The following is a 57,671-nucleotide window of genomic DNA, read 5'->3' as shown; positions in this document are numbered from 1 at the left end:
ACTCTTATATTCTACATTTTTTAAGCAAATACGGATATTGGTTCACCATCTATATTCACACAGTTAACATTTTTGCCCGATGTATTTATCTACTTCTAATTGAAATATATTGCCGATGTTGGGGAGTTGTAATAGATGCAAATGAAATCATGTCACATATTTTACATTGCAATGACAATTGGTTTTTTGACTATGGCCACAGGTAGTGCTGCGGCAGATACGATTATTGTCGGCGATAGTGGGACTGTAGATTATACTACCATACAGGCAGCCATCGACGCTGCAAATAATGGTGATACGATCTTTGTTTATCCTGGGAAGTATTCAGAAAACGTTGATGTAAACAAAGAGTTAGCAATAGTTGCGGAATCTGGAAATCCAGATGATACGGCTGTTCAAGCCGCAGACTCAAATGATTCTGTATTTCATGTGACTGCAAATAACGTAACAATCAGCGGATTTAACATAACAGGTGCCAATAGCACTGAAAAAAACAGTCCTGCCTATGGAATATATCTTGATGGAGTTCCTGTATTTGTTCCCGTAAAGGATACTGAGGTCCAAGGTTGTATTATTACTAACAACCGATTGTTCAACAATAGCATAGGTGTCTTTTTGGAGGGATCCAGCAATAATGTACTGAGTAATAATACTGCGTCAGGCAACCGTATCGCCATCTTTTTGTCGAGTTCCAACAACAGCGAACTGAGTAATAATGCTGTACTGAACAATGAAGGAGGCATCCTTATGTATGGAGGCTCTAATAACACATTTAACAATAACAACATTTCGAACAACGGGATTGCTATTGTTTTGCACTTTTATAGCAACGACAATACGTTTATCAATAACAGAGCTTCGGACAACGAACATGGTATCTACATTAGAGAAGCCTCAAATCTCACACTTATAAATAACACTGCAAACTTCAACAAACGTGACGGTATCTACCTTGATTCTTCTCATTACAACGTGCTGGAAGGCAACACAGCAAATTCAAACGGTGAACATGGAATCTATCTTAATGATTTTTCCTGGGGCAATTATCTGGGAAACAACACTGCTTCGAATAATGAGCACGGAATCCTGTTGTATTATTACAGCGACCATAACTCATTGATCAATAATACTGCAAATTCGAACGAACAATATGGCATCTATCTGAATGAAACCAGCAACAACAGCATCGAGGGAAACACTGCAAACTCGAACAAAGTACATGGGATATACCTGAAGTCTTCCACATTCAACACCATTATTAATAATACTGCAAACTTGAACGACTATCACGGTATCAATCTCAATCAATCCAATAACAAAACTGTGAATACCGATATCGTAACACATGATTTCAAATATTGCAAGTTCCTTGAAGATTCCAGCAATAACAACACGGTGAGTGGAAATCATCTATTCGACAATGGAAAAGGTCTCGTTGCAAATGTTTCTGAAAATAACATTGGTATCAACTACATCAACGATAGGGGAATTACTGAGATGCCTTTTATCGGTTCCGTGCTGACAATGATCATGTTGGGAATCGCATTTATGTTTATAAGAAGAGAATGAGGTGTGTCGGGCTTAATTAAAAACTGTAGAGAAGGTGACAGTTAAAACAAGGGAGATTGGCGTTTTTTACTTTTTGTCCGAAAATTCATGCTGTTGTCCAATAAGTGTTCTATTTTTCAGACAAAGCGCAATATTGCAACTTTGTCCGAAAAATCAATTTGTCCGAAAAAACGTATTTTTGACCGAAAAATGATTCAAATAGATGCAAAGTTGTTGATGTTTTCCCATGGGGATCACCAAACCAGAATCATATCCAGTTGACAAAGATCCGTTAGCTCCCACTCTTATAGTCTACATTTTTTAAGCAAATGCGCTATTGGTTCAACATCTATACTCACACAGTTAACATATTTGTCCGATGTATTCATATACTTCCAACTAAAATATATTGTCAATATTGGGGAGTTGTTATAGATGCAAATGAGAATTAAGCAAGTTGTATTGGTTTGTTTGATTGTGGTTTTGTTATTGGTAGTAATCTCTACCCAAATACACGTTTTTCCTGAAGATGGTGTTGAAAATGACACGGGAGAAACCATGGATGAGGTCCACATAGATGAGCAGATGGGAGAAGAACTCGTGGATGAAAATTTATCCGAGCGTGGTATCGTGGTTGGGGATTGTTTTGGTGCCACATATTCTTTACGAAATGGGGATGTTATCAAGCTTTCCGATGACCATGAACTCACGGTAAAACATATCGATGGGATAAATGAAGAGGTACTGATAGAGTTATCGGAAAACGGTAGGGTGATTGATGATGAATATCTATCAGCTTCATTGGTGGATCCGACCTGGGATATTTGCGTTTCCAAGGAAAATGAATCATTGGTGTATAAAGCCAATTTAAAGTATATATTTCAGTATAACAAAAGCAATGTGGCTGTAGTTCACATTAGTTTCCCATCCCCGATTCCAGAAGAGGAAGTACCAAGATTGGAATCTCCTGAATATTACGTCATTTTAGATTGTGAAGAATGGGAATCTCCCATACCACCTTTTTGATACCTTGGAACTTGCCCTCAATATCACGCTTTGTCCGAATATTCATAATTTTGTCCGAAAATTCGTGCGGTTGTCCGATAAATACCCTATTTTTCGGACAAAGCAGCAATATTGATGAAATTTTAATATCGCACATTTACAACCAAGTAATGATTTTCTGTCCGTTTAATAGTCGGAAATAGCTTACCGACATGCGATTTGACCACAATGTAGGCAACTTGACTATAAAGTAAGGTAGTTGACCACAAAGTAAGGGACTTTATGGGCAAGCCCTATCAGGAGGAAGATTATAAGAAATAAAGAGGATGCTCAGGTCATGGAACAAAATACAAAATGTTATAATACATTCCAGTGAACGGATAGCAAACAATACTTTTATAACGGCTAACACGTTTTGTTGTCTAGATTGTGACAGAGTAATTGGTGATACTTCTATGAGCGAAAAGATCGACTACCGTGAACTTGGATTGAAATGCGGACTTGAGATCCATCAGCAACTGGACTCAAAAGAGAAACTTTTCTGTAAATGCCCTACTAAGATACGGGACACGGATGAGTCGAACTTTGAATTTTTCCGTTACCTGCGTCCCACTGCAAGTGAGATGGGAGAGACCGACAGGGCTGCGCTTGAGCAGACAAAGGTCAACAGGAAGTACATCTATAAGGCATACGACACCACCTGCCTTGTGGAGAACGATGAGGAACCACCGCGTGAACTAAACCAGGAATCACTTGATATCGCATTGTCCATTGCAAAACTGCTTCACATGATCCCGGTCGAGCAACTCCACGTCATGCGAAAGATCGTTGTGGACGGGTCAAACACCAGCGGATTCCAGAGAACTGCTTTCCTCGCCGGAGGCGGACACCTCGATACGTCCGAAGGACCCGTGGGCGTTGATGTCCTCTGTGTGGAAGAAGAAGCTGCACAGAAAATAGAGGATCAAGGCGATTCCATCATTTATTCCCTTGACAGGCTTGGTATACCACTGGTAGAGATCGGAACAGCACCTGACATAATCACACCGGCACATGCAAGAGAAACGGCTGCAAATATCGGAATGTTACTCCGTTCCACCGGAAAGGTGAAAAGGGGACTGGGTACCATCAGGCAGGATGTTAATATCTCCATTGCAGAAGGAGCACGTGTGGAGATCAAGGGTGTCCAGGCACTGGACCTTATAGAGACCATTGTTGAAAGGGAAGCTGAGAGACAGGTAAACCTGCTTGAGATACGCAGGTCCCTTCTGGAAAGGAGTGCAAGCGTCCATGATGAGATCTTTGACGTGACAGACCTTTTCAAGGGAACAGAATCAAAGGTCATAAAGAAAGCACTCAAGAAGGGAAAGGTACTGGCAGTCCTTCTGACCGGATTCGCAGGACATGTGGGCATGGAAGTACAGCCCGGAAGACGCCTAGGTACTGAATTCTCCGACCGTGCGAAGACCTCAGGCGTAGGCGGTATATTCCACACCGATGAACTACCCAATTATGGTATAACCGAAGAAGAGGTCGCATCATTGCGTGACTTCGTTGGTGCAAAGGAAGGCGATGCTGTCGTAATGGTAGCTGACAAGGAAAAACGTGCACGCGGTGCCATGGAAAGTGTACTGATCCGTGCACAGGAAGCCCTTGAGTTCGTTCCTGAAGAAACAAGGCGTGCACTTCCTGATGGTAACAGTGCATACATGAGACCGCTTCCGGGCGCATCAAGGATGTACCCTGAGACCGATGTCCCACAGGTAGAAATTGGAAAGGAGTATTTTGAGGCTATCGAGATCCCTGAACTTCTGACCGAGAGGGCAAAGAGGTTTAGCAAAGACTACGGACTCAACGAGGAACTTGCAGAAAAGATCGCATATTCACAACACCTCCCTCTCTTCGAGGAACTGATGGACAGTTTCAGCGATGACAAGACCGTTACTGCAACCCTTATCGTTACAACGATAACAGGACTTGTGCCTGAACTCAAGCGTGATGGCGTTGATGTTACCAACATCAATGATGAGCATTTCAAAGAGACCTTCGAGATAGTATCATCCGGTGATGTCGCCAAGGAAGGTATAGAACAGATCCTACGCCATGTTGCAAAGAAACCTAAGGCCAATATCAGGGACAGTCTGGAAGAACTCGGCCTGACAGCCATAGATACCTCCGAAATCGAGGCATTCATAGCAAAGGTAGTCTCCGAAAGGCAGGAATTTGTAGCAGAAAAAGGAATGGGAGCCGTTGGTCCACTCATGGGAGTTGTCATGGGAGAATTCCGCGGAAAAGTTGACGGAAAGGTACTTAGCGAACTCCTGAAACAAAAGATTAATGAGCAAATTAATACATAATGTCTTATAGATATTATGATTGGCGGAAGGAATTACACGGGGACATTGGTGTTAAAGATTGCATTGATCGCGTCACTTCTACTGATATCAGCTACTCTTGTTAGTGCTGTAACAGTAGAAGAGACAGAGCAACTTACCTTTGAGGTCAACCAGAGAGCGCCTGCATGGAGTCCGGACGGACAGCTCATTACTTATTCTTCAGAGCAGGCAATCTGGTTCATGAATGCTGACGGTTCTGAACAGACAAGGATCTATGATACCATTGCCTGGGAAGGAGAACCTTCTTTCAGCGCAGATGGGAAGTTCATCTATTTTGCTACGGAGCATGTCCAGCCATTCTCTTCCAACTTTGTCAGTATCCGCATGGTAGAGGTTGCGGAAAAGAGCAATAGCTTTCAGGTAGCAGATTCCACTACTGACAAGAGAGCTCCTGTTATGAGCCCTGACGGGACAAAGATAGCATATCTTTCAAAAGCTGCAGGAAACTATGACATCTGGGTAATGAACCCTGATGGCAGTAGCAACAGGCAGATTACAGATTCCAGTTCCGATGAGGGAGCTCCGGCATGGTCACCTGATGGTAAGGTGCTGGTGTATTCACTGGGAGGCAACATCTGGAAAGTTGGCATTGATGGCAGTGTTCCTGTTGTCCTCAGGGATGATGCTTTTGAGAACACACACCCGGTGTTCAGTCCGGATGGTACAAAGATAGCATTTGTATCGGACAGATCAGGGAATTTTGACCTGTGGGTAATGAACTCTGATAATTTGGGTATAGAGCAGATCACATTTGATAATTCCAGCCAGACGCATCCAGCCTGGAGCCCTGAAGGCGATAAACTCGCATTTGCATCCAATGAAGGCGGTGACTTCAATATCTGGACGATAACACTTTCAGATACCAACAGTCCAATAGAACTGGGGCAGGACAAGGAACTCATAGTTGAAGAAGAGAAATTAGATATCATAAAAGAAATTGAGGAATTTGTACTGGAATCACCACTAAGAACACTTGTAATACTGTTTGCAATGTCTGTAGTGACAATGTTATTCTTCCTAAGGAACTTCCTGAAAGGACTGGACTGACAGTCCTTTGATATTTCTTTTTTTATTATTATCTTATATTATCCTAGAATTATATAGACGAGAGTCCTTCAAATTACAGTTATTTCAAAATGCATAGAATCCATCGTAACGCTTATAGCCTATTCATGACATGTATTCGCAGGTTCGGATGATGTCTGCAGTAATAGGATTAGAAGATGGAACAATTTTAAAAGGTACTGGTTTTGGTGCCGAAGGTATCGTTTGCGGAGAACTTGTTTTTACTACCCAGTACACAGGATATGAGGAGTCACTCACCGACCCTTCATACGCTGGTCAGATATTAATGTTCACGTACCCTTTAATAGGGAATTATGGAGTCAATGATGAGACCTTCCAGTCCGACGGCGTAAAGGCCGAAGGGCTTGTTGTAAGGGAAGCCTGCCCTTCCCCAAGTCACCACCTGTCAACACGTAATATTTACAAATTGATGGAAGACGAAGGCAAGCCGGGAATCTCCGGAATTGACACACGTATGCTCACCATAGGTACCAGGGAACATGGTACCATGCGTGCTGCGCTGATAAACGGCAGCGACGATGGTGAGGAAGCTGTCAGGCTTGCAAGGGAACAGCCTGATATCTCAACCCTTGACCTTATCTCAAGGGTCACCTGCAAGGAACCTTACACAATAGAAAGTAAGGTCAAGACAGGTGATAAAAAACATGTTGTGCTCTTTGATCTTGGTATGAAGAAGAACATCTCAATAAGCCTCTTGAACAGGGGTGTTGATGTCACAGTAGTACCAGCCAGCACACCTACATCTGTGATCGAGGAATACAACCCTGACCTGCTTTTCCTTTCCAACGGTCCTGGAGATCCTCAGAACGCACAGAATGCTATCAATGTCGTAAAGGACCTGGCAGGAAGTATGCCTATCTCAGGTATCTGCCTTGGCCACCAGGTCATCTCAAGGGCACTTGGAGCAGATACATATAAACTTAAGTTTGGACACCGCGGAGCAAACCAGCCTGTAAAGGACCTGGAATCCGGAATTGTCCACATTACATCACAGAACCACGGTTTTGCTGTGGATGGAGACTCTTTTGACGGCACCGATGTGAATGTGACACAGATCAACACTAACGATAATACAGTAGAAGGTATCGAACACAACGATCTTGACATCTTCAGTGTCCAGTACCATCCGGAAGCCAATGCCGGACCAAGGGACACTGAAAAGATATTCTTTGGAAAGGTCATGAAGGCTATGGGAGGCAGGGTATAATGACAAAACGAACAGATATTAAGAAGATCCTGCTTATCGGTTCCGGACCGATCATGATCGGACAGGCTGCAGAATTCGATTTCTCAGGAAGCCAGGCCTGCAGGTCACTCAGGGAAGAAGGATATGAGGTCGTTCTCGTTAACTCCAACCCGGCAACCATCATGACAGACCCTGAAACAGCAGATGCGGTCTACATCGAGCCTATCGAGGCAAAGATCATTGCCAAGATCATCGAAAAGGAACGACCGGACGGGATCATTGCAGGTATTGGTGGTCAGACCGGACTGAACATCACAAGTGAACTTGCTGATATGGGAGTTTTCGAAAAGTTCAATGTCGAACTGCTTGGAACGTCCCTTGAAGCCATTAAGAACACCGAGGACCGTGAACTTTTCAAGCAGAAGATGTATGAAATCGGTGAGAAAGTGCCAAGAAGCGTGGCAGTCTCTTCACTGAAAGAAGCTGAAGCGCTCATTGATGAACTCGGACTTCCACTTATCATCCGACCTGCATACACCCTTGGTGGTGCCGGTGGCGGTATCGCATACACAAGAGAACAGCTCCTCGAGATCAGCGAAAGAGGACTTCGCCGAAGTAGGATCAACCAGGTCCTCATTGAAGAGAGTGTGCTCGGATGGAAGGAATTCGAATACGAAGTCATGCGTGACTCCAATGACACATGTATTGTCATCTGTAACATGGAGAACCTTGACCCAATGGGAGTACACACCGGTGAATCAATTGTGGTAACACCATCCCAGACACTGAACGATATTGAGCACCAGATGCTGAGAACAGCAGCTATCAAGATCATACGTGCTCTCGGAATCGAAGGTGGATGTAACATCCAGTTCGCTGCAAAAGATGGCGAATACAGGATCGTAGAGGTCAACCCACGTGTTTCAAGGTCATCGGCCCTTGCATCAAAAGCAACCGGTTACCCAATTGCCAGGGTAACAGCCAAGATCGCTATCGGCATGACACTGGACCAGATCCTTAACGATGTAACCAAGAAAACACCTGCTTCCTTTGAGCCTACAATCGACTACGTGGTAACAAAGATCCCGAGGTGGCCTTTCGACAAGTTCGTAACCGCTGACAAGACACTTACAACTGCCATGAAAAGTACCGGTGAGGTAATGTCCATAGGACGTACCATTGAAGAATCACTCCAGAAAGCGGTACGTTCCCTTGATATCGACATGAAGTTCGGAAGCAATACATGGGAAGAGGCAGAAGCCAGAACACTTCTGAAAACACCTACCAGTGAGAGGCTTTTCGTTATCTTCGATGCACTGAAGAACGGAATGAGCATTGAAGAGGTCTCAGAACTATCAGGCTATGATATATTCTTTGTAACTAAGATCAACAACATCGTCGAGATGGAGAACGATCTTGAGAACAAGATGTTCGCAGGTGAGCCGGACATTGACATGCTCCGGGCTGCCAAGCAGATGGGATTCACCGATGACAGGATCGCAGAGCTTACAGGCAAGACCCGTGAGGAGATCAATGACCTCCGCCGTGAGAACGTCAATACCACCTACAAGATGGTAGATACCTGTGCTGCGGAATTCGCTGCAGAGACACCTTACTATTATTCATGCTATGAGACCATGTGCGAAGACCAGCCAACAGACAGGAAGAAGATCCTGATCCTTGGTGCAGGTCCTATACGCATCGGTCAGGGTATCGAGTTCGATTATTGTACCGTCCATGCTGTCACAGCCATCCGTGAGGAAGGCCTTGAAGCACATATCATCAACAACAACCCTGAGACGGTATCAACTGACTACGATACATCCGACAAGCTGTTCTTCGAGCCTCTGACACTTGAGGACGTCATGAACATCATCGATCGTGAGAAACCATACGGTGTGCTTGTCCAGTTCGGTGGACAGACATCTGTGAACCTCGCAATGCCTCTTCAGAAGGAACTCGACCGCCGTGATGACATCGATACGATAATCCTCGGAACATTACCTGAGGATATCGATATGGCAGAGGACAGGGAGAAATTCAATGTAATGATGAGCAAGCTTGGCGTTGCACAGCCTGAAGCAGGTTATGCAACATCCCAGGAAGATGCTATTGCGATCGCAACACGCATCGGATATCCTGTACTTGTCAGGCCATCATACGTTCTCGGCGGACGTGCAATGGAGATCGTCTATGAGCAGGCCGATCTTGAACGTTACATGAGGGAAGCAGTTCGTGTATCCCCTGAACACCCGATCCTTATCGACGACTTCCTTGAGGGAGCTGTGGAGATCGATGTGGATGCTGTGTGTGACGGAAAGGACGTGCTTATCGGCGCTATTATGGAGCACATCGAAGAAGCAGGTGTTCACTCCGGTGACTCTGCATGTGTGATCCCACCATATTCACTCTCCGAGGAAACACTGGCAACAGTACGTGATTACACCCGCAAGATCGCACTTGCGCTCAACGTTAAGGGACTTATCAACATCCAGATGGCAGAGCAGAACGGCAAGGTCTATGTGCTTGAAGCAAATCCACGTTCCAGCCGAACAATACCATTCGTATCAAAGGCTGTGGGAGTTCCACTTGCCAAGATCGCTGCACAGGTCATTATCGGCCATACACTTGATGACCTTGGATATGCAAACCACGATGAGACACATGTGGAACACTACTCCGTCAAGGAAGTATTGCTCCCATTCGACAAACTGCCAGGTGCAGACCCTGTGCTCAGTCCTGAGATGAAGAGTACCGGAGAGGTCATGGGAATTGACTATGACTTCGGACGTGCTTTCTTCAAGGCACAGCTCAGCGCTGACAACATCCTGCCACTAAGCGGCTATGTCTTCCTGTCCATCAGGAGGAACGACAAGGAAGCCTTTGTTGAGACCGCACGCAAGCTGCAGGATGCAGGACTTAAGCTGATCGGTACCAAAGGAACTGTGAACTACCTTGCCGAGAAAGGCATCAACATGGAAGCAGTGATGAAAGTACACGAAGGCAGCCCGAACGTTATCGACATGATGCGCAGGGACGAGGTCGCACTGATCGTGAACACCCCAACAGGAAGGCAGTCACGAAAGGACGGATACCACATCCGCCGTGCAGCAGTGGATTTCAAGGTGCCGTACATCACCACCATCCAGGCAGCAAAGGCAGCAGCTGATGCAATTGTCTCCATGAAGAAGGGAGATCTTACTATCAAGTCCATCAATGACTATCACAAGGATATCATCAGGGACTAATTATCATAATACAGAGAAACGGAACGAATCAACATGTCAAAGAAAGTAGTACTTGCTTATTCCGGAGGACTGGACACATCTATTTGTATCCCGCTCCTCAAAGAAGAATACGGATATGATGAAGTCATAACAGTGGCAGTCGATGTAGGACAGCCAAAGGAAGATGTCACTCAGGCAGAAGAGAAGGCAAAGAAGATCAGTGACCTCCATTTCACACTTGATGTTCGCGAGGAGTTCGTGAACGACTACATCTTCCCTCTTATCAGGGCCAATGGAGACTACGAAGGCTATGTGATGGGAACATCCATCGCACGCCCACTCATCGCAAAAAAGGTCGTAGAGATCGCTGAGCAGGAAGGAGCTGTTGCACTGGCACACGGATGTACCGGTAAAGGCAACGACCAGCTTCGTTTCGAGGCAGTGTTCAGGCTCACTGACATGGATGTCATCGCACCAATGAGGGAGATGAACCTGACCCGTGAATGGGAGATCGAGTACGCAAAAGAACACGGCATTCCAGTAGGTGTCACAACTGCAAAGCCATGGAGCGTTGACGAGAACATCTGGAGCAGAAGCATCGAGGGTGGAAAGCTCGAAGACCCCGGATACATCCCACCTGAGGAGATCTACAAGTGGACAGCTTCACCAGAGGACTCACCTGATGCCCAGACCATCGTGATCGGTTTCGAGAACGGTGTGCCAGTCTCACTTGACGGTGAGAAGATGGGCGGTGTAGAGCTCATCGAAAAGCTCAACGTCATTGCAGGAACACACGGTGTCGGACGTACCGACATGATCGAAGACCGTGTCCTCGGACTCAAGGCACGTGAGAACTACGAGCACCCTGCAGCAACCGTACTCCTTGCAGCACACAGGGACCTCGAGAAACTCGTACTCACACGCTCTGAGCTCAAGTTCAAGGCAATGGTGGACGAACAGTGGTCCGAACTTGCATACTACGGTCTTGTGGACGAACCACTCTACGATGACCTTAATGCATTCATCGACAATACACAGACACGTGTAAACGGTACTGTCACCCTGAAACTGTACAAGGGAAGCCTTACCATACTTGCAAGAACATCACCTGCAGCACTCTACTCAGAGGAGCTTGTATCCTTTGATGGAACCACCATCGACCAGAAAGACGCCGAAGGATTTGCAAAATACCACGGATTCCAGGCACGCCTGTTCAGGAAATTCGTTGATCAAAACTAAGATTAATTACTCGTATGCGGTTGTCGCATACGAACTTCTTTTTTTACTGTTATTGATCTTGATTTGATTCAACTCGATCCTTAACGTCAGTTCTTTTTAATTAATATTATCAACTGTTACTGATTATACGTTACATAGTTCAAGTTGTCCTTCGAGATGATAGTAAGTGGAACGAGAATACAAACTAATCGAGCAGATCCCAACTGTTGAAGAATATCAAACACTTCGTGAAGCTGTTGGATGGAACAGAATAGCTGATCCAAAAGCAGTCGAGACCGGTTTGAACAACTCACTATTTTGTGTCTGTGTCGTTTTAGACAACAAAGTTATTGGATGTGGCAGGGTAATCGGAGACATGGGAATTTACTATTATGTCCAGGACATCATAGTTTTACCCGAATTCCAAGGGAAAGGTCTGGGCAAACAGATCATCGATACAATTATGGACTATCTAGAAGAACATGCTTCCCCCGGTACTTTTGTCGGATTAATGTCTGCAAAAGGTCTTTCCAGATTTTATGAGCGCTATGGATTCACAGAAAGACCATCTGAAGGACCAGGGATGTTCAGGATAATGTAAACACATATTACCAGAATTTAGTCGAAGTGATGCTGTGCTAAATGTCTTTTTTATCATGGATTCTCTTTTCCCTTCCGGAAACATTGTGCTAAATAATACAAAAAGCAGGAGATTGGAAAGAGCCAACCAATCCCCTTAACCCAGAATAACTTCATTCCTCAGGAAGTATGCTGAGATGGAAGGAACTGAGAAGACTTGTTTTCAGGAACATGTTTTATGTATGGCCCCAGGATCATATCCTTATAAGATTCTCCTGCTGGGACCTTCGGATACAGGATCTCTTCCCGATCTGTACAAACTTCCAGGAAACAAGGTCCTTCTGCATTCATGAATTCTTCAATGCTCTTTTTTAGATCATTTTTATTGCTTATCCTCTCTGCGTAAGTAAAGCCAAATGAACTTGCAATATCTGCAAAATTAACATCTTTTGGTCTTTGTGTCCCTATGCGAACACCTTCATATTCTGTGTCTTGCAAGTTCTGGACCATTCCATCGCTATTGTTGTTCAGCATAAGTATCTTGATCGGCAGTTCCAATGATGCAATGGTATGCAACTCTCCAAGATTCATTCGAAGGCTGCCGTCACCATCGATAGCCAGAACTCTTGAATAAGGGTTCGCATAATGGATACCGATCGCTGTGGGCAGGCAAAAACCCATTGTTCCAAAGGAGCCGGAAGTCATGAAAGACTTTGCCATTTGCATAGGAAGGTACTGTGCTGCAAGCATCTGGTGGTTGCCTACACCTGTAGCTATCTTTGTATTTTCATCAACATAATCTGCAAGATTTGCCATTACTTCGGCAGATTGCATACATTCAGATTCCCGATTGTGATCTAGTGGCCATGATCTTTTCAGGTACGCTGCACGCTTCTGCCACTCCTGAATATCGAGGCAGATTTTGTGATTCCTGGCATAGTTAAGCAGGTCATCGATAGCTGTTGCAGCATCTCCTATGAATGTGAATTTAGGTTCACGTTCGATCTTTATCTGATGCATTTTCTCAGGGTCAATATTGATATAGGCGATGTCAGCCCCGATTGCAAATCCTACCTTTTCCGCAACCCTGTCATCCCATCTAACACCGATCGCGAAAAAGAAATCGTTCTCCTGGATAAGCATGTTCGCATATGGTGTACCGAACATCCCCAGCATTCCCAGGTTCAGATCATCCCTTTCATCAACGGTGCCTTTTGCCATGAGTGTATTGACAGAAGGTATCCCGAAAAGGTCATTGAATTCCCTGATGGTCTGCTTTCCATGCTCTGAGTTCAGTCCACCTCCAAGATAGAGCAATGGTCTTTTGGAATTGAGGAGCAGTTTAAAAAAGTCCTCGCATTGTTTCTCACTCAGATGTCTGTCGTCATGATAACTATCCCTGAACTTTGTGACATCCATGTTCTGGTAACAATGGACCTTCTGCTGTTTGTCAAGAGGGAAATCTATGACAACAGGACCGGGTTTTCCAGATCTTGCAAAGTAATAGGCATCCTTGACTATGGATTCGATGTCATCATCGTTGGACAGTTGTATGACCTTCTTTGTTACATCTCCGAAAATACCTTTGACATTAATATGCTGAAAGGAATCGGTTCCTATCTTGTGCTCAGGGACCTGACCTGCAAATACAAGTAGAGGAATGCTATCACTATACGCATCAGCAACACTTGTAAGTGTATTAGTTATAGCAGGTCCGGATGTGACCATAGCTATGCCGACTTGATCGCTCGACCTTGAATAACCAGCTGCGCTAAATGCTGATGACTGCTCATTGGAATTAACAATTATCTCAATATCACTCTGTCTGAGAGCGTGAAACACTGGAAGTATTGCTGCTCCCGTATAACCAAAGATATGTTTGACACCAAGGTCTTCCAGGCATTTAATCAGAACTTCTGCTCCGTTCATTTCTTCCATATTTAAACTCCTTAGAAAGAAACCAAACTGGCATGAGGTACACTAATCAGTATAATAACCAAAAAACAACCACTTGAGCCAGAAAGTTTCTTTTTCTTGCTCAAGCTACTAAAGCTACCACTACTACAGATACAGGTAAATTGAATACATTGTAGTCAGTGATAGAATTTAGCATTGTAAAGCGAAATGGATTAGGTTTTATTTAAGATTTGCCGTAATCTATTTAGCAATCGACTATTTCTTTGATCAAATGCTCCTGCATAAATCATCATGATAATTCTCTGATTAAAGACGTTTACCTCAATGAGCTTCTTGCCAAATTTTACCCTTGTGTCCCTGATCTTCATAAGCATGGTATTGAGCAAACTTTGCCTTGATACTCGATACATTTTTATCGAACATCACTTAATGTGTATATTGTAAAATTTGCAACTAATGCAAGTTCAACCAACTTTAATAGGAGAAAATAATAATGGTAGCTGTAATTAACAGGGACGAATGTGTAGGATGCGGAGTATGTGTAGATGATTGCCCAGCTGAAGCAATTTCAATGGACGGCGACAACATCGCTGTAGTAGATGCTGACGCATGCACTGAATGTGGTATATGTGTGGACTCCTGTCCATCCGAAGCAATTTCAATGGAATAAGAAGGTTTATTCCATTTATTTTCTATTTTTTATATTCAATAGTTTCGTTTCCAGTTCCTGTTCTGCCTGTTGCTTCAATTCTTCCTGTCCTTAAATTCAGCACTGGAGTGCCGGCCGTCACAGAATGGTTTATTTCGGGATTTACCGCATCTGCAGAGAGCATAATGGTCCTGGGTTTCAGGTACTGAACCATCAGGGTCATCAAGCGTGACTCCGGTAACATTGTAAGGTCCATCCTTCAGGACAAAAATTTCCGGGCCATGTGAATAATCCTTATACAATTTTCCATTAACAGTATAACTCAACGCACCAGAAGGACAGGTCCTGATCAGTTCTGCTATCTCTTCGGGATCTGCAGCATCCGGGTCTGCCCAGGGCTCTTCACCCTTTTTGAAAACAGAAGGTAGATTACGAACACAATGCCCTACGTGAGAACACACGTCCCTGTTACGATGAATGGTAATATGTTTCCCAACGTAAGTATCAACCCTATCGGGAATACGGTCTTTTTCTTTTTCCCCGGAAAAATCGTTCTTTAAATGCGTCCCATCACAAAATGGCATATTCCCCGACCCACCACATCTGCAAAGTGCAATAACAGGTTTTACCTCGATGAAAACACCCTTTGAATTCCTGAGTGTCTTAAGGTCTTTCACAATATATGGTCCATTTTTTGATACGTTTATTGAAGGGCTGGTTTCTTTCTCCACTCACACACCTCTGTAAAAAGAAATATTAATGCATCACATTTCTAATTTTTGTCAGGAACCGTTTTTGCAACTAAATTCAAGTTAATTATTAAACCTTCAGAAGATCAACCATTCAGAAAACCATCAAGCCTCTTCATACCTTCCTCAATGTTCTCGATATTGTTCGCATACGAGAACCTGATATAACCTTCAGCACCATCTCCAAAATCAATTCCCGGCGTGACAGCCACACCTGCTTCATTAAGAATTGTGCGGCTAAGTTCAAGGGAATCGTTTCCGAACTCACTGGCATCAGCAAGCACATAGAAAGCTCCCATTGGTTCATACCCCACCCTGAAACCGATGCCTTTCAGTCTCTTCAGCATGTACCTTCTGCGTTCGTCATACGTCTCCACCATTTTGTCAACATGGTCCTGAGGTCCACGAAGTGCAGCGATCCCGGCTTCCTGAACGAAGCTGTTAGCACAGATGAAGAAGTTCTGCTGGAGCTTTTGCAGCACCCTCATGCAATCGAGGGGTGCGATAAGGTATCCAAGCCGCCAGCCAGTCATACAGTACTTCTTGGAGAATCCATTAAGGACAAAGGCATTGTCAGTATATTCCAGAATACTGTGGTCTTTTCCGCCATAGATAAGACCCTGGTAGATCTCATCCGAAATTATAGGTATATTACCTTCCGATCCTGCTATTTCTGCTATTCCCTGCATCTCCTTTGATGACATTACGTAGCCCGTGGGATTTGAGGGACTGTTGATGAGGATTGCACTGGTCTCTGCGTCAAGGTTCTCGGACACAAGTTCCGGTGTCAGGCCAAAGCCATTCTCTTCGGATGTGTATGCAAAGTTCGATCGGCATCCAAGAGCGCTGACAAAGTTAGGGTAGCAGGCATAATGCGGGTTTGGCAGGAGACATTTATCACCCTGGTCAAGCAATGCCATGAAGGTCAGCATCAATGCAGGGCTTGTTCCAGATGTCACAAGCACCTGCTCGGGAACCAGATCGAGACCGAATCGGTTGTTGTAATCGTCCACTATCGCACTTCTCAGCTCAGGCAGACCCTGGCTGTGGGTATAGCGGGTGTTGCAGGATGCAAGGGACCGGTTTGCTGCATCACAGATATGTGGTGCTGTTGGGAAGTCCGGTTCCCCGATCTCAAGATGGACGATATCCCTGCCGGATGCTTCCAGTTTCTGGGCGCTTTCAAGCACTTCCATGACATAGAAGGGAGGGATATTCACAGACCTTTGGGATAATGATGAAGAGGTAGATAAATGGGTCATTCTAATTGGCTCCTGATCCTGAGTTCTTACGTTTTTAGTTGATATGTTCCTGAGTTTTATTTAAGGGTAACTTATTGCACATGCAATCGATAAAGAAATTCAGGATCGATGCCATCCAGTCCATCAAAAAAGTAAAAATGAAAATGCAGTTATACCTGCATGCGATGGAATATCCGGTCAGTCATCCCCTTTTACTGGTCCACTGCAATATTCCTTTTCATCAGCAACACAGGCCTCATATAACTGCTCACGAAGGTCCGGCATGGCTGAGAGGGCACGTGTCCAGTCAGGCATGAGTACGTCTGAAGGATGCTCAAGGTAATCCTCGCCTGCTCTCCTGATCACACGTGCGAACATGTCAACATACAATTCTTCCTCGTGCCTGTTATAGCAAAGGCCATTACAGAGGGCATCAGCATGATACCTTCTTATCAGGTCCTGTCCGAGACGTTTGTACTTTACGTGGATGCCATGCAGATAAGAAGGTGAAATTTTATTATCAGTAGATTCCGTTGCGATCCTCATAAAGGTCGTGAAAATATCACCGACCATTTTGCAAAGCCCTTCTGATCTGTTGGAACCTACATCCTGATGCTTGTGGTCGTAATAACCAAGATCTGTCTGGCACACCTTTTTAGTTGTCGTGTTCCTGTAGACCTCTGCAAGAAGCCCGACCTCAAGACCCCAGTCAGCCGGGATGCGTATGTTCATCGCAAGGTCGCTTGTCATGGCGAATTCACCTGCAAGGGTGTATCGGAAAGCAAGAAGATATCTCAGGATATCCGCTTTGGAATCCATTTGCATAGTATCGAGCAAAGGACGGATGAAAAGCCTGAAAACACGACCATGCATGGTCTTATTTTCCATATTGATCCTGGCATAATATCCCTTGTTGAAGAAAAAGTTGAGTTCAGGTTCAACAACAGGATAAAGGAGTTTTGCAGGGAAATCCTTTGAATAAGTTACAATATCAGCATCGTGATAGGCAATCGCATATGAGTCAATAGTTGCTATTCCAGTAGCTATCCAGACATCTTTTCCTTTACCCTTATAGGACGTCAGGTCAATTCCCATCTTTTTCATAGTGAATAAGATATGCTGGATCCTTGGACCGTCACACCAGACCACAATGTGAGGTACATTCAATTCCTTGAAAAATTCGACCACGTGAATATACTGTTCTGCATTTTCAGCAGCAAGGGCAACGACAACCTGATTAACGCACGTACCCTCATTAAGATTGGAAATTATATTCTTAAGAGGAGGATTGTTAACTTCCTCATACAAAATAGGAATCACAAGTGATGCAGGTCTGCGACCCTTAAGTTCGTTGATCCTCTTGATGAGCCTTTCTTTATCAATACTGAAATCATGAATTGTTGTAATGTATTCCTGATAAAAATCCATCTAACTCCCCGATAGCGTTGATAGGTCTACAAAGTGCTCATAGCCCGGCAAACAGACAAAGAAATGCATGCCCCCAACTGTCGATGCATTACCCCATTCCCGTTGTATGATAAGTCTGAATACCTATATATAGAACATTCAATATAAACTTTTATACGAAAGGGAAATGTAAAACCGGCAGCGGCTCCCTAAAATTTTAACAGCGGGTCACATATTTTTTAAATGCCGGCGGGGGAATGATCTTGACATATGTCGTATTTACAGACCTTGACGGAACTCTGGTAGACCATGATAGCTATTCATACGAAGCAGCCAGACCTGCAATTGACCTGTTAAAGCAAAAGGGAATACCACTCATATTTTGCACCAGCAAAACACGGGCCGAACTTGAAGTTTATGTTGAAGAGCTGGACTGCCACCATCCCTTCATATCAGAGAACGGAGGAGGTATCTTCGTTCCGGAAGGGTATTTTGACATTGACATCGATTTCGACCACAAGGTCGGGAACTACGATGTCATAGAGCTCGGGACCGGCTATTCTGCATTGAAGGATACACTCATGGAAATCAGCAAAGGGTCCGGCATTGAGATCATCAATTTCGGGAAAATGACCACTGAAGAGGTCAGCAAGGACACCGGACTTGACATTCGCTCTGCAGAGCTTGCTAAAATGCGAGACTATGATGAAGCGTTCAGAATAATCGACGAGGATGAAAACAAGGCCTCGAAGATGAAAGAGCTGATCGGTGCTGCAGGATATAACTACACCAGGGGAGGAAGATACTGGCATATTATCGGGAACAATGATAAGGGCAAAGCTGTCAGGATCCTTACCGACATCTACAGGCAACAGTTCACTGACATTACCACCATCGGTCTCGGTGACAGCCAAAACGACCTTCCAATGCTGGAATCTGTGGACATATCTGTCCTTGTACAAAAACCTGGAGGCTCGCACGATCCTTCAATAACTGATACAAAGATAAAGCGGGTAGAGGGAATCGGACCCATCGGATGGGGCAACGCGATCAATGAAATAATCGGCAGGTAATGGCAAATCGATGATAATTAAGTAAGGGGGAAACGAATTGATAAGAATTGAGAATCTGATTTCAAGAGCCTTTTTGATAGGCATTATCAAAATGGTGGACAAGAACGGAGCCCAGAACGCACTGGAGTGGTTACGCGAGATCGGAGAAGAATTGGCTGAGATCGAAGGTCCGGGATTTGAAGGTGCCCGTGAAGATGAGGTCAACTATTTACCAGTATGCCCGTTCTCGAATACGCTTCTTGACTTTATAAAGATGTACGGAGAGAGACCTTCACAGTTCATTGAGCTTGTAAATCTTTCTAACAAGCAGATGATGGAAGCAGACGACGGATGGGAATACCCTGCACTTACAACGGTCACAGGTATACTCCATCACAGCTACATAAGACGAAGAGGTGAACTGGCAGGTGTTGAACTCCTCAACGTCGGATCCAGATGCCCCCGAACCAACAATGTAGTCTACAATGAGAAAGCCCTTGAAAAGGCAAATATGACAAAAGAAGAAGTTGACAAATTTCTCGATAAAGGATATTACGTTTGCAAGATAAACCACCTTGAAAAGGAGTGAATTCTTTGAATCTGATCGAAGCTGAAAAACTATACGAAAACAGCGTGAAGATCCTGAAAAACAACCAGCATGAAAAAGGAGGGTTCTATGCAAGTCCCCCGGGAACACGTTATCCTTTCATCTACCCCAGGGACCACTCGGTGGCAATACTTGGATGTATTGATGCCGAAATGCTGGATGAGGCCCGAAGAGGGCTTGAGTTTGTATTGAATTCCCAAAAACCGCTGGGTGAATTTTCCCAGAGATATGATGTTGACGGAAATGATGCCAGCTATAAGGACCTGCAGATCGACGGAAACGGACTGGTCCTCTATGCAATGGGAAAATACTTCGAAGCAACAGGAGGACTCTTCTTTGAATCTATGGCAGACAGGGCCTTTGTGGAAAAGCACTGGGAAACTGTCAAAAAAGCAGTTGAGTTCATACTGATGAACAAGAACGAAGAGGTAGACCTTATCCACACCGTGAACAGTATCCATGAGTATCCAGCATACGAACATGGATTTGAGATCTACGCCAACTCCGCCTGCTGTGCAGGTATCGAAGCAGCAGTAAAGATGGGACAAGCTCTTGAGGAAGACGTTGCCACCTGGGAAGCAGAAGCTGAAAAGATCAGGGAGGCCATCCTTACCCGCATGTACAGCCCCCGCAGGCGTTCATTCATCAAATGCATCCGTGTAAAAGAGAAAAGCAGCAACCCTATCGGATATGATGCCTTTGCCTCAAGCGTCATCGATGTGGATGTTGTGGAATACGCGCCTGCATACTTCGGGCTCATCGACCAGCACGACATCAAGAATCGCTATACTGTCAGAAGGATACACGACAAGCTCTGGGACAAGGAGATTGGCGGCCTGAACCGCTATCCTGAAATGTGGGACAGGAACAACGGAGGATATGGCCCATGGTGCCACTTCACCTGCCAGCTTGCAAACCACTATGTTGAGATCGATGACCAGGACATGGCAGAGATGTATCTGGGCTGGGTGGTTGACATGGCACACAACTACCAGTTACCTGAGCATATTTCGACCATCGAAAGGTTTGAGATTTGGCATGAGGACTACACCAACGCAAAGATCCTCAGGGACAGCAAGCTCACCATGATCGAGAACGTGCGAAACCATCCTAAATGGAACGATGGAATGGCATACGTAACAATACCCCTGATCTGGCCTCATGCTGAGTATATCAGGGCATACAAGAACTATGTCGAAAAATTCGGATAAGATGGAATCGGGAGAGTGATACTGAAGCCACCTCCTTTTTCTACTTCATTTTCTTTTTTATCTTTATCTTTTATTTGTTCGCCTTATTCATCTTCTATCGGAGAAACAAGACTAAACTTCTCAACATCAAAAAGACCCATGTCCGTAAGCCTCAGGGACGGGATCACCGGGAGAGCTATGAAAGAGTGAGTTATAAACGGTGCCGGGAGGTCACAGCCTATGCTCTGTACTGACCTGTGAAGCTCGTTCAGTTGTTCCTCGACCTCTTCAACCGGAAGAGTACTCAACAATCCTGCAAAAGGAAGTTCAAGTTTTCCTGCTACCTTTCCATCGCTGACAATGCATATGCCGCCATTCATCTCACGGATAGTATTGGCACACAATGCCATGTCCGAATGATTATCCCCGGTCACAACAACATTGTGACTGTCATGGCCTATGCTCTGGCCGATAGCACCATTCTTTATGCCTATTCCCTTGATGAAGCCAAGACCTATGGTACCACTTCTGCCATGCCTTTCGATCACAGCAACGCTCAGGATATCATTATCAAGGTCCGGAAGCAGCACCCCATTGCTATCCGAATAGAGGATGGCACTTTCTTTTTCCGTAAGGATCAGATCAGGCAGGACCTTGATCACTGAAACCCTCTGATCACTGTCGGGACCTGCTTTTAGCTGCAGGTCTGATCCACTGACCTGTGAGAATTGTACCGTGTTAAAAACTGCATCAGGATATTCGTAGGAAGGAATGAAGCCCTCTACCGGCTTCCCTGCAGCATAGACCGAATCTATGCTGAACGTATCAAGATCTTCAAGAACGATCAGGTCGGCCTTCCTGCCAATGGAAATGGAACCAACCATGTTGTCAAGGTGATAATGCTTTGCAGTATTGATGCTGGCCATGCAGATAGCATCCATCGGGGAGAGTCCCATTGCTATGGCCCGCCTGACGATCACATCCATGTAACCTTTCATCAGGTCGGAGGGATGCTTGTCATCGGTGACGAAGAAAACGTTCTCAAGGGATACGCCTTCCTCAATAAGCCGTGGGAGGAATCGATCAAGGGATTTAGCTGCGGACCCTTCCCTTATCATAAGCTTCATTCCAAGACGCAGTTTCTCCAGCGCCTCTTCATATTCAATGGATTCGTGGTCCGTGGAAATTCCGGCTGCCATATAGCCCCAGAGTTGTTCCCCGGAAATTGCCGGACAGTGACCATCGACCACGAGCCTGTCCCTTAGTGCAGCCCTTATCATGGATAGCTTGTTCTCATCCCCCCCCAATACACCGGGATAATCCATCATCTCACCAAGACCAACGACATTCTCGTTGTTGATAAGGGAATCAATATCATCCGCACTGATGGATGCACCTGCAGTTTCAAAGGCCGTTGCGGGAACACATGAGGAGATCGCCACAAAAGCATTCAATGGCAATGATGCCGCTTCTTCAAGCACGAGTTCGATGCCTTTCCTGCCAAGGACATTGGCTATCTCATGAGGATCGATCACAACAGATGTTGTACCGTGTTCAAGGGCAGGTACAGAGAACTGGCTCAGGGTAACCATACTGGATTCAAAATGAACATGGCCGTCGATAAGACCCGGAGAGATGTAGCGACCACTTACATCGATCAGTTGAGTGTCCTCGCCTTCCAGGCAGGAAACATCTCCGATACCTACAATGTAACCGTCCTTTACAGCAATATCCCTGTCAAGAATCTCTTTCGTATTAACGTTAACAATACGACCGCCGGTAAAGATAGAATCTGCTTTTACTGCACCTGTAGCTGCAAGTATCCTGTCCCTGATATCCATGACAGGTTTTTTGGATTTACAAAGTATAAGGACGTTGCGCCATGTTACTGGTTCTTATTTCCAGAACTGCTTGTTCTTGGCGTAGTTCCTTTCTGCAGCCATGATATCCCTGTAGAAAGCTTCCTCGTCCACACGCATCTTCTCGATCACACGGGAAGCCGTCTCCGGACCAATTCCACGACTTGCAAGAGCTATGACCGCAAGCTTACCGTTTGCCATAACAATACCAGCATTTCGATATACCCGCTGGATGCGCTTCACATCTTCCTTTGCAGTGACCTTGCCCTGCTTCCGGACAAGCTTTATCTCGTCCTCTTCCCAGGGCTTGAGTGCAGCCACCATCCTGGAATCACAGACAGGACACACGATCTCATCGGGAACGTTCATGACCTTCCTGCGTGACACCCAGGTCTTGCAGTGAACACAGAACAGTATGACCCGATCATGCATTATCCTGTCCTTAAGGGCGAGCACGATGGACCTGTCAGCTTTCTCAGGAGCCACGAGGTCACGCCTCATTGCAAATCCTGCCGAGCCGATGGGTGTCGGAGCAGGACTTACCAGAATTACCATTTCCTCTGAGGCTATCCGTGCAAGCACATCCCTCGCCTGATCCACATCCAGCATGTTGTGGAAGATCTCACGCATGACCTCATCGTACATGGAAGTGCCCTTGTAGATCTCAAGCAGCTTCTTCATACTGATACGGTCATAATCGATGTCCTTGCTCAATGCACCGAACTTGCGTGCCACATGGACCATCTTCCACTTCATCACCGAAGTGTTCTTCAGGGTCATCTCAATGATCGGCTCAATGTGTTCAGGCTTGATGTCGTAGATCATCTCCTGTATATGCAGAGCCTTCATACGCCTTGGGAGCTGCATCCTTATCCTGTAAGGATCGATCTCCTGGGTCACACTACTGCCAAAACGGGCAGCAAGTAGTGAAGTGATGACCTTGCCTATGGTCTCGTTGGTGGTGTGGCCGAAACATGAATTGATAATAACAGCCTCACCTTCATCCTCGATCACGATAGTATCATTATCAGGAAGCGGACATCCCTTTGAAAGGTGCTCTTTTACAAGCTCAATGACCTCAAGTGCACTGTGGATATCAACAGGATATTCTTCCATCAGTGCTTCAGCGATCTCTTCGTCGGTTTTCCCGTCATGTATCAGGAAGGATATCTTAAACCGAATTCGCCCAACTTCCTGTGCCACTGCGAACGGGACCGGGATCTCCTCTCCCACCCAGCTGGGGATCTCACCCATGGTCTTGACAGGTTCCACTTTGATCCGGTCCCGGTCGGTGTTCATCTCAATAACACGCCACATGTCACCCTTGGTGATGAATACAGCACCCGGGGATGCAAAATTAACAACAAATGCCTCATCCAGCATTCCCACAGACCTGCCGGAAACAATATCGTAGATCTCGAACTTCCTCTCATCAGGTATCATTGAGAGGTTGTCATAGTAATACTGCCAGCTCTTCTTTCGCCTGCTGATGCTGGTGGAACCCTCATCACGCCAGACCATGCGGTAATCGATGATCTGGTTGATAACACGTTCAAGCTGTTCTATGGAAAGATCCCTGAAAGGATAGGTACGGGTCAGTATGGAATGGATCTTTTTTATCTCAACATCACCAAAATCGATCACCATCCCGGATATCTGGTTTGCCACAACGTCAAGTGATCCGCTATGAGGAGTGATGTCTTCAACCTTACCTGCCATAGCAGCTTTTGTGATAGCCATGCTCTCAACGATATCATCCGAACCCATTGCAAGGATAGTTCCACGGGAAACTTCGTGTATCCTGTGCCCTGCCCGTCCCACACGCTGGAGCAGGCGTGAGACCTGTCTCGGGGAACCATACTGTACAACGTGATCAACCTTGCCGATATCGATGCCAAGCTCCATTGAAGAGGTACAGATCAGACCCTTTATATCACCTGCCTTGAAGGATTCCTCAGCTTCAATACGTGCATCCACCGAAAGCGAGCCGTGATGCACACCTATTGAAGCTCCCAGTATCTTGAAACCGGAAGCAAGAGCTTCTGCACTCTGTCTTGTATTAACGAAAATAAGAGTTGAAAGATGGGTATCCACGATCTCGCGGATACAGCGCAGGTGGGATGCGAACTCCGGCTCACAGCCGAGCTTCTTCCCGATAGCAATATCATCGTCGGTTACCTGCGGGCTGACCACATTGAACTCGAGCAGGCTTATCATGGTGACCTGCACAACGGATACTTCCCTGCCTGAACCTACAAGGAACTGTGCAACCACATCAGGATTACCAACGGTGGCTGAAAGCCCCACTCTCAGGAACTCACCGGAGATCTCCACAAGCCTCTCAAGTCCCACGGAAAGCTGTGCACCTCTTTTGGAAGATGCCAGTTCATGGATCTCATCAACCACAACGTAACTGACGCATTCAAGATTCTTCCTGAGACGCGAGCCTGTGAACATCGCCTGAAGTGTCTCAGGAGTCGTGATCAAAAGGTCAGGAGGATTCCGGGATTGTTTCTGCCTTTCATACGGAGAGGTGTCCCCATGGCGCACCTGTACGGTTATGCCTAGCTCCTTACCCCACGTCTGGATACGTGTGAGCATATCACGATTGAGGGCACGCAATGGAGTAATGTAAAGAGCAGAGATCCCCGTGCGCCCTTCTTCACTTTTGTGAAGAATATGATGGAACATTGGGAGTACGGCAGATTCGGTCTTACCGGAGCCTGTCGGTGCGATCAGGAATGTATGCTCCGCTGCAAGGATATGGGGGAAGCACATCTCCTGGGGTTTGGTGGGAGCCGTAAAGCCCATTTTCCTCAGGGTTTCCTGAATTGCGGGATGGAACTTGTCGAACTGGTTGCCAAAGCTCATTTCAGCCCCTCCTTTGAGCGATCCGGTTTTGAGCGGCTGGCTCTGTTCTTCTTGCTTTCCTTTTTGCTTCGACCGCCCTTACTCCTGCCTCTATCGGATCGTGTCTCCTCCAGTTTCCTGATGTTCTTCAACATCCCGAGATAGGTACCGTCCAGCATATAGACATCAGAGTGATCGATATCAAGCGCACCGGATGAAAATATCGGCCCCAGAAGGTCGTCAAGCATCGATTCATTGAAAGCCACACCTCCACAAAGTTCGTTGAAGGCCGGAACCACTACGACATCGGGATCTGACCATGCATCACTTTCTTCCGATAGGTCAGCACTCTTGAAGTGGCCTGCAAGCACCTCCCTTTCGAACCGTGCCCTTATCCAGACCTGTTCCACAACGGAGTATCCCATGGAGTCCGTAAAGCGTACTGTGGGATGATTGTGAGCAACGATAACATGTTCCGCAGATAGCAGTTCCACTGATGGCCATGTATGACCATGGAAATAGCCGACTCCATCAATAACATCACCTCTTGCCGGATAAACGTTCACGTCACTGTCAGGAGGCAGCAGGAACTCTATTCCACCATCGTGATTCCCAGGGAAGATATCAACAGTTGCCTTCTCTGAAAGGCTACCAATAAAATAAGGAATCTCATCACGTTCCTGCCAGGAAACCTGTGGAACATTATGTTTGACGTCCCCAAGAAGCACGATCCTGTCAGGTTCTTCCTGCTCCACAAGTGCCATTATCCGCTCAAGTCTCTGCTCTATCTGGCTGGGTATGGAAAAACCACTCCTGTAGAGGTCCCATTCGATGCCAAGATGGATATCTGCCAGTACAAGGGCCTTTGTATCGGAATTTACTACAAGGGCAGGTTCATTGACCACAGGTTCAACCGTAATTGTCATTGTTCTTTCTGTCCCTCTCTGCTCAGGGTATCTACCTTTTCCTGCAATTCCTTCACCATGGACTGCATCTCACGCATTTCCTCATGCATCTCCACAAGGCGATTGTACATTGGACTCCTGTTATCCTTTACAGCCTGCTCCTGCGAGAACTTCTGCTTGCTCGGGAATATGTAGACATATGCAAGCCACATTCCTATGAAAGCTACGGCGAGCATTCCAAACAGGAAGAAGTAATATTTCGGGAATATGGTCCTTGCAAATGAGTCACCTGAACTGTAATACTGAAGACGGGTGATCATAATGAAGTTCAGGATAGAGAACAGGAACATGGTCTCACCTACGAGGATCAGTAGACCTCCAAGACGGGTGGAAGTTGTTCTCTGTTTGGGAATTAGTTTTTCAAACATATTGGTGCCTCAATTAAAGCATGGTAATCGTTGTTAAACTCAATTATCAAGGATGATCTTTAAAACTACTGAATTGAATATCGCATAAAAGCCCTTTCCCAAGTGAATTAAAGCTAATGGATAGAGTTAGTAGAACATAGAGCTAACTCAAAATTAAAAGAAGGAAAGTGAAGAAGGTATTACAGAAACAACTGAATCTTATCTTCTTCTTGCAAACAACAGTCCCAGGATTGATAAGCATAAAATTAGAGCTGCATTCTGATCAAGATTTTTATCTTCTTCGGGAATTTCAGCAGCTTCTGCTACTTCCTCAATGACCTCTTCTGAAATATCCCCTACGATCACAAATGGAGAAAATTCAGTTGTGCTGGATTCATAATTAACATAACTGCTTGTCTCACTGATCTTCATGGTTGGAAGAGGTATCCAGGAGTCCTGCTCATAACGATACACCATTACAGAGCTATCAGATATGCGGTTGTCTTCAAACCATGAATTATCAACCCTGAATCCAATAACTGCATCTTTAATGTCCTTCTCTGTTCCATATCCGGGCTTCCCCAGCCAGATATTTACGTTTTTGTATACTGTACCGGGAGGTTCAGATGAAACAAAACGAGAAGGACCATTAAGGACTTCGATCGTTGCTATTACATTACCGGCATTTGCAAGAGACTCATAATTGATATACCGGATCGGGTTTTCCGATTTATCGAACTGATAGGAAACCTGAGAACCCAGATACACGGCCTGGCGCTCTCTTTCAATAGCCTCAAATGTTTCATATGACTCGCTTGTGGTAGTAATTCCCGGGGATTCCACATCATCGGTTCCATCACTTGAAACTGATTTGCCTGATGAGGATGTTTCAGATGAGATCATGATCGATCCATTGACAATTTCCGTAGGTATGATCTGTCCCTGCGCATCACTTACTATAACATTAGATAGGTAGAGGGTACTTGTACCTGAGATATTACCGGCGTTCATCTGGATGACGGCAACTGACCCCGGTCCGACGACGCTTGTCTTGTCAAGTATCAGACCATATACAGAATCAACTTTCCCGCTTGAACTATCGATATTACCGGGATTGAACAAGACAAGAGCACCATCCTGCCCTAAGAAATCACCTTCAGAAACTGTGACCACATTGACAAGATCACTATCATATATCAGATCGAACTGAATACCAGCAACGGGACGATCTGGCTGCAGATATACGTTTACAGAGAATTCCTGACCCGTTACTATGGATTCTGATTCAGGAACTATACTAATAGTTGAAGTGGCACCGGCGAGTCCGCTAAGACAGGTAATCGTTACTAAAGAAAAAATAAGTAAGGAAAATACATTACTTTTACCAGAGATGAGAATGTCCCATTTCATCGGAATCCCTTACCTACCATATTAATCCATGTGAGATAATACAAGCATTAGGTCAAGAACATTTGCAATATTATCCTGATTTACATCCCATGCAGGATAAGGGTATGAAGTTGTTTCATCGAAATGCTCCTCAACCAAACCATAATCCTCAAAATCAACCACACCATCCTGATTAATATCAACTATTACAACAGAGATAACTGTATTTGTTAATTCAATGTCCACAGCATTACCTGACGGATCACTTATGATGACATCCTTCAGGACCAGCTCAGATCTGCCGTTGGACTGCTCTGTTGCTGTTACACTAACGCTGGCAAAGTTTGCCGGTGTTGCTACATCCGAAGCACCAAGGATGCAACCGTAAGCATCATTGAGCAGACCGGAATTTACTGAGCCTGAAACGAAAAATGTGCCCATACCACTTTGTTTGAACAGACTACCTTCACTTGCTTCTGATATCTGGAACTGGGAGCTGTCAAAGACAAGATCGAACTGCATCCCTGCAATATCCACATCCGGTGACACGAAGATATTTACTGTGAAAGTCTCACCCGGAGTAACGATCTGGGAAGATGGTTCCAGAGTTACATCTGAAGCCGCGGCAGAAACGTTAGCTGTGGCTGCAAATAATGCAAACATAGCTGCTACTATTAAAAACTTTTTTATCCCGAACATGTTTTTTCCTTTGTTGTTAAATGCATTGATAAGTTGAACTGACTTGATCGCAATTACCAAAGTTTAAAATCCCCATATTCCAATTGGCACTGGTGATATATAAACATTATGAAAAAAACGAGAATGTTATGATACTCATCATTATGAGATTTATAGGATTTAAATATAATAATCTGTGATAAAACGGATGTGACCTGTGCTGACAAAAATAAATAAGTAAACAAATGCAAAAACTAATGAAAATTAAATGCTTAAATTATAAAAATAAAATTGAGAACTTGTTATGATCAGTGTAACCAGCGAAAAATAGGACTATAAATGATCAACGCCAGAACATCAAAAGAATTTCCAAGTCTGCCAGCTACATTCCAACATCATTTTGTTATCGCAAACAAAAGGTTCTTTCATGCATATTAAAACAGTAGAATCATCAGCTACTTTGTCATCTTTATCGATCCATAAACTATGGAATAAGAACGAAGCCCTTATTTTTTTCATCGATCTGGAAATACATGAGCAATTACGACTATCAGATCTAACCAATGATGAAAAAGAATATCTTAACACATTAAAAACGGAATACTTTAGAAAAAGGTTCATTGTATCCCGATCACTCCTGAAGACCGTCCTTCAGCATATCCTGAAAAAAAGGTCATCTTCAGACATATCCCTCTATCAAAACAATGAAGGACGTGTATGCGTTAAGAACCACGAGGAGATCTATATTTGTATCTCATATTCCGAGAACCTCGTTGCTATCTCATTATCAAAACAAAAAATAGGAATTGACATTGAGCACATAAGGCAAATTGATCTGAAGACTTTTTCAAAATATGTCCATAATAAAAGATTTGAAAGAGATATGCTTCAAGAAGACAATATTGACCTGCTAAAAGAATGGACATTAAAGGAAGCATATTGTAAACTGACAGATCAGAGTATGCTGGCATGCTTGAATAAAGAAATTGTTCTTGATGGTCTCGATCACCATCAACTCAGTATAAATGATAAGTATATACTTTCTGTTGTTCTCACTTCAAAAAGCAACGAGGTCAATATATGTCATCTCCAAAAAGGATATCCTATAAAAATAGAAAAACTACTTCTAAAGTCCTTATAAGCTACATCCAATGATTTTGATAATTTTTAGAAGTTGCTCATTAATAAACTAAAGTAACTAACTAACTAACTAACTAACTAAGTAATCATATTCAACCCTCCATCAAGTTGAATAAAGTATCTGCTATAGAAATATCTTATATACTAGAGAAGTTAAATTATTAGTGGGGAATTAGGTCAAATAGTTATGCTGCAGAGAGTATTCCATTTACATCCACTGAGCTACTTTTTGATCACTGTTAAGTTATCATTCTCTTTAAAAGCAAACAGAATGGGTTGACAACATGGATGAGATCAAACAAGACATACTTGGGTTTTTACAAAATAATTCGTTTATGGACAGTAGCACACAATTAGGAGATGATGATTCTTTAACAATGAACGGAATTATCGATTCAATTGGGTTGATCGAATTTTTGGATTTTATTTCTGAAAAGTATTCCATAGATATTCCTGAGGATATGTTAACTCCTGAAAATTTTGATTCGATCAACGGCATTGCAAATACGATTCAAAAATTGATAAAGTGAAAACATGAAGCTCGATCAATATGTTGCAAAACATGCCAGAGAAACTCCTCAAAGAATTGCATTGGAAGAAAAAAGCAGATCAATATCCTATGCACATCTTGATGAAGCTATAAACACCATAGCAACAGAAATAGAGGACTTCGATCACTGTAAATTTGCCATCTTTGCCGAATCAGGTATAGAGTACATTCGGGCTTTAATGGCAGTGTATAGATCGAACAACATTGCTGTACCTCTTCCTGTGGAACTTACAGAATCTAATATTCAGCAGATACTGGATAGCAACCGCATAAATAATATTATTGTCACCGAACAACAATATTCAAGATTTGAAAGTACATTCTTTGACCGGTTCAGTACTTTGATCCGGATTTCAAAAGACTCATCCGTGAAAAAACTACGTAAAAATGTAATTAGTGAAAATAATAATGACCTGTTACGACTCGTTATGTACACCTCCGGAACAACAGGAGCACCAAAAGGTGTCATGTTAAGTGATGAAAACCTGATCTCGAATGCAAATTCCATAATCGAAGTACTAAGCATAACACCTGAAGACAAGGCTGCACAGGTAATTTCTCCACACCATGCTTTTGGAAATTCCATCGTAAATTCCCAATTGGTTGCAGGAGGATCCATAGCGATCGGAGGTCTTACTTTCCTCAGATCGACATTCGAGCTCATAGAATCGGGAGTAACCATATTCTATGGAGTTCCAAGCACTTATCGTATTCTTCTAAAATATCCTTCCAGCTTCCAGAAAGCATTCAGGAACGTCAGGCTTGCTGCATCCGCAGGCGGGGCCATGGAAACAGAGATCACAAAGAGGATCAAAGAATTGAATGACAGCATTGAGATCATACCAATGTATGGACAAACAGAAGCTACTGCCAGACTTGCTTATGTCCCTTCAGAAGAACTGGAAGAATATTCTGATACTATCGGAAGACCGATACCAGGCGTTGAGCTTGATGTTGTTGATGATAATAAAAATCCGGTAGAGCCGGGAATTACAGGAGAGTTAATAGCCAGAGGAAAGAACATACTAATAGGTTACCTTAATGATGAAGAAGCTACCCGCAAAAAAATAATCGATGGCTGGATGTATACCGGAGACCTGGCACAAAAACTGCCAAATGGTTACTTCAAATTATTAGGTCGCAAAGATGACCTGATCAAAGTTGCCGATCATCGTATAAATCCGAGGGAAGTGGAAAAATACATTGGAAAAAACAATGAGCTTTCAGATGTATTCGTCGTCCCGGTCGATCATGAGTATATGGGAAATGCCATCAGTCTTATGGTGATCCCAACGGAAGATACTGAAGTTGAAACACTGTATTCATTTTGCAGGAAGAACCTACCCGGTTTCCTGTGTCCACTGGAAATAATTCTTATCGAGAACTTACCACTAAGCAAAAGTGGAAAAATATCAAACAGGTCCATAATAGAGGCGTATCAAAATGTCAAAGCTAATATGTAAAAGATGTATTTTAGATTCAGACATTCCTGGTATAACAATAAATGAGGAAAACGGTCTTTGCCAGTTCTGTGAGAAGTATGAACCCCTTTCTTCGGAAGATAAGATAAAATATCTGAGGATTATGGAAAAACTGCTTAAAGAAAAAAGTGGGAAAGGGGAATATGATGTTATTTTTGCACTCTCGGGCGGAAAAGATTCCTCATACGGCCTGTATAAACTGAAGAAGGAGTATCCATTCCTGAACATACTTGCAATTCAGTTTGACAATGCTTTCATTTCAGACACTGCTGTTGCTAATGCAAAAAAGATGTGTGAGATCACAGGATGCGACTACTTTAAACTTACCATGGATGAAAAGGCACTTTGTGATACATTTCGAAAAGCAGCCACATCTACCAACGCATACTCAAAATTTGCCAGATACCGGGCCAGTGACATTTGCAATACCTGCATCAGCATAATCAAACAAAAGCTCATAGAACAGGCAATAATTCGCAAAGCACCATTCATTGTTTTTGCTTTTACATCCGGCCAGTCACCTACTCCCATAATTGACCTTCAGGTTAATTTCATAAAATGGTCCCGGGATCTTTTTGAGAAACAACTTCAAAATATCGGGGTAGATGACAAGGATGAGAGTTTCGTTCTAAAAAATGAGATAATAAATAACATAGACAAAGATAACATTCCAATGATCTTACACCCAATGTGCCTGTGGGATTACAATGAAGATAAGATCATTGAGGCTCTGATTGACCTCGGCTGGATGCCCCCAAAGATAAGTGACAGCAATTCAACAAACTGCCTTTTGAATGCATTTGCCTGCCAGAATCATATTGATAAATACAATATCCATCCATATGCCTTCGATATAGCGGGGCTTGTGAGAAGTGGAGATATGACCCAGGAAGAGGGGCTTGAGAAATTGCATAAGGAATTGTCAAAGCCATTGATAGAAATGGCCTCTAAGAAACTTGATCTGGAAGTGGAATAAAAGCGTAGATCCTGCCAGTGGTGAAGTAGCATGAAAATAATTGATGAGATAAATAAAGATACAGAAGAGAACGCCTCTAAGATCAGGACTTTCATTAAAGACTATGTGAAGGACTTTAAGAAAAGGGGAGTTGTGATCGGAGTTTCAGGAGGTATCGATTCTGCAGTCATACTCGCACTGGCTGTTCAGAAACTGGGTAAGGAGAATGTTTACGGATTACTGCTTCCTGAAAAAGAATCAGCTTCATCCAGCAAAGAACTCGGAGCAAGACTTTGTGACACATTGGGTGTTTCTTATGAAGAGGTCCCTATTACCCCTATCCTTGAAGCACTTGACATATACGGGAAAAAGGAGCAGATAATAAAGAGAACCTGCCCGGAATATGATCCGGATATTCACAAGACGTCACTTGTCCTACCAAGTCTCTTAGAAGACAATATGATAACCATCCCATCCATCAGACTTGTAAAAGATGGCGAGATCGTTTCAAAGAATCGGTTGAAAGCAAAGGACTATCTCGAACTGATCGGAATCCAGAACGTGAAACAGAGATCAAGAATGTTGGTCCAGTATATGTACGCTGAAAAGAACAATTATCTTGTATGCGGTACCACCAATAAGACCGAATACCTTCTGGGCCAGTTCGTGAAATATGGCGATGGCGGAGTGGATATCGAACCTCTGGGAGACTGCTACAAAACCCAGGTCTACGCACTGGCAGAGCTGCTAGATGTCGATAGAGAGATAATTGAAAGGCCTCCAAGCGCAGATACATGGAGCAGCTACACATCTGATGAGGACTTCTTCTGGCGTATGCCAATTGATATCATGGACCAACTATTGTATTCTCAGGAACATGAACTACCTGTGGATGTGATTAAAGAGAATACAGAATTATCAGAGGAAACAATAAACAAAGCAAAGAGAGGAATTGCAAAAATAGGAAAGGCATCCAAATATATCACATCAAATCCTCCGATATGTTATCTTGAAAAATGAATACTGAAACAGGGATGAAATTCATCATATGTTATGATTTTGACCTGTTTTTCGATAAAAGGAACACATACATGCTCAAAGACAAAGTAATACTGATCACAGGATCCAGCCGGGGAATTGGGAGAGCTACAGCCTTATTAGCAGCAGAGAACCATGCAACTGTGATCATCAACTACAACGAAAGTGAAGATGAAGCTACTGATCTTGTAGATGAAATTACAGAGAAAGGGTATAAGGCGACCATGGTAAAAGCTGATGTATCTGTTGAGAGCGATGTAAAGGAGATGTTCGACCTCATCAAAAAGCAATATTTAAAACTCGACATACTTGTCAATAATGCCGGAGTAATGCAAAACAATCTATTGATGATGACAAGTACAAAGTCGTTTGAACATATTATTGATGTTAATCTGAAAGGAACTTTCCTATGCACCCGATATGCTTCGAACATAATGAGAAAGCAACGATCTGGAAAGATCATTAACCTCTCATCTATAATAGGACTGAATGGAAATGCCGGCCAAACCGCATACTCGGCCAGCAAAGCAGGAGTCGTAGGATTCACGAGATCTGCAGCAAAAGAGCTTGGAAGATATGGAATTACTGTAAATGCAATTGCACCAGGGTTCATTGAAACTGACCTGACAAGAGATGTGAAAGAAGAAATTCGTGGTAAACTTATAGCAAATATAGCTCTTGGTCGAAGTGGCAAACCGGAAGACGTTGCAAAAGTTATTCTTTTTTTAAGTTCAGAGCTTGGGGATTATGTAAGCGGCCAGGTGATATCTGTTGATGGCTGCCAGGTTATTTGAATAAATTACAAATTAAAGGTTAAGTTGAAACTACAAAAACCAGAAATTTATTTACCCTTATCAAAGCGATCCCCAAATTCCGCAAAATAAATTTTAAAATAAAAATAGGAGTTTTTCTGCCTATCAAAAAACATCCACAAAGCGAAAAAATAAATAGAGATAGAATTTATCCGATTTTTACGTATATCACAGCTGCAATTTTAATATGCTTTTACGTATATGATCAGCAGATATTGAAAATGCCTGTTGTTGGCTTTCTGTAAGTTCGAGTTCGATGACCTTTTCTATGCCATTCTTACCTAAGATCACAGGTACTCCCAGATACAGTCCATCCTCACCATATTCACCCTGCAAGTAAGAGGATGCTGGAATTACTCTTTTTTGGTCATTAACTATGGATTCAACCATCGATCCAATGGCTGCTGCAGGAGCAAAGAAGGAACTGCCAGTCTTAAGATATTCAACAATTTCAGTTCCTGCGTTGACAGTTCGCTTTACAAGCCTCTCTATCGTATCTTCAGGAAGTAGTTCAGGTAATGGAACACCTGACACTGTGGTATATTGTGGCAATGCGACCATGGAATCACCGTGCCCACCAAGTACCAGTGCAGAAACATCCTTTGCAGAAATACCAAGTTCCATAGCAATGAAAGCTGCAAACCTACTTGAATCAAGCATCCCGCTCATTCCAAATACCCGATTTGTATCAAATCCGGTACATTTCTGTGTAGCATACGTCATGATATCAAGTGGATTGGTTACAGTGATAACTATAGCATCGGGTGCATATAGTAAGATCTTTTCAGAAACCTCTTTTATGATATTTGCATTGACCTTCATCAGATCATCACGTACCATTCCTTTTTTACGTGCAACTCCTGCGGCAATGACCACAATATCAGAACCTTCAATATCAGAGTAATCACTGGTACCCAGTATCTCAACATCATAGCCGAGAACGGGGGCAGCCTCAATGATATCAAGTGCCTTCCCTTTAGCCACACCCTCAGTAGCATCGGTCATGACAATATTTCCAATTTCAAGCTCTGCGATACGTTGAACAGTAGCGCAACCAACGTTACCTGATCCTATGACTGCAATCTTTTTCATATCTGTAACACCCCCGAATAGACAGATATAGCAAATCGTTAAGCTATAATCTAAAAATGGTTCTCAAAAGTAATATATGTTTTCTTGGTAACCCCTTACTCAAACATTTATATCCTCAAAGACCAATCTACCACCGATCAGCTATGGAACTAGAGAAGCTACTTGAAAAGTTATCCAACGCACACGGCATATCCGGATATGAAAACAATATCAAGGATATCATGGAAGAAGAGATCAAACCATATGTAGATGAGGCAAGGACAGACAAGATGGGAAATCTCATCACCACAAAGAAAGGTGAAGGTCCTGCCATTATGCTGGCAGCACACATGGACGAGATCGGACTGATGGTCCAGTACATCGATGACAACGGATTCCTGCGTTTCGTAAAGATCGGAGGATGGTTCGACCAGACCCTTCACAGCCAGAGAGTGGTCGTTCACGGAAGCAACGGCCCTATTACAGGTGTCATCGGATCAAAACCACCACATGTAATGAAAGAGGAAGACAGGAAGAGACCGGTAAAGGCCGAGGACATGTTCATCGATATCGGTGCAAAGGACAAGGAAGATGCCATCAACATGGGAGTCGATGTCGGAACTGCCATCTCTCTTGACAGGGATTACGCACCTCTTGCCAACGGACTTGTCACATGTAAGGCATTCGATAACCGTGCAGGAGTTGCAATGCTCATCGATGCAATGAAACAGCTCTCTGAAAACCATGTAAAGGCAACTGTACATGCTGTGGGAACCGTGCAGGAAGAGGTCGGGCTTAAAGGTGCACGCACATCCGCATTTGGACTGAACCCTGATGTTGCCATTGCAGTTGATGTTACATTCCCCGGAGATCATCCAGGTATTGACAAGAAGGATTCTGCACTGGAAATGGGAAAAGGTGCAGTTATCACGGTCGTTGATGCATCCGGAAGAGGTCTTATCGCAGACAGGAATGTCGTGAAGTGGCTGAAAGAGACCGCTGAGGAGAATGACATACCATACCAACTCAATGTAGGCGGTGGCGGTACAACAGATGCTACTGCAATTCACCTCACCCGAGAAGGTATTCCTTCAAGCACCATCAGCGTGCCTACAAGATATATCCACTCCCCTGTTGAAGTGCTGTCCCTGGAAGACCTTCAGGCATGTGCAGACCTTATCGCAAAGGCAGTTCTCAATATCGACAAGTACTTCTAATCTGCTTCTGATGCCTCTATGGCATCTCTTTTTTTATTGTTGTGACCCCACATCATGAATCCACATCGAAAAAACAGATCCAGTCCGGGAATTATGTTTATGAAAGGATCACTGGATATTGTTACGCAAGTAAGCCGTTAACTCCACACCAAAAGTACTAAAACCAATAGAAGTATTATTTTGGCTGTGATAGTCAGCGACATGCATCTATAAATAACATCCTGATTATTAGTGATAAATTCAGAGATCATTGATCGAACAGAGAAAATACGTCGCTGAAATAAAAAAACAACTGAGGGATTACATTATTCGAAAATATCCGGTTTTTGGACACAACTTTACGAGACGGTGAACAGACACCTGGTGTCGCACTGAAAACAGAAGAGAAAGTCTGGATCGCACGCAAGCTCGACGATCTGGGAGTAAACATCATCGAAGCAGGTTCTGCCATCACTTCAGAGGGCGAGCGCGAAGCAATTCGTGCTGTGACAGCTGAAGGTCTGGACGCAGAGATATGCAGCTACTGCCGCATTATGCAGCAGGATGTGGACTATGCCTTAGAGTGTGATGTGGATTCGATTCACCTCGTGGCTCCTGTATCAGACCTTCATATTAATGTGAAGCTCAAGAAGGACAGGGAAGCATTAAAGGAAATGGCATTAAGTGCCACCGAATATGCAAAGGACCATGGTCTTATAGTGGAGCTTAGCGGAGAGGATGCATCCAGAGCAGATCTGGATTTCTTAACGGACCTGTACAAGGCAGGTGTGGAAGTAGGTGCTGACAGGGTATGTTTCTGTGATACTGTGGGATTGCTTGTTCCAGAAAGAACGACCGAGATATTCAAAGAACTTACATCAGCTATCGATGTACCGGTAGCCATCCACTGTCATAATGATTTCGGCCTCGCGGTCTCGAACACCATCGCTGCACTGAACGGTGGTGCGAAAGAAGCGCACATGACCATCAATGGCATCGGAGAAAGGGCAGGAAATACTGCGCTTGAAGAAGTAGTGATGGTACTTGAGTGGCTCTACAAATACGACACCGGAATCAAGACCGATGAGCTTTACAAGACCTCAAGGCTTGTCAGCCGCCTGACAGGACTGGCTGTAGCATCGAACAAGCCTCTTGTCGGTGGAAATGCATTCACTCACGAGGCAGGTATCCACGTACACGGATTACTGGCAGATACCTCCACATATGAGCCGATAACACCGGAAAGCATCGGACGTGAAAGGCAGATCGTGCTTGGAAAGCATGCAGGCAAGAGCTCAGTGACACTTGCATTAAAGGAACTGGGACTTGATGTGGATGAATCTCAGCTCAATGAGATCGTGGGTCGTGTCAAAGAGTTAGGTGATCATGGCAAGCGTGTCACAGATGCAGACCTCCAGACAATCGCTGAAGCTGTGCTTGATATCTACCGCGAATCAAAAGTCAAGCTCGAGGAGTTCACTGTTGTCTCAGGTAACAAGGCAATACCAACCGCTTCCGTGAGACTTACCGTTGATGGAAAGGAGATCGTGGAAGCAGGCATCGGAGACGGACCTGTTGATGCAACTTTCGAGGGAATACGCAAGGCCATTTCAGGTTTTGCAGATATCCAGCTTGAAGAATATCATGTGGATGCTATCACCGGTGGTACCGATGCACTTGTAGAAGTACTGGTGAAGCTTTCCAGGGAAGGAAAGATGGTCACTTCAAGAGGTGCCCGCACAGACATAATCCTGGCATCCGTAGAAGCGATCATAAACGGAATCAACCAGCTGATACAGGACTGAACATCCATATACAGGATACAACAGCCAATCACAAACTGAAAAACAAATGTTTGAACACATATTGATAAATTGATAATATCTTACCGATCAACTAAAAGGAAAAGATAGCATGACCGGAAAACCAGAAAGAATGACAGGCGCAAGAGCATTCGTCGAGTGCCTGTACAGGGAAAATGTCGAAGTTCTATTCGGATACCCGGGCGGCGTGCTGCTCCCTATCTATGATGAACTCTATGATGCACACCTGCACCATCTGCTCGTCAGGCATGAGCAGGCAGCAGTCCATGCAGCCGAAGGATATGCAAGGGCTACAGGAAAGGTAGGCGTCTGCCTGGCAACATCAGGCCCAGGAGCAACAAACCTTGTCACAGGTATCGCAAACGCATACATGGATTCAATTCCACTGGTAGCTTTTACAGGACAGGTACCAAGCTCAATGTTAGGTAACGATGCTTTCCAGGAAGCTAACATCACAGGCATCACGATGCCTATCACAAAACACAACTATCTCGTACAGGATGCAAAGGACCTGCCAAGGATAATCAAAGAGGCATTCCACATCGCCTCCACAGGCAGGCCGGGTCCTGTTCTTATTGATATGCCAAAGGATGTTACGACCGATGAGATCGATTTCGTATATCCTGACAAGGTCGAGCTTCGCGGCTACAAGCCAACATACAAAGGCAACAGCCAGCAGATCAAAAGAGCTGCAACAGCCATCGCAAAATCAAAAAGACCTGTTATCTACGCAGGTGGTGGCGTAATCGGTTCAGATGCAAGCAAGGAACTGCTTTCCTTTGCAGAAAAGATCAGGGCACCTGTCACAACAACACTGACCGGCATAGGCGGTTTCCCCAACGACAATGAACTTTACCTAGGGATGCCCGGAATGCACGGTACAAAGTATGCAAACTATGCGATACAGGAATCAGACCTCCTGATCGCTGTAGGTGCACGTTTTGACGACAGGGTCACAGGAAAGCTCAAGTCATTTGCACCAAATGCAAAGATAATTCACATTGATATCGATCCTGCAGAGATCTCAAAGAACATCACTGTGGACATACCCATCGTTGGAGATGCTAAAAACATCCTCAAGTCACTCCTCCCACATGTTAGCGAATGTGACACAAAGGAATGGCTTGACAAGGTCGCCATCTGGAAGAGGGATTTCCCGCTTTACTACGTCAACAGAGATGATGCGATCAAGCCACAGTACATCATCGAACAGATCAATGAGGCATGTCCTGATGCGATCATCGTAACCGAGGTAGGACAGCACCAGATGTGGGCAGCCCAGTACTTCAAGTACAAAGAGCCACGCACATTCATAACCTCAGGCGGACTGGGAACCATGGGATACGGATTCCCCGCAGCCATCGGTGCAAAGCTCGGAAGGCCTGACAAGGTCGTCTTCGACATTTCCGGTGACGGATCATTCCAGATGAACTCCCAGGAAATGGCAACCATCGTACAGAACGATATTCCGATCATCATTGCACTGTTCAACAACGGTTACCTGGGAATGGTCAGGCAGTGGCAGGCATTGTTCTTCGAACACCGCTATTCACACACCACCATCGAGGACAGCGTTGACTTCGTCAAACTGGCAGAGGCATACGGCGCTCTTGGAATTCGTGTTGAGAAGCCATCAGAGGTCAGACCTGCAATTGAAAAGGCCATCGAAGCGAACAGACCTGTGATCATCGACTTCATCGTCGAGAGGGAAGAGAACGTATCACCAATGGTACCGGCAGGCGCAGCGATCAACGAAATACTTGACCTGGAGAGGACACAATGAAACATACACTTGCAGTTCTGGTAGAGAACAAATATGGAGTACTGACAAGGGTTGCAGGGCTATTCTCACGACGTGGTTTCAATATTGACAGCCTTGCAGTGGGAATCACTGAAGACCCCACCATCTCAAGGATGACAATTGTTGTTCGCGGCGATGAGCATGTGCTTGAGCAGGTCACAAAGCAGCTTAACAAGCTTATCGAAGTCATTCGTGTAACAGACCTTGGAGCTGATGAATCCGTTGAAAGGGAACTGGCACTTATAAAAGTGAATACTGATGCCAGCAACCGTGCTGAGATCATCCAGATCGTGGATATCTTCAGGGCAAGGATAATTGACGTTGCTTCAAAATCAGTTACCATTGAGGTCACAGGAGATGCCAACAAGATCAAGGCGATCCAGACATTGCTGAGACCTTTCGGTATCAAGGAAATGGCAAGGACCGGTAAGGTAGCACTTACAAGGGGTTCTAAAAGTTCATAATTGAATTAATTTGATCTATTAAAATACGGAGAAATAAACATGGTAGAAATGTTCTATGACAAAGACGCCGATCTCGGCGCACTTAAAGGTAAAACAGTAGCTGTAATGGGCTACGGTAGCCAGGGACACGCACAGGCACAGAACCTTCACGACTCAGGCCTTGATGTTGTCATCGGCCTCAGGGAAGGAAGCCGCCGCTGGGCACAGGCAGAGAACGACGGTCTTAAGGTAATGACAGTTGCAGATGCTGCAAAGGCTGCAGACGTCATCCAGATCCTCCTTCCTGATGAGATCCAGTCACAGGTATACTACGCAGAGATCGAGCCAGGGCTTGAAGCAGGCAATGCACTCGTATTCTCCCACGGATTTAACATCCACTACAACCAGATCGTACCATCAAAAGATGTGGACGTCTACATGGTCGCACCAAAGAGCCCGGGACACCTTGTAAGAAGGACCTACAATGAAGGCGCTGGTGTTCCAGGTCTTATCGCTATCTACCAGGATGCAACAGGAAATGCACATGAGATGGCACTCGCACACGCAAAGGGTGTCGGCTGTACAAGAGCCGGTGTCATCGAGACAACCTTCCGCGAGGAAACTGAGACCGATCTCTTCGGTGAGCAGGTAGACCTCTGTGGTGGTGTTGCAAGCCTCATCAAGACATCCTTCGAAGTACTCGTTGAAGCAGGTTACCAGCCGGAAATGGCATACTTCGAGACACTCCACGAGCTCAAGCTCATCGTTGACCTCATCCATGAGGGCGGTCTTGAGAAGATGTGGTATTCAGTCTCCAACACAGCAGAATACGGTGGTCTCACAGTTGGCCCACAGGTCATCAACGAAGAGTCCCGTGAAGCAATGTACATTGCACTCGAGAGGATCCAGAACGGTGAGTTCGCACGTGAGTTCGTCCTTGAAGGACAAACAAACCACGCTGTACTTACCTCCATGGAGCGTCTGGAGAACGAGCACCCTGTCGAGGTCGTTGGTAAGAAGCTCAGGGCAATGATGCCATGGCTCAACAGCGAGCTCAACGAAGAGTAAGCTAAAAATCGATCCTAAAATACATTTTTCAGGACACATGTCCTGAAAAACCATTCTTTTTTTGATGATCCTGTGATAACATGTCAGCTACTATAGAGACCATATTTGCACGCAGAAGCATCAGGGAATACACAGAAGACCCTGTAAGCAACGATGACATCAACACCATCCTGGATTGTGGCAGGTGGGCACCGTCAGGCCTTAACAACCAGCCCTGGAAGTTCATCGTGATCCGTAACGAGGACACCATCAATGAACTGGCAGACTGCACACATTACTCAAAGATAGTCCTGCAGGCAAACGTCCTGATAGCAGTATATCTCGATCAGGAGACGATGTATCACCACGACAAGGATGTACTTGCCATCGGTGCTTCCATACAGAACATACTTCTTGCCTGCGAGGACCTTGGACTTGGAGCGGTGTGGCTCGGAGAGATCCTCAAAAAGAGCGAACAGGTAAATACCATTCTTGAAGTGCCGGAAAGTCTTGAACTTATGGCAGTCCTTGCTATCGGCCAGCCCGTGGAAAGAGAACGTACATCAACAAGGAAAGCTCTCGAAGAGATCACATTCAACGAAAAGTATGGTGAAAAGTGGACAGGCGAAAACTAAGACCTGCCACCCCTTTATTAAATTAAATATAAATTTCAATTTATTCTCTGGTCCTGGCTTTCCTGATCGCATCCTTACGGGCTGCAGCTGCTGCTTCACATTTACGGTTGGCACAGTATTCTTTTGCATCCTTGCCCTGTTCTTTTACCCTTATGAAGTGCCATCCACAACCCTCACAGACCTTGTCCGTCACGGTCAGGCGACCTTTCTTAGGGACCGATTGGGTATGGCCACACCTTTTGGTGCATCCCAGGAAACGTGAATCCTTTGTAGCGATAAGGAACATCTGGCCATCACATGAAGGGCACGGACCTATGACTTCAGGAGGGAAGCATTCCTTTTCCTTCTCACATGAAAAACACGGACCGATTCCCACAGACCAGAAATATTTGTTTCCGACCTTTATAACTGCAATGCCATCCTTTTTGCACTTCCTGGAGCGCTGTACCGCCAGGGCACCTGCCTTTGGAAGCGGATATGTGTTCTTGCACTGAGGATATCCCGTGCATCCCACGAAACGGCCTTTGTCAGTGATGACCATGCGAAGCATACGGCCGCATTCCGGACATGTGCCGACGTGGTTCTTCTTGTCAGCTGCAACAGCCTCATCGGTAATTGTGCCTGCTATCTGCGAAACCATAAGTTCGCGGTTCTTCAACAGGTGGGAATACATCTCCTTGATAAGTGTAGTTCCTTCCTCAAGAGCCAGTGGGAACTTCTTTGTTCCGTCCTCAACCTCCTGAATCAGGGATTCGATCCTGGAACGAATATCCGGTTTGACAAGTATAGGAACAGAGCTGTTCAGCGCATCCATCAGAGTGAATCCTGTATCCATTATTGCAATGGTCTTGCCCTTTGTCTCAAAATAACCACGTTTCTTGTTGGTCTCAATGTGGGAAGGAGCAGTTGCCTTGGTACCTATACCATGCTTGTCCATAAGTGTCAGCAGTTCAGCTTCTGTTAGCCTCTTTGGAGGTGTTGTCTGTGACTTGATGTTGTTGATCTTCTTTACGTCAATAACATCCTTCTCTTCAAGGAGTGGCAGGAGCTTGTCCTGTGGCTTTTCAAAAGGATATACTGCAAGCCAGCCGGCGCTCTTCTGGACAGAGCCTGTGGAATCGAATAGCTCGCCTTCTGCTGTAATCTCAAAACGGGTCTTCTCAAATATGGCTTCGGGCAGGAGGTTTGCAATAAAGTGTCTTACGATGAGATCATAGACATCCCATGCACGGGGCATCTTGACAGCTTTTTCCACCTCTGCACGGGAGCCGGCCTTGATCGGATGAATAGGGGGGTGGTCATGTCCGTCTTTCTTTCCGTTTCGAGGAGTTATCTTATCCTGGGAAAGAAGCAGCATGGCAAAGTCCTGATAATCTCCTCTGGTAAAACCTTTGAGGATCTTCTTGAAATCCATGTCATCAGCATACTTGTTGGTCTCTGTCCTCGGGTAACTTGTGAAACCCGAAAGATAGAGCTGTTCTGCGATCTCCAGGGCCTGTTCGGGGCTTACACCGAGGTATTTGGATGAACGTTTGAGGAACTCGTTGGTGTTAAGCGGGAACGGAGGATTTGTCTTCATCTCCTTTACGGTCTTCTTCGATACCACCGCGGTCCTGCAATTCTTCAACTTGCTGAATATTGCATCGGCCTTTTCCTTTTCATAGATGTGACCTCCGCGGTGGGCACCTGTAAAATCGGTACCTTTTCCGTTGAAGATACCCTCGATCTTCCAGAAGTCCTTTGGATCGAACTTACGTATTGCAAGTTCACGCTCATAGACGAAACCACATGTGGGAGTCTGGCAGGGACCGATGGACAGGACACCTTTTGTTCTTGCACGTTCCCTTACGGAAAGCGTTACAAAACGTGTAAATGCTGCACCCATTTTGAGGTCAAGTATCTGTCTTGCCTCTGCGGACATTGCCATGTTCTCATCAGGCTCCACAAGATCAGTGAAGGCCTTGTCAATCTCACTTTTTGAAAGAGAAGAGAACCTGGCACGTTTGACGGTTGATCCGGATACCTTTTCGGCTATGGATTTTGCTTCAAAGCCGATATTTTCCCCTTCCCGGTCAAAATCGCAGGCAAGGACCAGAAGGTCAGCATCCTTTGAAAGCTTTAGTATAGCACTGCCAAACTGGGTCTTAGTTACCTTTTTTATCGGTTCGGTGTCCAGAAGCATGGCAGGATCCACATCCCTCCAGTTACTGAACTCCTCCGGATAGTCATATCCCATGATATGGCCTGCTAGTCCCATTACTTTCCAGGGGACACCATTCCTCTGGAACTCATAAACAGGAACCCCGTCTACAATTGTTCGTCTGGCCGAGCCTCCGGCCAATATGTTCGAGATCTGGGCTGCAGCTTTGTTCTTCTCAGTAAATACGACTGTGGTCATGGGAATCGAAAGTAAATCAAGTATTCAGATAACGGTACTGTTCCTCAAAAAGGTGTAACATAAGATGGTACTTACAGTACATTAATTATCGTATCGGATCAGGGTATCGACGGGAACTTATCAAAAACTTCATAACCGTTCGTACCAATATAATATTGGAGGGTAACCATGCAATGTGCTGTTTGCGGAGTTGAAACTAAGAACAAATATTGTAACGATTGTGAAAAGATAATGGACGAGATAATCCACAAGGTCGGGGAAAAGAGGTGGAATGCAATCGATGACTGCTCCTACATCTATCCGATGGTTAAAAGAGCAACAAAAGGGGAGCTTACTGTCAATGATATAATCAATGCAATGGAAGTCGAGGATTAAAGATTTAAATAGATAAAATGGTAGCTGGAACCATATGTTCTTGCTACCTATGCCATCCTTACCAGTTTTCCATTTCTTGCTATTCTTATGACTTAAAAATAAAAATGAAATGGAACAAACAAGGAAACGAGGCTGTTAAAAAAGAATAATATGACCTCATCTTGAGATCATAACATCCACTTTTGAGTGACGGACAACTTCCTCTGCAACGCTTCCTAGAAGTAATCTCGTAAGTCCGGTCTTACCAAGGCTTCCCATTACAATAAGATCGATCTCGTTCTCTTCAGCAAACTTGATGATCTCTTCTGCAGGATGCCCTTCAAGAACCAGCTTCTCAACCTCAACCTCACATGATGAACATGCATCGGCAACCTGCTGAACGGCCTTTTCAGCCTCATCCATCATTACCTGAAATGGCACTTCCCATTGCATCATCCTGGAGCCTATAGGCATAGATGACGATGGATGGGTAGGTACTACACAAATAGCATATACCTTTGCACCAAGTTTCTTTGCAATGTCGATACCCGACAATATAGCAGTATCAGCATTCTCAGACCCGTCAGTAGCTATCAGGATCTTCTTATAGTCTTTAGCAGTCACACAATTACCCCCTTGTTGATCTGTTAGATGTGCATTTTGCACTTTTATACATAAATATTGACCTCACTGATATATGAACTTTCCCAAAACATAACAAGAGATAGGAATGCCGGATTGTGAAACATATATATGTATCATTGCTGTATTGAATCCTAAGAACCGCCTACGATCATTCTAAAAATCATCATTCGGAGTAACAATGACATTAATGGAAGATGCAAAGAAGGGCCTTATCACTCCTGAGATAAAAAGTGTTGCAGAGGTAGAAGGCATCGATGCTGATACAGTTAGATCTTGTGTTGCAAAAGGTCTTGTGACGATCCCAAGGAACATCAAGGGAAAATCCCGGGCTTTTGGTATCGGGAAATATATGAGCGTGAAGATCAACGCCAATATCGGAACCTCCCGGGACTTTGTGGACATTGATGACGAAGTTGAGAAAGCAAAGGTCGCTGTAGAATACGGTGCTGACACGATAATGGACCTTTCCACAGGCGGAGACCTTGACCTGATACGTGCAAGGATCATGGATGCAGTGGATGTACCAATCGGTACCGTGCCAATATACCAGGCTGCTGCTTCCCACAAGACAGTCGTTGATATGACATCCGATGACATGTTCAATGCCGTACGCAAGCATGCCGAGGACGGTGTGGACTTTGTAACGGTACATGCAGGTGTCAATTACAACGCAATTGAAAGGCTCAAGAACAGCGACAGGATCACGAACATGGTCAGCCGTGGAGGTTCCTTTACCTTTGCATGGATGATACACAACGAGCAGGAAAATCCTTTCTACGCAGAATATGACTATCTTGTTGAGATCGCAAAGGAATATGATCTCACATTGAGCCTCGGTGATGGTATGAGACCGGGATGCATACATGATGCATCTGACGGACCGAAGTTCATGGAATTCATCACACTTGGAGAACTTGTGAGAAAAGCAAGGCAGTCCAACGTACAGACCTTTGTGGAAGGTCCGGGACACGTGCCCCTCAACGAGGTCGAGCTCAGCGTAAGGGCAATGAAAGAACTGTGCCACGAAGCCCCACTTTACCTGCTTGGTCCGCTGGTCACTGACATTGCACCTGGCTATGACCACATCACAGGAGCCATCGGAGGCACTCTTGCCGGCATGTGCGGAGCTGATTTCCTCTGTATGACAACACCGGCAGAACATCTTGCGCTACCTACTGCCGAGGACATCCGTGAAGGAGCCACTGTTACAAGGATAGCAGCCCATGCTGCTGACCTTACCCGTGATGGGCAGAAAGAGCGTGCACGTGCAGTGGACGAAAGAATGGCAGTAGCCCGTGCAGAACTTGATTGGGACACACAGTATGCGACAGCCATTGATACTGAAAGAGCACGCACCATAAGGGAGAACAGGTATACAGGAAGCGATGCATGTTCCATGTGTGGCGAACTTTGTGCAATGAAAATAGTCAAGAGTGCACTGGAAGAAAGCAGGCAGAAAGACAATTGATCTTTCTGATCCTCTTTTTAATTAAATAATTAATTGATGTAATCTTTTTAGTGATATTCCTTATTATCCGCATTTCTTTTTTTCTTTCGTTACTTTGAATTATATTTTTGATTTATTTCCTCTTCGCGATCATTCTCCTTAGTTAAGAACTTATTTTGAACCCGATCTTTCTTCAACACTAAACCCATATTCAAACCTGACTAAATATCGAAAGGTTTAAATTGTGAACTGCCTTATACATATTTGACGAAAAATAGACGAGTTTGTATATATTCGGAAATGTGGAGATGGTCGTTCTGGCTGAACAAAACAAACAGGAACAAGAAACAGTTATCGAAACAATTGGATTAAAAAAGAGCTACTACCTGACAGATGTTGAGGTACCCATACTTCATGACATTAACATTGAAGTCAAAAAAGGGGATTTCGTAGCAATAATGGGTCCTTCCGGTTCCGGTAAAAGTACTCTGATGAACATGCTTGGATGTCTTGACCGGCCCAGTGAAGGCCATGTGATGGTCATGGGGATGGACATCAACAGGATCTCCGATATAGAACTGGCAAAGCTAAGAGGGATGGAGATAGGGTTCGTGTTCCAGAACTTCAACCTTGTCTCCAGACTCTCTGCCCTACAGAACGTACTCTTGCCAACCTATGCAAACCACAGGCCGAATATCGACATGAATGAACGTGCACGGAAATTGCTGGAACTTGTGGGACTTTCAGACCGCATGGACCACAAACCAACTGAGCTCTCAGGAGGACAATCCCAGAGGGTTGCCATTGCCCGGGCACTGATCAACGATCCTGCCATAATCCTTGCAGATGAACCTACAGGGAACCTTGACTCAAAGACAAGTGTTGAGATAATGGAACTCTTTTCCGACCTTCACAGGAAAGGAAGTACGATAATCATGATCACTCATGACCCTGAAACTTCAGAATATGCTGACAGGACGATCCATGTGAAGGACGGCTATATAGAGAACAATTGAGATGATCATAATGCAAATAAGTAACCTGAAGATAACAAAAGAATTACCTACACTCGTGGTCCTGTTGATGCTGTTGACATGTATGCTGAGCCCGGCATCGGCCCAGGAAAGCAGTTCCACAAGCCTTGATGTGGATGTGCAGAAGTACGAACCATATCCGGCAGAGATAGGACAATACGTCGATGTCTGGATCAAGGTAGAGAACTTCCGATCAGGACAATCAGATGACGTTTCCATAAGACTTGTACCTGAATACCCCCTTTCCCTGGATTCAGAGAACAATGCCATTAAAAATATCGGCATACTCTCACCAGGCACTGCATCTGTACAGGAATATCGCCTGTATGTCGATGAAAATGCAAAACCAGGAACAGCTTCTTTTGATGTCTACTACAGGGGCGATAGCGACAGCACCTGGCTAAAAGATACTTTTGAGATGAAGGTCGGCTCTACGACATTTGAGAGCAGGGGAACACTTGAACTGGAAGAGTCCTCCGCTGATCCGGGAGTCTTCAGCCCCGGCGATACAGGTACTATCACTTTTACGCTCACCAACACTGCTACACAGAACACGATAACCTTCGAAGGCAAGGACTATGACACCAATGCACGCATCCAGTCCGCATTCCTTTCCGGCTCTGACAATATACTTGTCACAAGCAGCGAACAAGATGCAGGTATTATCGGACCGGGAAATTCTGTCACACTTACATTCAATGTAGAGGTTCCCGATGATACTCCGGATGGAACATACTACCTTGACCTCTCGGTCCTCGGGAATTCACACGCATACAATAACAACTGGAGAGTCCCGGTCACTGTTGACAGTTCAGCACTAAAAATGATCCCCTCTAAGCCTTTAACACTTGTCAATGGAGAAGGAAAGGTCCAGTTCGATGTTGCAAACCTTCATCCGAACACGCTTTCATCCGTAAGTGTCAGACCTGAAGCAGAAGGAGTCAGATTCTCACCTGCAGAATATTTCATAGGCACCATGAAGCCGGATGAGCTCTTTACCATCGAGTTCACTGCAGTAGTGGAAAATGAAGAAGCACTTACACCCCTTAACCTGACAGCAGAATACAGGAACGGATTCAACGAGCATTCGAACACAGAAGAGATCGGCAGCTTTGACATAACAGAGGAAAATGATGGCAATACAACTACAACTGCTGCTGCCTTTGGACTTGTAGCTGTTGCCGGATCATCCCTATTTGTCTACAGGAAGAAGAAACAGGACAAAATTCAGGAGTAATGGACATGGTCAACCTCAGGCAATCACTTGAGATCGCAACAGGAAGCATCTTCAGCTCAAAGCTTCGTTCCACCCTGACAACCCTTGGTATCGTAATAGGAGTAGCTGCCGTGATAGCAAATGTTGCCATCGGTGCAAGCTTTAACCAGTACTTTGACGAAGAGATAGGTACGATCGGCTCGAACTTCATATATGTCGGAACAAATGAACCAAATATCCTGTTCGATAATGAACTGGAAGTTGTCAGGAACACACCCGGAATTGTAAGAGCTTCACCACTCAATGAGCAGGTTGCTGAGGTGACATACATGTCGGACTCGAGAAGGGTTACTATCATGGGAGTTACAGGCGACTATGATGAGGTCGCCAATCTCCAGCTCAGTGAAGGTAATTTCCTTAAAGATAATGATCAGTACGTTGCTGTTATTGGTAGCGAAATATCAGGAGATACCTTTGACCGTACCCTTGCAAACAAGAATTCAATTGACATTACCTTCAGGACACGTGATGGAGAGGTCATCACTCAGACATTTCAGGTAAAGGGTATAGTGGAAAAGTCCGAAGCTAGCTTCATTTCATCAGGAATGAATCCGGACAACCGCATATTCATACCGATCACCACCATGAACGAGATCCTCAATGTGGAGGATTATTCCGGAATATTTGCAGAAGCCGAATCCATTGATACCGTAACAGAAACTTCGGATGAGATAGACACCCGGCTGGGGAGATATCTGGGAATATCATCCCGAGACATGGAAAAGGATGATGTCAAGCCATACTTCATAGTGGACCAGCAGGAGTTGCTCGAAGAAGCAGGAAGCCTTTCAGATGCCCTTACTGCACTGCTTACAGCAGTTGCACTGATCTCACTGGTAGTTGGTTCCATTGGTATCATGAACATCATGCTTGTGACAGTGACTGAACGTACGTCCGAGATCGGGTTGATGAAAGCTATCGGTTACTCCAATTATGATGTGCTGACTATGTTCATTGTGGAATCTGCTGTTGTGGGAACCCTTGGAGGGGTTCTTGGTATGATCCTCGGATGTGGTGGAGCCTATGCTGCTGCGACCTTCATGAACCTGCCAGTGGTCCTGCCTGCAGGGAAGATATTCGCAGGTTTTGTGGTTTCCATTGTTGTAGGCCTGATAGCAGGTGCATACCCTGCAAACAAAGCCGCGAAGATGAAACCGGTGGATGCACTCCGTCATGACTGATGAGAACATAATGAAAGAGAATAAAGAGAACACCTAAAAAAGAAAAGAAGAGGAAGGTGAACATAGATGCTTGATAGCTGGATATTTTTTCCGATAAACGCAATAGTGTTCCTGACATTTGCAGGACTTGCAATAGCAGGTACATTATTCTGGCTCTGGATGCTTATCGACTGTGCAATGAACGAACCGTCACAGGGTAATGATAAGCTGATATGGGTAATTATAATTATATTTGCCCAGTTTGTCGGAGCACTGATCTATTTCTTCATCAGAAGACCAAAAAGGATCGCACAGGAACCTATGATGAATCCGGAAAAATGATAAAGGTATAAATAAAAATAAAAAGAATAGGGTAAAGGACGGGGTAGATATGAAAGAAAGAGGAATAAGCAGTATTATAAGAGACTTTTTTGGAGTGGTCACACGTAAGCAGACCTACCTGAACCTCACATACCTATTGTTCTCTTTCCCACTTGGAACAGCTTATTTCATATTCCTCGTGACAGGACTTTCAATGGGACTGAGCCTGTCAATAACCCTTATCGGAATTCCCATACTGATATTGATGCTTGTGGCATGGTGGGAACTGGCATCCTTTGAAAGACAGCTTGCCATCTGGCTTCTCGGGATCGACATACCCCCAATGGAACCACGGAAGATATCAAACCAGAAGATGACGGAGAAGCTGAAAGGATACATCCTCAATCCTGTAACATGGAAAGGGCTTGTTTTCCTGTTCATAAAGTTCCCGCTTGGAATATTCACACTGGTAATCGCGTTCATACTCCTGATTTTCACACTGGTATTGATCTCAATGCCTTTTATCTACAACACCGGTTACGTGAACTTCGGAGAAGCTGAAGTAGAAACAATGGGAGTAGCTCTTGTGCTGATGTTTGGTGGCCTGCTTCTGGGATTCGTCTCACTGCACATCATGAACGCCCTTGCAAAGCTTTCCGGAGCACTGGCCTATAACCTGCTTGGAAGCACAGGATCTGCATACACCAATGAAAACGATTATACATACATCGAAGACCTAGACGACATCGATGAAGAAGATATGGAAGATGACCTGGAGTATGATGCAGAAAGTGACCTGAATGATAAGCTCTCTGGAACAGCAGTTGAAGCTAACGATGAAGCATCAACAGCATCATTAAAATAAACAACAGGAACAAAAGTTAATGAAATTACTGAGCTGGGGTCAGACCTTCATTTTAGCAAGGTCATCGTAAAACTCAAGTATCAGTAATGTCAGCTCATTATCAAGATTCAGGCTAAAGGTGCGGATCTGCTTTCCAAGGCGTTTCTCGGTTACGATATCCGCTTTGAGCAGAGGTTCAATGACCCTTGCGACACTTGAATGGGAAAGACCGGTCTCATCCGCAATACCTGAAAGGTATGTGGACTCGCCTTTGTGTAGAATAAGGTTCTTGAGAACAGTGATCTGAGCTGTCTTTCCGAATATTTTTTCAAGAGCATCCATTAGTATCAACATAAAATATACAATTATGACTTATAAGACTTTCTAATAATTGGCTGGTCGATTCAAAATATGAATAGACCTTATCATATTTAGAAAGGCTTTAATAATATCATCCTTTAATAATTATCCATATTTCAAAGTTGTGGTATATATGGAAAAGGAAACGCTTGACAAAGACATCCTGAGACTTCTTGAGGAACAGCCTGGCATCAGCAACAAAGAAATTGCAGATAAACTATCTGTTCCTGAAGATACGGTTGCAAAAAGGGTAGCAGCCCTTTCAGATACAAGGGAAATGATCCTTATTGTAGACGATGAACCGGATGCTGTCATCGCTACCAAAAGGGCACTTGAGGCAGATGGGTACAATGTCATCGATGCAGAGAACGGAGCCATGGCTTTCGATATGCTGAAATCAGATATTCCCGACGTGATCCTTCTAGATGTAATGATGCCTGACATGGACGGCTTCGAGGTTTGCAAAAGACTGAAAGATGATCCGGCTTACAGGGATATACCGGTTATAATGCTTACTGCAAAAGGAGAGATCGATGACAAGGTAGGCGGTCTTGATATCGGTGCGGATGACTACATAACAAAGCCTTTCAACCTGAAGGAGCTGAAAGCAAGGATCAAAACTGTGTTGAGAAGAACACAGGACTAAACTACAACGCACATTATGTGCTGACCTCACATGTTTGCCAAAAAAAGCAGATGGAATGCGATCATCGTTCTTATCATAACGATGCTCTTTATCAGCTCGATCCTTTTTCTGGGGATCAGGGCCAACGCTGAGGTCGAAGAGCAGTTCATAGACCAATTTGCACAAGGCCAGACATCACAGGCGCAACAGATCTCCAACGGCATAACGACCTTCCTTAATGAAAAGGTCACCATGCTTGAGGTCCTTTCCATACAGCCCCACCAGATACCAGATGACAATTTCACAAGAACGTTCGAAAATATATACGAGAAGTCGAAGGGCTTCTACGTTATCGAATATGTGGACAAGAACGGAACAATAGTCTCAGGATATCCTGAAGAGAACACTCCACTGCAATACAACCTGTACGAAAATGAGAGGAGCATTCCTTTTGATATCGTACGGGAAACAGGTGAAACCTATATCACTGACCCGCTGACAACATTTGAAAAGGAGCTGGCGATCTATGTATGGGTACCTGTTTACGTCGGAGAGGATGAGTTTGAAGGTGCCTTTATTGCAGTCATTGAGATCGATAAGATCACAGAGGAAACAATAAAAACGGAAAATCCGGCAGGATATATCTACCTGATCAACGACAATGCAAGGCTTCTGTACGATAGTGCTGAAACAGACCTCATCGGAAAGAACTACTTTGACATCATAAACGAGCCCGATGTCAGCCGCCTTGAGATAATCGGCATGCAGACTGAAGGACTTTCAGGCAGCGGGACATTCTCGGAAAGGAATGAGAACGGCTTCCTGGAGCAGAAGATCATATCCTACGAACCTGTGATATGGAAGAACCAGCAATGGTCCGTAGGTGTTGTTACACCACTGTGGTACGTGGAATCACTTGTACAGTCAATATATGTAAAACAGGGTTTGTTTGCAATGATCTCTGTTGCATTCATCCTCTTCATAGGCTCATTCATAGCACTGATCCTGTTCTCCTGGAACAAGACACTTGAGGATGAGGTGCAAAGCAAGACGTCAGAACTGGAAAAATCCAATGAATACCTGCAAAATGCCAACCGGAAGCTAAAGGAGCTTGACAGTCTCAAAAACGACTTCGTATCAATGGTATCGCATGAGCTAAAGACACCACTTACCGCCATGAAAACCTCCAGCGAGTTCATGAAGGAGACAGAATGCGATCCAGAGGTCAAGGAAGAGATGCTTGACCTTATCATAAGGAACATCGATCGCCAGTCAAGAATGGTGGATGACCTGCTGGACATCTCACGCATTGAATCCGGCAGGATGAAGTTCAACCCTGAAGATGTGAATATCAGGGAGATCGTTGAGACATCCCTCCAGACAGTTGAAAAGCAGGCAAAGGACAAAGGAATCAATCTAAAGGTAGGATATCCACAAGAGAGCCTGACGATCAGGACCGATAAGGACAAGCTTATCAGGGTATTCGTAAACCTCCTGACGAATGCCATCAAGTTCACACCACATGACGGAGATGTGGAGATCAGCGTAACTGATACCGGTGACAACATACAGGCCAGCATAAAGGACAATGGAATCGGCATACCACCGGAGAAGCGTGATAAGATATTCGACAAGTTCTACCAGGTGGACAGCACCGCCACAAGAAAGGCAGGCGGTACCGGCCTTGGACTTGCCATTATCAAAGGTATCATAGATGGACAGGGCGGCAACATATTTGTGGAAAGCGAGAACGGTAAAGGCAGCACATTCACATTCAGATTACCAAAAGAACTGAAGGAAGAAGACTTCACAGAGATAGAGCAGCATTAAGTGAGAGACATGAAATTAAAGATCAAAGCATTAGCAGGCATTATCGTTTTAGCGGCGATCATCCTTAGCGGATGCACCTCCATAGATGAAGAGAGCTTCAATGCAGATATAGAAGGATATGCAGATCCTATTGCAGAGAATGCACTCTTGGCACTCAATGAGAAGAATTATACAAGATTCTCCGCGGATCTGGACCCGACAATGAAAAAGGCATTCACAGAAGAGGTTTTCCTCAAATCTGCAGACATTGTTCAGGACGAGCTTGGAAACTATACCTCAAAAGAACTCCTGGAGATCAATGCCGGTGATAAACATACAGTTGTTGTCTATCAAGCCAACTTCGAGAAACAGACCGACGATGTGATCCTAAGACTTATATTCGTGAACTCCGAAGGACAGGTGGAGCTCAGAGGCATCTGGCTTGACTCTTCACAATTAAAGAAACGCATGGCTCTGGAGCGATAAATTAGTTACCAGAGTATTTCTATCTTTTTTCAACCATTTTGCTCTATCCCCTGCCTATCTCTTTTTTGATTTCATCTACAAAGGACCAGAAACCAGAAAATCCAATATTTAAATTTAAAAAGAAGAAATAGGAGTAATCAGGAGAGAACTTCGAGTTGGAAGGGAGTGTGTGGTGTTTGTGTGTGTTTTAGGGTAGTGACTCATCAGTTGTTCAAGAAACTACTCAAAGTTCTCTGCCAATGTACAATTCAATAAAGGCACGAATTATACTTAAACCTTTCTATTTTTAGACGAGTTTATGAATATATCCTCGTTTTAATAATAAGACCTACAATAAATTGCCGTTAACCTTATAGCCCATCAAACCCATGTAATGGTTCAGTAGCACCTGAAAATTGAATAATGACTTACATTTCAGGTCAAAACAAATTAAAATGGGCTCGTGGTCTAGCTGGTCATGACGTTGCCTTCACACGGCAGAGGTCGGGTGTTCGAATCTCCCCGGGCCCATCATATATCAAATTCTAAAAAATTCATAAGAGTGAGCCTTGTTTTTGTTATTTTGAATCTAATATCAGAACCTTACTTTTTTCATTCAGTGAGGTGTTGAGCATAGCTCAGCACCTCGGTCCGCACTCCAGAAGCGTGATCTGGGTAGCGAATAGTCCTTATTTACAGCCGATTGTTTGTGCAGGTATTTTAAAATCCGAATTTTCTAAATATACTGATTCCCGGATTTAATTATGTCAGCTCAAGCCATTGGAAGAAAAATTAAAAAATAGACGGTCTCAAATTGAGACCTTAAATGATGTCATTCCAGGTTCGTAACTGTATTCCGGGTGATCAACACCTGTCACATTGAACGTAATTACATCTCCTCCATTAGCTTTGAATTTTCCAGAACCAATTCTTGCTTCTCCATTTCCGACTGTAGTTCCCGAAACAGTTGAGATGACATTGTTGGTATTGAGTGTGAAGTACCCGTTCACAGTAGCTCCTTTCACCAAATTACTATTCTCATCCAGTACTTTTAAAGTCGCTACAGCTTCGTAGCTCTTACCTTTCTGTATTACTGATATGGATATCGAATCTACAGACATCGTTGAGCCTGTGGTATCAGATACTGTTACCGTTGCTGTATCTGATGTTGATGCACCATCATCATCGATTACTGTCAAAATCACATAGTAAACACCACTACCAGCATAAGTATGTACAGGTGTCAATGTGCCTTCTGTAGTATTACCATCTCCGAAATCCCAGAAAATCGTGTGGGTATCGAGGGATCCAAGATCAGTAAAGCTTCCAGAAAATACGACATCTTCACCCACGTTAACTGTCTGATCTGGACCTGCATCAACAACAGGTGCAACATTGTTGACAGTCAATGTCGTAGTATCAATATCAGTGGATCCTTCATCATCGGTAACTCTAACAGAAACATTTCCTGAATAGTCATCAGACCAAGTATTCGTAACAGTAACACCTGTACCATCATCAAATTCTCCATCATCATCCAGATCCCATTCATATGAAACGATGCTACCATCGAGATCGGTAGAATTACTGGCATTGAAAATAATGAATGAACTTTCGTCACCAAAATAGGGACCATTGGCGTCTGCTACTGGTGGCTGGTTTGAGAGGGCAACTGTGATATAACCGGTCTTGACCTCGGAATCAGTACCATTGATATTACTGACAGTAAGATTCACAGTGTACAGGCCAGCTGTATCGTAGGTATGAACGAAATTCTGACTGGAGTTATCCTCAGT

49 protein-coding genes and 1 tRNA gene are annotated in these 57,671 nt (G+C 44.4%); 35 read left to right on the top strand and 15 right to left on the bottom strand.

All coding sequences use genetic code 11. The features are described from left to right. Positions 1-135 precede the first annotated feature (135 nt). The 8 genes from WOA13_RS00460 (at position 136) to WOA13_RS00425 (ending at position 12,267) form a co-directional block, all read left to right on the top strand. Positions 136-1,569, top strand: a complete 1,434-nt coding sequence (locus WOA13_RS00460) for a right-handed parallel beta-helix repeat-containing protein (RefSeq protein WP_342126039.1) — start codon at positions 136-138, stop codon at positions 1,567-1,569. A gap of 468 nt (positions 1,570-2,037) precedes the next feature. Next, a complete protein-coding gene (locus tag WOA13_RS00455; protein ID WP_342126038.1) occupies positions 2,038-2,574 on the top strand; it encodes an S-layer protein domain-containing protein in 537 nt (178 codons plus the stop codon). Between the two features lie 434 nt (positions 2,575-3,008). Then, positions 3,009-4,910, top strand: a complete 1,902-nt coding sequence (gene gatE / locus WOA13_RS00450; RefSeq protein WP_342126037.1) for a Glu-tRNA(Gln) amidotransferase subunit GatE — start codon at positions 3,009-3,011, stop codon at positions 4,908-4,910. 48 nt (positions 4,911-4,958) lie between these two features. Next, positions 4,959-5,996: a TolB family protein gene (locus WOA13_RS00445; RefSeq protein ID WP_342126036.1), complete on the top strand. Its 1,038-nt coding sequence runs from the start codon at positions 4,959-4,961 to the stop codon at positions 5,994-5,996. 148 nt (positions 5,997-6,144) lie between these two features. Further along, complete coding sequence (gene carA, locus WOA13_RS00440) at positions 6,145-7,242, top strand: glutamine-hydrolyzing carbamoyl-phosphate synthase small subunit (protein ID WP_342126035.1); 1,098 nt, start codon at positions 6,145-6,147, stop codon at positions 7,240-7,242. Then, complete coding sequence (gene carB, locus WOA13_RS00435; RefSeq protein ID WP_342126034.1) at positions 7,242-10,469, top strand: carbamoyl-phosphate synthase large subunit; 3,228 nt, start codon at positions 7,242-7,244, stop codon at positions 10,467-10,469. The genes carA and carB overlap by 1 nt, the downstream gene beginning before the upstream one ends. Before the next feature lie 33 nt (positions 10,470-10,502). Beyond that, positions 10,503-11,687: an argininosuccinate synthase gene (locus WOA13_RS00430; RefSeq protein WP_342126033.1), complete on the top strand. Its 1,185-nt coding sequence runs from the start codon at positions 10,503-10,505 to the stop codon at positions 11,685-11,687. 166 nt (positions 11,688-11,853) lie between these two features. Continuing rightward, the gene (locus WOA13_RS00425) at positions 11,854-12,267 is read left to right on the top strand and encodes a GNAT family N-acetyltransferase (RefSeq protein ID WP_342126032.1); all 414 of its coding nucleotides are present in this window, start codon (positions 11,854-11,856) and stop codon (positions 12,265-12,267) included. A gap of 158 nt (positions 12,268-12,425) precedes the next feature. Here WOA13_RS00425 and WOA13_RS00420 read toward each other — a convergent pair whose 3' ends face one another. Then, positions 12,426-14,183, bottom strand: a complete 1,758-nt coding sequence (locus WOA13_RS00420) for a thiamine pyrophosphate-binding protein (protein ID WP_342126031.1) — start codon at positions 14,181-14,183, stop codon at positions 12,426-12,428. Positions 14,184-14,655: 472 nt separating this feature from the next. Between WOA13_RS00420 and WOA13_RS00415 the strand changes: the two genes are divergently transcribed. Then, complete coding sequence (locus WOA13_RS00415) at positions 14,656-14,832, top strand: 4Fe-4S binding protein (protein WP_048205522.1); 177 nt, start codon at positions 14,656-14,658, stop codon at positions 14,830-14,832. A gap of 74 nt (positions 14,833-14,906) precedes the next feature. On the opposite strand, the gene WOA13_RS00410 is transcribed toward WOA13_RS00415, so the two are convergent. The 3 genes from WOA13_RS00410 to gpgS form a co-directional block, all read right to left on the bottom strand. Next, the gene (locus WOA13_RS00410; RefSeq protein WP_342126030.1) at positions 14,907-15,542 is read right to left on the bottom strand and encodes a CDGSH iron-sulfur domain-containing protein; all 636 of its coding nucleotides are present in this window, start codon (positions 15,540-15,542) and stop codon (positions 14,907-14,909) included. A gap of 104 nt (positions 15,543-15,646) precedes the next feature. Further along, positions 15,647-16,822 carry a pyridoxal phosphate-dependent aminotransferase gene (locus WOA13_RS00405; RefSeq protein ID WP_342126029.1) on the bottom strand — a complete coding sequence of 392 codons (1,176 nt, stop codon included), beginning with the start codon at positions 16,820-16,822 and terminating at the stop codon, positions 15,647-15,649. A 177-nt stretch (positions 16,823-16,999) separates the two neighbouring features. Further along, on the bottom strand, positions 17,000-18,229 hold the full coding sequence (gene gpgS / locus WOA13_RS00400; RefSeq protein WP_342126028.1) for a glucosyl-3-phosphoglycerate synthase: 1,230 nt from the start codon (positions 18,227-18,229) through the stop codon (positions 17,000-17,002). Positions 18,230-18,465: 236 nt separating this feature from the next. Between gpgS and mpgP the strand changes: the two genes are divergently transcribed. Genes mpgP through WOA13_RS00385 form a run of 3 tightly spaced genes read left to right on the top strand, consistent with a single transcriptional unit; the run spans position 18,466 to position 21,078 of the window. Further along, positions 18,466-19,281: a mannosyl-3-phosphoglycerate phosphatase gene (mpgP, locus tag WOA13_RS00395; protein ID WP_342126027.1), complete on the top strand. Its 816-nt coding sequence runs from the start codon at positions 18,466-18,468 to the stop codon at positions 19,279-19,281. Positions 19,282-19,318: 37 nt separating this feature from the next. Further along, positions 19,319-19,849 (top strand): hypothetical protein, encoded by a 531-nt coding sequence (locus tag WOA13_RS00390; protein ID WP_342126026.1) that lies wholly within the window; start codon positions 19,319-19,321, stop codon positions 19,847-19,849. A gap of 5 nt (positions 19,850-19,854) precedes the next feature. Further along, positions 19,855-21,078, top strand: coding sequence for a glycoside hydrolase family 15 protein (locus WOA13_RS00385; protein ID WP_342126025.1), 1,224 nt, complete (start codon positions 19,855-19,857; stop codon positions 21,076-21,078). Positions 21,079-21,161: 83 nt separating this feature from the next. Here WOA13_RS00385 and ade read toward each other — a convergent pair whose 3' ends face one another. The 6 genes from ade to WOA13_RS00355 form a co-directional block, all read right to left on the bottom strand. After that, positions 21,162-22,898 carry an adenine deaminase gene (ade, locus tag WOA13_RS00380; RefSeq protein ID WP_342126024.1) on the bottom strand — a complete coding sequence of 579 codons (1,737 nt, stop codon included), beginning with the start codon at positions 22,896-22,898 and terminating at the stop codon, positions 21,162-21,164. A gap of 54 nt (positions 22,899-22,952) precedes the next feature. Further along, on the bottom strand, positions 22,953-25,787 hold the full coding sequence (locus WOA13_RS00375) for a DEAD/DEAH box helicase (protein WP_342126023.1): 2,835 nt from the start codon (positions 25,785-25,787) through the stop codon (positions 22,953-22,955). After that, positions 25,784-26,692 carry a metallophosphoesterase gene (locus tag WOA13_RS00370; protein WP_342126022.1) on the bottom strand — a complete coding sequence of 303 codons (909 nt, stop codon included), beginning with the start codon at positions 26,690-26,692 and terminating at the stop codon, positions 25,784-25,786. Before WOA13_RS00370 ends, WOA13_RS00375 begins: the two co-directional genes overlap by 4 nt. Beyond that, on the bottom strand, positions 26,689-27,099 hold the full coding sequence (locus WOA13_RS00365) for a hypothetical protein (protein ID WP_342126021.1): 411 nt from the start codon (positions 27,097-27,099) through the stop codon (positions 26,689-26,691). The genes WOA13_RS00370 and WOA13_RS00365 overlap by 4 nt, the downstream gene beginning before the upstream one ends. 198 nt (positions 27,100-27,297) lie before the next feature. Next, entirely contained in the window at positions 27,298-28,488 is a 1,191-nt protein-coding gene (locus WOA13_RS00360) for a PGF-pre-PGF domain-containing protein (protein ID WP_342126020.1), read from the bottom strand. Positions 28,489-28,509: 21 nt separating this feature from the next. Further along, positions 28,510-29,166, bottom strand: coding sequence for a cohesin domain-containing protein (locus tag WOA13_RS00355; protein WP_342126019.1), 657 nt, complete (start codon positions 29,164-29,166; stop codon positions 28,510-28,512). A gap of 406 nt (positions 29,167-29,572) precedes the next feature. Between WOA13_RS00355 and WOA13_RS00350 the strand changes: the two genes are divergently transcribed. From WOA13_RS00350 to WOA13_RS00325, 6 genes are all read left to right on the top strand, one after another. Then, on the top strand, positions 29,573-30,286 hold the full coding sequence (locus tag WOA13_RS00350; protein ID WP_342126018.1) for a 4'-phosphopantetheinyl transferase superfamily protein: 714 nt from the start codon (positions 29,573-29,575) through the stop codon (positions 30,284-30,286). Positions 30,287-30,569: 283 nt separating this feature from the next. Further along, entirely contained in the window at positions 30,570-30,815 is a 246-nt protein-coding gene (locus WOA13_RS00345; RefSeq protein ID WP_342126017.1) for an acyl carrier protein, read from the top strand. Positions 30,816-30,819: 4 nt separating this feature from the next. Then, entirely contained in the window at positions 30,820-32,298 is a 1,479-nt protein-coding gene (locus WOA13_RS00340) for a class I adenylate-forming enzyme family protein (RefSeq protein WP_342126016.1), read from the top strand. A gap of 121 nt (positions 32,299-32,419) precedes the next feature. Next, entirely contained in the window at positions 32,420-33,292 is an 873-nt protein-coding gene (locus WOA13_RS00335; protein ID WP_342126015.1) for an adenine nucleotide alpha hydrolase family protein, read from the top strand. Between the two features lie 30 nt (positions 33,293-33,322). Then, positions 33,323-34,291, top strand: a complete 969-nt coding sequence (gene nadE / locus WOA13_RS00330) for an NAD(+) synthase (protein ID WP_342126014.1) — start codon at positions 33,323-33,325, stop codon at positions 34,289-34,291. A 14-nt stretch (positions 34,292-34,305) separates the two neighbouring features. Then, positions 34,306-35,103, top strand: a complete 798-nt coding sequence (locus tag WOA13_RS00325; protein ID WP_342126013.1) for a 3-oxoacyl-ACP reductase family protein — start codon at positions 34,306-34,308, stop codon at positions 35,101-35,103. Between the two features lie 186 nt (positions 35,104-35,289). Here the strand turns inward: WOA13_RS00325 and mdh are convergent, their stop codons facing one another. Beyond that, positions 35,290-36,213 (bottom strand): malate dehydrogenase, encoded by a 924-nt coding sequence (gene mdh / locus WOA13_RS00320; protein WP_342126012.1) that lies wholly within the window; start codon positions 36,211-36,213, stop codon positions 35,290-35,292. A 143-nt stretch (positions 36,214-36,356) separates the two neighbouring features. Here mdh and WOA13_RS00315 point away from each other — a divergent pair, with 143 nt between their 5' ends. The 6 genes from WOA13_RS00315 (at position 36,357) to WOA13_RS00290 (ending at position 43,137) form a co-directional block, all read left to right on the top strand. Further along, the gene (locus WOA13_RS00315) at positions 36,357-37,409 is read left to right on the top strand and encodes a M42 family metallopeptidase (RefSeq protein ID WP_342126011.1); all 1,053 of its coding nucleotides are present in this window, start codon (positions 36,357-36,359) and stop codon (positions 37,407-37,409) included. Between the two features lie 299 nt (positions 37,410-37,708). Next, entirely contained in the window at positions 37,709-39,193 is a 1,485-nt protein-coding gene (locus WOA13_RS00310) for a (R)-citramalate synthase (RefSeq protein WP_342126879.1), read from the top strand. A gap of 109 nt (positions 39,194-39,302) precedes the next feature. Next, on the top strand, positions 39,303-40,994 hold the full coding sequence (locus tag WOA13_RS00305; protein ID WP_342126010.1) for an acetolactate synthase large subunit: 1,692 nt from the start codon (positions 39,303-39,305) through the stop codon (positions 40,992-40,994). Next, complete coding sequence (gene ilvN / locus WOA13_RS00300; RefSeq protein WP_048205541.1) at positions 40,991-41,476, top strand: acetolactate synthase small subunit; 486 nt, start codon at positions 40,991-40,993, stop codon at positions 41,474-41,476. The genes WOA13_RS00305 and ilvN overlap by 4 nt, the downstream gene beginning before the upstream one ends. A 39-nt stretch (positions 41,477-41,515) precedes the next feature. After that, positions 41,516-42,523 carry a ketol-acid reductoisomerase gene (gene ilvC, locus WOA13_RS00295; RefSeq protein ID WP_342126009.1) on the top strand — a complete coding sequence of 336 codons (1,008 nt, stop codon included), beginning with the start codon at positions 41,516-41,518 and terminating at the stop codon, positions 42,521-42,523. An 80-nt stretch (positions 42,524-42,603) separates the two neighbouring features. Continuing rightward, the gene (locus WOA13_RS00290; protein WP_342126008.1) at positions 42,604-43,137 is read left to right on the top strand and encodes a nitroreductase family protein; all 534 of its coding nucleotides are present in this window, start codon (positions 42,604-42,606) and stop codon (positions 43,135-43,137) included. 40 nt (positions 43,138-43,177) lie between these two features. Here WOA13_RS00290 and WOA13_RS00285 read toward each other — a convergent pair whose 3' ends face one another. Beyond that, positions 43,178-45,535 (bottom strand): DNA topoisomerase I, encoded by a 2,358-nt coding sequence (locus WOA13_RS00285; protein WP_342126007.1) that lies wholly within the window; start codon positions 45,533-45,535, stop codon positions 43,178-43,180. A gap of 168 nt (positions 45,536-45,703) precedes the next feature. Here WOA13_RS00285 and WOA13_RS00280 point away from each other — a divergent pair, with 168 nt between their 5' ends. Beyond that, on the top strand, positions 45,704-45,910 hold the full coding sequence (locus WOA13_RS00280) for a hypothetical protein (protein ID WP_048205545.1): 207 nt from the start codon (positions 45,704-45,706) through the stop codon (positions 45,908-45,910). 156 nt (positions 45,911-46,066) lie between these two features. Here WOA13_RS00280 and WOA13_RS00275 read toward each other — a convergent pair whose 3' ends face one another. After that, complete coding sequence (locus tag WOA13_RS00275) at positions 46,067-46,513, bottom strand: universal stress protein (protein WP_048205546.1); 447 nt, start codon at positions 46,511-46,513, stop codon at positions 46,067-46,069. A gap of 199 nt (positions 46,514-46,712) precedes the next feature. Here WOA13_RS00275 and thiC point away from each other — a divergent pair, with 199 nt between their 5' ends. The 6 genes from thiC (at position 46,713) to WOA13_RS00245 (ending at position 52,637) form a co-directional block, all read left to right on the top strand. Then, entirely contained in the window at positions 46,713-48,002 is a 1,290-nt protein-coding gene (gene thiC, locus WOA13_RS00270; protein WP_342126006.1) for a phosphomethylpyrimidine synthase ThiC, read from the top strand. A gap of 287 nt (positions 48,003-48,289) precedes the next feature. Beyond that, on the top strand, positions 48,290-48,997 hold the full coding sequence (locus WOA13_RS00265) for an ABC transporter ATP-binding protein (RefSeq protein ID WP_342126878.1): 708 nt from the start codon (positions 48,290-48,292) through the stop codon (positions 48,995-48,997). Positions 48,998-49,007: 10 nt separating this feature from the next. Further along, the gene (locus WOA13_RS00260) at positions 49,008-50,252 is read left to right on the top strand and encodes a COG1361 S-layer family protein (RefSeq protein WP_342126005.1); all 1,245 of its coding nucleotides are present in this window, start codon (positions 49,008-49,010) and stop codon (positions 50,250-50,252) included. A 5-nt stretch (positions 50,253-50,257) separates the two neighbouring features. Continuing rightward, a complete protein-coding gene (locus WOA13_RS00255) occupies positions 50,258-51,472 on the top strand; it encodes an ABC transporter permease (protein WP_342126877.1) in 1,215 nt (404 codons plus the stop codon). A gap of 66 nt (positions 51,473-51,538) precedes the next feature. Beyond that, entirely contained in the window at positions 51,539-51,793 is a 255-nt protein-coding gene (locus WOA13_RS00250; RefSeq protein WP_342126004.1) for a PLD nuclease N-terminal domain-containing protein, read from the top strand. 49 nt (positions 51,794-51,842) lie between these two features. After that, on the top strand, positions 51,843-52,637 hold the full coding sequence (locus tag WOA13_RS00245) for a sensor domain-containing protein (RefSeq protein WP_342126003.1): 795 nt from the start codon (positions 51,843-51,845) through the stop codon (positions 52,635-52,637). Positions 52,638-52,676: 39 nt separating this feature from the next. On the opposite strand, the gene WOA13_RS00240 is transcribed toward WOA13_RS00245, so the two are convergent. After that, the gene (locus WOA13_RS00240; protein ID WP_342126876.1) at positions 52,677-52,958 is read right to left on the bottom strand and encodes a MarR family transcriptional regulator; all 282 of its coding nucleotides are present in this window, start codon (positions 52,956-52,958) and stop codon (positions 52,677-52,679) included. Positions 52,959-53,109: 151 nt separating this feature from the next. Between WOA13_RS00240 and WOA13_RS00235 the strand changes: the two genes are divergently transcribed. The 4 genes from WOA13_RS00235 (at position 53,110) to WOA13_RS00220 (ending at position 56,406) form a co-directional block, all read left to right on the top strand. After that, complete coding sequence (locus WOA13_RS00235) at positions 53,110-53,622, top strand: response regulator (RefSeq protein ID WP_342126002.1); 513 nt, start codon at positions 53,110-53,112, stop codon at positions 53,620-53,622. Between the two features lie 30 nt (positions 53,623-53,652). Continuing rightward, a complete protein-coding gene (locus WOA13_RS00230; protein ID WP_342126001.1) occupies positions 53,653-55,431 on the top strand; it encodes a sensor histidine kinase in 1,779 nt (592 codons plus the stop codon). A 9-nt stretch (positions 55,432-55,440) separates the two neighbouring features. Continuing rightward, positions 55,441-55,896: a DUF3887 domain-containing protein gene (locus WOA13_RS00225; protein ID WP_342126000.1), complete on the top strand. Its 456-nt coding sequence runs from the start codon at positions 55,441-55,443 to the stop codon at positions 55,894-55,896. A gap of 436 nt (positions 55,897-56,332) precedes the next feature. After that, positions 56,333-56,406, top strand: a tRNA-Val gene (locus WOA13_RS00220). A 278-nt stretch (positions 56,407-56,684) separates the two neighbouring features. Here the strand turns inward: WOA13_RS00220 and WOA13_RS00215 are convergent. Beyond that, on the bottom strand, positions 56,685-57,671 hold a 987-nt coding region (locus WOA13_RS00215; protein ID WP_342125999.1), incomplete at its 5' end, for a PKD domain-containing protein.

Source organism: Methanococcoides sp. LMO-2, from assembly GCF_038432375.1.
Taxonomy (GTDB): Archaea; Halobacteriota; Methanosarcinia; order Methanosarcinales; family Methanosarcinaceae; genus Methanococcoides; species Methanococcoides cohabitans.
This window is presented reverse-complemented; position numbering and strand designations above follow the sequence as displayed.

Coding starts and splice junctions, on each gene's coding strand:
- ade (WP_342126024.1), bottom strand. CDS start 22,898: ATGGATATCAGGGACAGGATACTTGCAGCTACAGGTGCAGTAAAAGCA.
- WOA13_RS00415 (WP_048205522.1), top strand. CDS start 14,656: ATGGTAGCTGTAATTAACAGGGACGAATGTGTAGGATGCGGAGTATGT.
- WOA13_RS00290 (WP_342126008.1), top strand. CDS start 42,604: ATGTCAGCTACTATAGAGACCATATTTGCACGCAGAAGCATCAGGGAA.
- gpgS (WP_342126028.1), bottom strand. CDS start 18,229: ATGGATTTTTATCAGGAATACATTACAACAATTCATGATTTCAGTATT.
- WOA13_RS00245 (WP_342126003.1), top strand. CDS start 51,843: ATGAAAGAAAGAGGAATAAGCAGTATTATAAGAGACTTTTTTGGAGTG.
- WOA13_RS00250 (WP_342126004.1), top strand. CDS start 51,539: ATGCTTGATAGCTGGATATTTTTTCCGATAAACGCAATAGTGTTCCTG.
- WOA13_RS00280 (WP_048205545.1), top strand. CDS start 45,704: ATGCAATGTGCTGTTTGCGGAGTTGAAACTAAGAACAAATATTGTAAC.
- WOA13_RS00350 (WP_342126018.1), top strand. CDS start 29,573: ATGCATATTAAAACAGTAGAATCATCAGCTACTTTGTCATCTTTATCG.
- WOA13_RS00375 (WP_342126023.1), bottom strand. CDS start 25,787: ATGAGCTTTGGCAACCAGTTCGACAAGTTCCATCCCGCAATTCAGGAA.
- carA (WP_342126035.1), top strand. CDS start 6,145: ATGATGTCTGCAGTAATAGGATTAGAAGATGGAACAATTTTAAAAGGT.
- WOA13_RS00225 (WP_342126000.1), top strand. CDS start 55,441: ATGAAATTAAAGATCAAAGCATTAGCAGGCATTATCGTTTTAGCGGCG.
- WOA13_RS00285 (WP_342126007.1), bottom strand. CDS start 45,535: ATGACCACAGTCGTATTTACTGAGAAGAACAAAGCTGCAGCCCAGATC.
- WOA13_RS00255 (WP_342126877.1), top strand. CDS start 50,258: ATGGTCAACCTCAGGCAATCACTTGAGATCGCAACAGGAAGCATCTTC.
- WOA13_RS00335 (WP_342126015.1), top strand. CDS start 32,420: ATGGAAAAACTGCTTAAAGAAAAAAGTGGGAAAGGGGAATATGATGTT.
- WOA13_RS00340 (WP_342126016.1), top strand. CDS start 30,820: ATGAAGCTCGATCAATATGTTGCAAAACATGCCAGAGAAACTCCTCAA.
- WOA13_RS00315 (WP_342126011.1), top strand. CDS start 36,357: ATGGAACTAGAGAAGCTACTTGAAAAGTTATCCAACGCACACGGCATA.
- WOA13_RS00345 (WP_342126017.1), top strand. CDS start 30,570: ATGGATGAGATCAAACAAGACATACTTGGGTTTTTACAAAATAATTCG.
- WOA13_RS00265 (WP_342126878.1), top strand. CDS start 48,290: ATGGTCGTTCTGGCTGAACAAAACAAACAGGAACAAGAAACAGTTATC.
- carB (WP_342126034.1), top strand. CDS start 7,242: ATGACAAAACGAACAGATATTAAGAAGATCCTGCTTATCGGTTCCGGA.
- WOA13_RS00420 (WP_342126031.1), bottom strand. CDS start 14,183: ATGGAAGAAATGAACGGAGCAGAAGTTCTGATTAAATGCCTGGAAGAC.
- WOA13_RS00405 (WP_342126029.1), bottom strand. CDS start 16,822: ATGACCCATTTATCTACCTCTTCATCATTATCCCAAAGGTCTGTGAAT.
- gatE (WP_342126037.1), top strand. CDS start 3,009: ATGAGCGAAAAGATCGACTACCGTGAACTTGGATTGAAATGCGGACTT.
- WOA13_RS00460 (WP_342126039.1), top strand. CDS start 136: ATGCAAATGAAATCATGTCACATATTTTACATTGCAATGACAATTGGT.
- WOA13_RS00355 (WP_342126019.1), bottom strand. CDS start 29,166: ATGTTCGGGATAAAAAAGTTTTTAATAGTAGCAGCTATGTTTGCATTA.
- nadE (WP_342126014.1), top strand. CDS start 33,323: ATGAAAATAATTGATGAGATAAATAAAGATACAGAAGAGAACGCCTCT.
- WOA13_RS00430 (WP_342126033.1), top strand. CDS start 10,503: ATGTCAAAGAAAGTAGTACTTGCTTATTCCGGAGGACTGGACACATCT.
- WOA13_RS00260 (WP_342126005.1), top strand. CDS start 49,008: ATGCAAATAAGTAACCTGAAGATAACAAAAGAATTACCTACACTCGTG.
- thiC (WP_342126006.1), top strand. CDS start 46,713: ATGACATTAATGGAAGATGCAAAGAAGGGCCTTATCACTCCTGAGATA.
- WOA13_RS00365 (WP_342126021.1), bottom strand. CDS start 27,099: ATGTTTGAAAAACTAATTCCCAAACAGAGAACAACTTCCACCCGTCTT.
- WOA13_RS00305 (WP_342126010.1), top strand. CDS start 39,303: ATGACCGGAAAACCAGAAAGAATGACAGGCGCAAGAGCATTCGTCGAG.
- ilvC (WP_342126009.1), top strand. CDS start 41,516: ATGGTAGAAATGTTCTATGACAAAGACGCCGATCTCGGCGCACTTAAA.
- WOA13_RS00230 (WP_342126001.1), top strand. CDS start 53,653: ATGTTTGCCAAAAAAAGCAGATGGAATGCGATCATCGTTCTTATCATA.
- WOA13_RS00360 (WP_342126020.1), bottom strand. CDS start 28,488: ATGAAATGGGACATTCTCATCTCTGGTAAAAGTAATGTATTTTCCTTA.
- ilvN (WP_048205541.1), top strand. CDS start 40,991: ATGAAACATACACTTGCAGTTCTGGTAGAGAACAAATATGGAGTACTG.
- mdh (WP_342126012.1), bottom strand. CDS start 36,213: ATGAAAAAGATTGCAGTCATAGGATCAGGTAACGTTGGTTGCGCTACT.
- mpgP (WP_342126027.1), top strand. CDS start 18,466: ATGATCTTGACATATGTCGTATTTACAGACCTTGACGGAACTCTGGTA.
- WOA13_RS00235 (WP_342126002.1), top strand. CDS start 53,110: ATGGAAAAGGAAACGCTTGACAAAGACATCCTGAGACTTCTTGAGGAA.
- WOA13_RS00325 (WP_342126013.1), top strand. CDS start 34,306: ATGAAATTCATCATATGTTATGATTTTGACCTGTTTTTCGATAAAAGG.
- WOA13_RS00370 (WP_342126022.1), bottom strand. CDS start 26,692: ATGACAATTACGGTTGAACCTGTGGTCAATGAACCTGCCCTTGTAGTA.
- WOA13_RS00240 (WP_342126876.1), bottom strand. CDS start 52,958: ATGGATGCTCTTGAAAAAATATTCGGAAAGACAGCTCAGATCACTGTT.